This is a genomic window from Haladaptatus sp. HS23 (assembly GCF_056892285.1).
Map to the genome: position 1 here is coordinate 1 of NZ_JBXGLH010000022.1, position 54,068 is coordinate 54,068.

Annotated in this window: 61 protein-coding genes and 1 tRNA gene (1 of these 62 running past the window's edge); 30 read left to right on the plus strand and 32 right to left on the minus strand. The window is 60.5% G+C overall.

Annotated elements, in window-relative coordinates:
- Window positions 1-2,111: 2,111 nt before the first annotated feature.
- From AC1XDK_RS28050 to AC1XDK_RS28070, 5 genes are all read left to right on the plus strand, one after another.
- Window positions 2,112-2,318, plus strand: coding sequence for a hypothetical protein (locus AC1XDK_RS28050; protein ID WP_483353316.1), 207 nt, complete (start codon window positions 2,112-2,114; stop codon window positions 2,316-2,318).
- A gap of 428 nt (window positions 2,319-2,746) precedes the next feature.
- A complete protein-coding gene (locus AC1XDK_RS28055) occupies window positions 2,747-2,899 on the plus strand; it encodes a hypothetical protein (RefSeq protein WP_483353317.1) in 153 nt (50 codons plus the stop codon).
- A gap of 2 nt (window positions 2,900-2,901) precedes the next feature.
- The gene (locus tag AC1XDK_RS28060; protein WP_483353318.1) at window positions 2,902-3,198 is read left to right on the plus strand and encodes a hypothetical protein; all 297 of its coding nucleotides are present in this window, start codon (window positions 2,902-2,904) and stop codon (window positions 3,196-3,198) included.
- Window positions 3,198-3,470, plus strand: a complete 273-nt coding sequence (locus AC1XDK_RS28065) for a hypothetical protein (protein WP_483353319.1) — start codon at window positions 3,198-3,200, stop codon at window positions 3,468-3,470. The genes AC1XDK_RS28060 and AC1XDK_RS28065 overlap by 1 nt, the downstream gene beginning before the upstream one ends.
- A 3-nt stretch (window positions 3,471-3,473) precedes the next feature.
- Complete coding sequence (locus tag AC1XDK_RS28070) at window positions 3,474-4,574, plus strand: hypothetical protein (protein WP_483353320.1); 1,101 nt, start codon at window positions 3,474-3,476, stop codon at window positions 4,572-4,574.
- Between the two features lie 39 nt (window positions 4,575-4,613).
- Here the strand turns inward: AC1XDK_RS28070 and AC1XDK_RS28075 are convergent, their stop codons facing one another.
- The 3 genes from AC1XDK_RS28075 to AC1XDK_RS28085 all read right to left on the minus strand — a co-directional run bounded on the left by AC1XDK_RS28075 (window position 4,614) and on the right by AC1XDK_RS28085 (window position 6,354).
- A complete protein-coding gene (locus AC1XDK_RS28075) occupies window positions 4,614-4,922 on the minus strand; it encodes a hypothetical protein (RefSeq protein WP_483353321.1) in 309 nt (102 codons plus the stop codon).
- Window positions 4,923-5,020: 98 nt separating this feature from the next.
- The gene (locus AC1XDK_RS28080; RefSeq protein WP_483353322.1) at window positions 5,021-5,359 is read right to left on the minus strand and encodes a DUF7344 domain-containing protein; all 339 of its coding nucleotides are present in this window, start codon (window positions 5,357-5,359) and stop codon (window positions 5,021-5,023) included.
- 920 nt (window positions 5,360-6,279) lie between these two features.
- Window positions 6,280-6,354 (minus strand) — tRNA-Val (locus AC1XDK_RS28085).
- A gap of 96 nt (window positions 6,355-6,450) precedes the next feature.
- On the opposite strand from AC1XDK_RS28085, the gene AC1XDK_RS28090 reads away from it, so the two are divergent.
- Both AC1XDK_RS28090 and AC1XDK_RS28095 read left to right on the plus strand, forming a co-directional pair.
- Window positions 6,451-7,581, plus strand: coding sequence for a hypothetical protein (locus AC1XDK_RS28090; RefSeq protein ID WP_483353323.1), 1,131 nt, complete (start codon window positions 6,451-6,453; stop codon window positions 7,579-7,581).
- Window positions 7,578-7,754, plus strand: coding sequence for a hypothetical protein (locus tag AC1XDK_RS28095; protein WP_483353324.1), 177 nt, complete (start codon window positions 7,578-7,580; stop codon window positions 7,752-7,754). The genes AC1XDK_RS28090 and AC1XDK_RS28095 overlap by 4 nt, the downstream gene beginning before the upstream one ends.
- Here AC1XDK_RS28095 and AC1XDK_RS28100 read toward each other — a convergent pair.
- Window positions 7,751-7,996: a DUF7553 family protein gene (locus AC1XDK_RS28100; protein ID WP_483353325.1), complete on the minus strand. Its 246-nt coding sequence runs from the start codon at window positions 7,994-7,996 to the stop codon at window positions 7,751-7,753. The two genes, AC1XDK_RS28095 and AC1XDK_RS28100, sit on opposite strands and share 4 nt — an antisense overlap.
- Window positions 7,997-8,108: 112 nt before the next feature.
- Between AC1XDK_RS28100 and AC1XDK_RS28105 the strand changes: the two genes are divergently transcribed.
- Both AC1XDK_RS28105 and AC1XDK_RS28110 read left to right on the plus strand, forming a co-directional pair.
- Complete coding sequence (locus AC1XDK_RS28105; RefSeq protein WP_483353326.1) at window positions 8,109-9,062, plus strand: MBL fold metallo-hydrolase; 954 nt, start codon at window positions 8,109-8,111, stop codon at window positions 9,060-9,062.
- On the plus strand, window positions 9,059-10,777 hold the full coding sequence (locus AC1XDK_RS28110; protein ID WP_483353327.1) for an adenine deaminase C-terminal domain-containing protein: 1,719 nt from the start codon (window positions 9,059-9,061) through the stop codon (window positions 10,775-10,777). The genes AC1XDK_RS28105 and AC1XDK_RS28110 overlap by 4 nt, the downstream gene beginning before the upstream one ends.
- Window positions 10,778-10,784: 7 nt before the next feature.
- On the opposite strand, the gene AC1XDK_RS28115 is transcribed toward AC1XDK_RS28110, so the two are convergent.
- From AC1XDK_RS28115 to AC1XDK_RS28125, 3 genes are all read right to left on the minus strand, one after another.
- Window positions 10,785-11,027 carry a hypothetical protein gene (locus AC1XDK_RS28115; protein ID WP_483353328.1) on the minus strand — a complete coding sequence of 81 codons (243 nt, stop codon included), beginning with the start codon at window positions 11,025-11,027 and terminating at the stop codon, window positions 10,785-10,787.
- Between the two features lie 59 nt (window positions 11,028-11,086).
- Entirely contained in the window at window positions 11,087-11,365 is a 279-nt protein-coding gene (locus AC1XDK_RS28120) for a HalOD1 output domain-containing protein (RefSeq protein WP_483353329.1), read from the minus strand.
- 105 nt (window positions 11,366-11,470) lie between these two features.
- Window positions 11,471-12,181 (minus strand): helix-turn-helix domain-containing protein, encoded by a 711-nt coding sequence (locus AC1XDK_RS28125; protein ID WP_483353330.1) that lies wholly within the window; start codon window positions 12,179-12,181, stop codon window positions 11,471-11,473.
- Window positions 12,182-12,421: 240 nt separating this feature from the next.
- Between AC1XDK_RS28125 and AC1XDK_RS28130 the strand changes: the two genes are divergently transcribed.
- Together AC1XDK_RS28130 and psmB are read left to right on the plus strand one after the other, a co-directional pair.
- On the plus strand, window positions 12,422-12,601 hold the full coding sequence (locus AC1XDK_RS28130; RefSeq protein WP_483353331.1) for a hypothetical protein: 180 nt from the start codon (window positions 12,422-12,424) through the stop codon (window positions 12,599-12,601).
- A 75-nt stretch (window positions 12,602-12,676) separates the two neighbouring features.
- Window positions 12,677-13,411 carry an archaeal proteasome endopeptidase complex subunit beta gene (psmB, locus tag AC1XDK_RS28135; protein WP_483353332.1) on the plus strand — a complete coding sequence of 245 codons (735 nt, stop codon included), beginning with the start codon at window positions 12,677-12,679 and terminating at the stop codon, window positions 13,409-13,411.
- Here psmB and AC1XDK_RS28140 read toward each other — a convergent pair.
- From AC1XDK_RS28140 to AC1XDK_RS28155, 4 genes are all read right to left on the minus strand, one after another.
- Window positions 13,408-14,910 (minus strand): glutamate-cysteine ligase family protein, encoded by a 1,503-nt coding sequence (locus AC1XDK_RS28140; protein WP_483353333.1) that lies wholly within the window; start codon window positions 14,908-14,910, stop codon window positions 13,408-13,410. The genes psmB and AC1XDK_RS28140 overlap by 4 nt on opposite strands.
- 88 nt (window positions 14,911-14,998) lie before the next feature.
- Window positions 14,999-15,958 (minus strand): alpha/beta hydrolase family protein, encoded by a 960-nt coding sequence (locus AC1XDK_RS28145; RefSeq protein WP_483353334.1) that lies wholly within the window; start codon window positions 15,956-15,958, stop codon window positions 14,999-15,001.
- Window positions 15,959-16,082: 124 nt separating this feature from the next.
- Window positions 16,083-16,238 carry a hypothetical protein gene (locus tag AC1XDK_RS28150; protein WP_483353335.1) on the minus strand — a complete coding sequence of 52 codons (156 nt, stop codon included), beginning with the start codon at window positions 16,236-16,238 and terminating at the stop codon, window positions 16,083-16,085.
- Window positions 16,239-16,243: 5 nt separating this feature from the next.
- Window positions 16,244-16,408: an HEWD family protein gene (locus AC1XDK_RS28155; RefSeq protein WP_483353336.1), complete on the minus strand. Its 165-nt coding sequence runs from the start codon at window positions 16,406-16,408 to the stop codon at window positions 16,244-16,246.
- A 78-nt stretch (window positions 16,409-16,486) separates the two neighbouring features.
- On the opposite strand from AC1XDK_RS28155, the gene AC1XDK_RS28160 reads away from it, so the two are divergent.
- Genes AC1XDK_RS28160 through AC1XDK_RS28170 form a run of 3 tightly spaced genes read left to right on the plus strand, consistent with a single transcriptional unit; the run spans window position 16,487 to window position 18,022 of the window.
- Window positions 16,487-17,095 (plus strand): YbhB/YbcL family Raf kinase inhibitor-like protein, encoded by a 609-nt coding sequence (locus AC1XDK_RS28160; protein WP_483353337.1) that lies wholly within the window; start codon window positions 16,487-16,489, stop codon window positions 17,093-17,095.
- 59 nt (window positions 17,096-17,154) lie between these two features.
- Window positions 17,155-17,478: an EthD family reductase gene (locus AC1XDK_RS28165; protein WP_483353338.1), complete on the plus strand. Its 324-nt coding sequence runs from the start codon at window positions 17,155-17,157 to the stop codon at window positions 17,476-17,478.
- Between the two features lie 55 nt (window positions 17,479-17,533).
- On the plus strand, window positions 17,534-18,022 hold the full coding sequence (locus AC1XDK_RS28170) for a TspO/MBR family protein (protein ID WP_483353339.1): 489 nt from the start codon (window positions 17,534-17,536) through the stop codon (window positions 18,020-18,022).
- A gap of 59 nt (window positions 18,023-18,081) precedes the next feature.
- Here AC1XDK_RS28170 and AC1XDK_RS28175 read toward each other — a convergent pair whose 3' ends face one another.
- Window positions 18,082-18,480, minus strand: coding sequence for a YlbF/YmcA family competence regulator (locus tag AC1XDK_RS28175; protein ID WP_483353340.1), 399 nt, complete (start codon window positions 18,478-18,480; stop codon window positions 18,082-18,084).
- 111 nt (window positions 18,481-18,591) lie between these two features.
- On the opposite strand from AC1XDK_RS28175, the gene dph2 reads away from it, so the two are divergent.
- Window positions 18,592-19,629, plus strand: a complete 1,038-nt coding sequence (dph2, locus tag AC1XDK_RS28180) for a diphthamide biosynthesis enzyme Dph2 (protein ID WP_483353341.1) — start codon at window positions 18,592-18,594, stop codon at window positions 19,627-19,629.
- Window positions 19,630-19,804: 175 nt separating this feature from the next.
- On the opposite strand, the gene AC1XDK_RS28185 is transcribed toward dph2, so the two are convergent.
- Both AC1XDK_RS28185 and AC1XDK_RS28190 read right to left on the minus strand, forming a co-directional pair.
- Entirely contained in the window at window positions 19,805-20,497 is a 693-nt protein-coding gene (locus tag AC1XDK_RS28185; RefSeq protein WP_483353342.1) for an esterase/lipase family protein, read from the minus strand.
- A gap of 257 nt (window positions 20,498-20,754) precedes the next feature.
- Window positions 20,755-21,714 carry a hypothetical protein gene (locus AC1XDK_RS28190; RefSeq protein WP_483353343.1) on the minus strand — a complete coding sequence of 320 codons (960 nt, stop codon included), beginning with the start codon at window positions 21,712-21,714 and terminating at the stop codon, window positions 20,755-20,757.
- A gap of 125 nt (window positions 21,715-21,839) precedes the next feature.
- On the opposite strand from AC1XDK_RS28190, the gene AC1XDK_RS28195 reads away from it, so the two are divergent.
- Both AC1XDK_RS28195 and AC1XDK_RS28200 read left to right on the plus strand, forming a co-directional pair.
- Window positions 21,840-22,232, plus strand: coding sequence for a DUF7961 family protein (locus AC1XDK_RS28195; protein ID WP_483353344.1), 393 nt, complete (start codon window positions 21,840-21,842; stop codon window positions 22,230-22,232).
- 59 nt (window positions 22,233-22,291) lie between these two features.
- A complete protein-coding gene (locus tag AC1XDK_RS28200) occupies window positions 22,292-22,912 on the plus strand; it encodes an METTL5 family protein (protein WP_483353345.1) in 621 nt (206 codons plus the stop codon).
- On the opposite strand, the gene AC1XDK_RS28205 is transcribed toward AC1XDK_RS28200, so the two are convergent.
- Window positions 22,909-24,543: a rhomboid family intramembrane serine protease gene (locus AC1XDK_RS28205; RefSeq protein WP_483353346.1), complete on the minus strand. Its 1,635-nt coding sequence runs from the start codon at window positions 24,541-24,543 to the stop codon at window positions 22,909-22,911. The genes AC1XDK_RS28200 and AC1XDK_RS28205 overlap by 4 nt on opposite strands.
- Window positions 24,544-24,653: 110 nt before the next feature.
- Here AC1XDK_RS28205 and AC1XDK_RS28210 point away from each other — a divergent pair, with 110 nt between their 5' ends.
- A complete protein-coding gene (locus tag AC1XDK_RS28210) occupies window positions 24,654-25,040 on the plus strand; it encodes a hotdog domain-containing protein (protein WP_483353347.1) in 387 nt (128 codons plus the stop codon).
- On the opposite strand, the gene AC1XDK_RS28215 is transcribed toward AC1XDK_RS28210, so the two are convergent.
- Window positions 25,037-25,495 carry a DUF7992 family protein gene (locus AC1XDK_RS28215; RefSeq protein WP_483353348.1) on the minus strand — a complete coding sequence of 153 codons (459 nt, stop codon included), beginning with the start codon at window positions 25,493-25,495 and terminating at the stop codon, window positions 25,037-25,039. The two genes, AC1XDK_RS28210 and AC1XDK_RS28215, sit on opposite strands and share 4 nt — an antisense overlap.
- Before the next feature lie 234 nt (window positions 25,496-25,729).
- On the opposite strand from AC1XDK_RS28215, the gene AC1XDK_RS28220 reads away from it, so the two are divergent.
- Window positions 25,730-26,902, plus strand: a complete 1,173-nt coding sequence (locus AC1XDK_RS28220) for a DUF4397 domain-containing protein (protein ID WP_483353349.1) — start codon at window positions 25,730-25,732, stop codon at window positions 26,900-26,902.
- A 39-nt stretch (window positions 26,903-26,941) separates the two neighbouring features.
- Here AC1XDK_RS28220 and AC1XDK_RS28225 read toward each other — a convergent pair whose 3' ends face one another.
- Window positions 26,942-27,421 (minus strand): acyl-CoA thioesterase, encoded by a 480-nt coding sequence (locus tag AC1XDK_RS28225; protein ID WP_483353350.1) that lies wholly within the window; start codon window positions 27,419-27,421, stop codon window positions 26,942-26,944.
- An 82-nt stretch (window positions 27,422-27,503) separates the two neighbouring features.
- Here AC1XDK_RS28225 and AC1XDK_RS28230 point away from each other — a divergent pair, with 82 nt between their 5' ends.
- From AC1XDK_RS28230 to AC1XDK_RS28260, 7 genes are all read left to right on the plus strand, one after another.
- Window positions 27,504-29,117: a bacterio-opsin activator domain-containing protein gene (locus AC1XDK_RS28230; RefSeq protein WP_483353351.1), complete on the plus strand. Its 1,614-nt coding sequence runs from the start codon at window positions 27,504-27,506 to the stop codon at window positions 29,115-29,117.
- A gap of 46 nt (window positions 29,118-29,163) precedes the next feature.
- A complete protein-coding gene (locus tag AC1XDK_RS28235) occupies window positions 29,164-29,499 on the plus strand; it encodes a DUF7344 domain-containing protein (RefSeq protein ID WP_483353352.1) in 336 nt (111 codons plus the stop codon).
- 81 nt (window positions 29,500-29,580) lie between these two features.
- Window positions 29,581-29,880 (plus strand): DdfA family disk-determining factor, encoded by a 300-nt coding sequence (gene ddfA / locus AC1XDK_RS28240; RefSeq protein WP_483353353.1) that lies wholly within the window; start codon window positions 29,581-29,583, stop codon window positions 29,878-29,880.
- A 78-nt stretch (window positions 29,881-29,958) separates the two neighbouring features.
- Window positions 29,959-31,677: a TraB/GumN family protein gene (locus AC1XDK_RS28245; protein ID WP_483353354.1), complete on the plus strand. Its 1,719-nt coding sequence runs from the start codon at window positions 29,959-29,961 to the stop codon at window positions 31,675-31,677.
- Window positions 31,674-32,291: a zinc metalloprotease gene (locus AC1XDK_RS28250; RefSeq protein WP_483353355.1), complete on the plus strand. Its 618-nt coding sequence runs from the start codon at window positions 31,674-31,676 to the stop codon at window positions 32,289-32,291. Before AC1XDK_RS28245 ends, AC1XDK_RS28250 begins: the two co-directional genes overlap by 4 nt.
- 50 nt (window positions 32,292-32,341) lie before the next feature.
- Entirely contained in the window at window positions 32,342-33,316 is a 975-nt protein-coding gene (gene purM / locus AC1XDK_RS28255) for a phosphoribosylformylglycinamidine cyclo-ligase (protein WP_483353356.1), read from the plus strand.
- 146 nt (window positions 33,317-33,462) lie between these two features.
- A complete protein-coding gene (locus AC1XDK_RS28260) occupies window positions 33,463-33,879 on the plus strand; it encodes a hypothetical protein (protein ID WP_483353357.1) in 417 nt (138 codons plus the stop codon).
- A 21-nt stretch (window positions 33,880-33,900) separates the two neighbouring features.
- On the opposite strand, the gene AC1XDK_RS28265 is transcribed toward AC1XDK_RS28260, so the two are convergent.
- From AC1XDK_RS28265 to AC1XDK_RS28300, 8 genes are all read right to left on the minus strand, one after another.
- Entirely contained in the window at window positions 33,901-34,392 is a 492-nt protein-coding gene (locus AC1XDK_RS28265) for a GNAT family N-acetyltransferase (RefSeq protein WP_483353358.1), read from the minus strand.
- A 57-nt stretch (window positions 34,393-34,449) separates the two neighbouring features.
- Window positions 34,450-35,676, minus strand: coding sequence for a low temperature requirement protein A (locus AC1XDK_RS28270; protein WP_483353359.1), 1,227 nt, complete (start codon window positions 35,674-35,676; stop codon window positions 34,450-34,452).
- Between the two features lie 42 nt (window positions 35,677-35,718).
- Window positions 35,719-36,258, minus strand: a complete 540-nt coding sequence (locus AC1XDK_RS28275) for a CBS domain-containing protein (RefSeq protein WP_483353360.1) — start codon at window positions 36,256-36,258, stop codon at window positions 35,719-35,721.
- A gap of 44 nt (window positions 36,259-36,302) precedes the next feature.
- Window positions 36,303-36,677: a DUF555 domain-containing protein gene (locus AC1XDK_RS28280; protein WP_483353361.1), complete on the minus strand. Its 375-nt coding sequence runs from the start codon at window positions 36,675-36,677 to the stop codon at window positions 36,303-36,305.
- A gap of 69 nt (window positions 36,678-36,746) precedes the next feature.
- The gene (locus AC1XDK_RS28285) at window positions 36,747-37,292 is read right to left on the minus strand and encodes a GNAT family N-acetyltransferase (protein ID WP_483353362.1); all 546 of its coding nucleotides are present in this window, start codon (window positions 37,290-37,292) and stop codon (window positions 36,747-36,749) included.
- Between the two features lie 11 nt (window positions 37,293-37,303).
- Window positions 37,304-37,573 carry a C2H2-type zinc finger protein gene (locus tag AC1XDK_RS28290; RefSeq protein WP_483353363.1) on the minus strand — a complete coding sequence of 90 codons (270 nt, stop codon included), beginning with the start codon at window positions 37,571-37,573 and terminating at the stop codon, window positions 37,304-37,306.
- Window positions 37,570-38,940: a hypothetical protein gene (locus AC1XDK_RS28295; protein WP_483353364.1), complete on the minus strand. Its 1,371-nt coding sequence runs from the start codon at window positions 38,938-38,940 to the stop codon at window positions 37,570-37,572. Before AC1XDK_RS28295 ends, AC1XDK_RS28290 begins: the two co-directional genes overlap by 4 nt.
- 96 nt (window positions 38,941-39,036) lie before the next feature.
- Entirely contained in the window at window positions 39,037-39,570 is a 534-nt protein-coding gene (locus tag AC1XDK_RS28300) for an Rrf2 family transcriptional regulator (protein ID WP_483353365.1), read from the minus strand.
- Between the two features lie 148 nt (window positions 39,571-39,718).
- Between AC1XDK_RS28300 and rocF the strand changes: the two genes are divergently transcribed.
- Window positions 39,719-40,639, plus strand: a complete 921-nt coding sequence (rocF, locus tag AC1XDK_RS28305) for an arginase (RefSeq protein ID WP_483353366.1) — start codon at window positions 39,719-39,721, stop codon at window positions 40,637-40,639.
- 310 nt (window positions 40,640-40,949) lie between these two features.
- Here the strand turns inward: rocF and gyrA are convergent, their stop codons facing one another.
- Together gyrA and gyrB are read right to left on the minus strand one after the other, a co-directional pair.
- A complete protein-coding gene (gene gyrA, locus AC1XDK_RS28310) occupies window positions 40,950-43,457 on the minus strand; it encodes a DNA gyrase subunit A (RefSeq protein ID WP_483353367.1) in 2,508 nt (835 codons plus the stop codon).
- Complete coding sequence (gene gyrB, locus AC1XDK_RS28315) at window positions 43,454-45,370, minus strand: DNA topoisomerase (ATP-hydrolyzing) subunit B (RefSeq protein WP_483353368.1); 1,917 nt, start codon at window positions 45,368-45,370, stop codon at window positions 43,454-43,456. Before gyrB ends, gyrA begins: the two co-directional genes overlap by 4 nt.
- A 394-nt stretch (window positions 45,371-45,764) precedes the next feature.
- Between gyrB and AC1XDK_RS28320 the strand changes: the two genes are divergently transcribed.
- From AC1XDK_RS28320 to AC1XDK_RS28330, 3 genes are all read left to right on the plus strand, one after another.
- Window positions 45,765-48,182: a DNA topoisomerase VI subunit B gene (locus tag AC1XDK_RS28320; protein ID WP_483353369.1), complete on the plus strand. Its 2,418-nt coding sequence runs from the start codon at window positions 45,765-45,767 to the stop codon at window positions 48,180-48,182.
- Window positions 48,179-49,273 carry a DNA topoisomerase IV subunit A gene (locus tag AC1XDK_RS28325; protein ID WP_483353370.1) on the plus strand — a complete coding sequence of 365 codons (1,095 nt, stop codon included), beginning with the start codon at window positions 48,179-48,181 and terminating at the stop codon, window positions 49,271-49,273. The genes AC1XDK_RS28320 and AC1XDK_RS28325 overlap by 4 nt, the downstream gene beginning before the upstream one ends.
- Window positions 49,274-49,366: 93 nt before the next feature.
- The gene (locus tag AC1XDK_RS28330) at window positions 49,367-49,552 is read left to right on the plus strand and encodes a hypothetical protein (RefSeq protein WP_483353371.1); all 186 of its coding nucleotides are present in this window, start codon (window positions 49,367-49,369) and stop codon (window positions 49,550-49,552) included.
- An 11-nt stretch (window positions 49,553-49,563) separates the two neighbouring features.
- On the opposite strand, the gene AC1XDK_RS28335 is transcribed toward AC1XDK_RS28330, so the two are convergent.
- The 5 genes from AC1XDK_RS28335 to AC1XDK_RS28355 form a co-directional block, all read right to left on the minus strand.
- Window positions 49,564-50,412 carry a zinc ribbon domain-containing protein gene (locus tag AC1XDK_RS28335; RefSeq protein ID WP_483353372.1) on the minus strand — a complete coding sequence of 283 codons (849 nt, stop codon included), beginning with the start codon at window positions 50,410-50,412 and terminating at the stop codon, window positions 49,564-49,566.
- A gap of 79 nt (window positions 50,413-50,491) precedes the next feature.
- Entirely contained in the window at window positions 50,492-51,241 is a 750-nt protein-coding gene (locus tag AC1XDK_RS28340; RefSeq protein WP_483353373.1) for an MBL fold metallo-hydrolase, read from the minus strand.
- 50 nt (window positions 51,242-51,291) lie between these two features.
- Window positions 51,292-51,660, minus strand: coding sequence for a YkvA family protein (locus AC1XDK_RS28345; RefSeq protein ID WP_483353374.1), 369 nt, complete (start codon window positions 51,658-51,660; stop codon window positions 51,292-51,294).
- Window positions 51,661-51,743: 83 nt separating this feature from the next.
- Window positions 51,744-53,390 carry an ATP-dependent DNA ligase LigA gene (gene ligA / locus AC1XDK_RS28350; RefSeq protein WP_483353375.1) on the minus strand — a complete coding sequence of 549 codons (1,647 nt, stop codon included), beginning with the start codon at window positions 53,388-53,390 and terminating at the stop codon, window positions 51,744-51,746.
- Window positions 53,391-53,560: 170 nt separating this feature from the next.
- On the minus strand, window positions 53,561-54,068 hold the final stretch of the coding sequence (locus tag AC1XDK_RS28355) for a tRNA sulfurtransferase (RefSeq protein ID WP_483353376.1). 662 nt of this gene lie beyond the right edge of the window; the window shows 508 of its 1,170 coding nt (coding positions 663-1,170); its start codon lies off the right edge, out of view — the gene reads right to left on this strand; its stop codon occupies window positions 53,561-53,563.

A 54,068-nucleotide genomic window follows, 5' to 3' on the forward strand; every position in this document is an offset into this window, starting at 1 on the left:
AACCACGGCGATTGATACCGCTCTCGACCAGCTATCTCTTCCAACAGTGAGCAACTACTTCTAATGTCTACTATAGGGGGATTGCAGACAGTAGCTATTCTTTTACGTTCCTCTCAAGAAATCGCATTAAAGACACTTGATAAACCCATATGGCAAATATACAACCCGTTCCAAAGCAATGATGACTTCCAATTCGGGAAACATTCTTCCATCCCGGAATATGTTAGAGAAAGTCGAGTTCACTAATAAGGAGAGATATACTACTCCAAATCTATCCTGTTGCCAGCAGTCGTAAGAGCCAACGGTCGGAACAAGCCGCGTTCCTTGTCGGACTACTTTGGAGGTTCTACTTCGTCAAAACGACCTGCCTTGCTGGCTTAGGTTGCAGAAAAGTTTTTTCTCTGACGGATTTCCTAAGTATCGTCCAACTGCCTGTTGTTCCGCGACAGTTGCGGGAAGAATGCTTTCGGACGACTTTGCCTTATGGTTTCGTCCGAGGTTCCAACCTTGTCCTCACGTAGCAACACATGGCGGGTGCTTTGGGGAGACAACTTGTGTTTTGAGCCAACCACTCTTGCGGCGGCGGCCTGTGTTGTTCGTGCCAACAATCGTTGGGGAAGCTATCCCGAAACTATCTGCGGTACTCTCACAACTACCACCTGCTGTTCTCTTTCCACTTTTGTAACTTTCTTTATACTGTTCCTTTCCGTCCACTCCTTTACAGCGTTGCCAGACAGTTTACCGCAAGCTATAGCAAGTCTAAGTGTAGCTCATTGCAAGGGCCTTTACTTTCGGTTCCCTTACACCATTCACAGGCAAGACACTATAGTTTACTTTGATACTCCTTTGGTGGGTGCTATCTTCCGGTCGTGCTTTGACGTGAGGCTATCGGCTTTGCCTAATGCCGTAGGACGTATGCAGCGGTTAGCTGCCCTATCTTGACTGCTACCTTTCTCTTTCGATACTTACTCCCTTCTCCTACTTCTCAAGAAGTCGGGCTATCTCCGTACTCCCCATATCACTGGTTGCTTTGCTTATATGTGCAAAGTCAATCTACTTGAGCCTACCGCAAGACTTAAATAGTAGCAGCCCGAATAGAAGAATGTAACAGTTCTTCCTGTGGGCTGGTGCTTTGCACCAACCTTCGAACTCAATTCCGCTTAGCGGAGAATATCTCCGAAAAGGGAAATGAACCGAAGCTATTTTATACATGGTACCACAAGTACTTAAAGGTTTCGCTTTTAACAATAAATTTGTTGTGAGTTGCAAGCACGTTCTTGCATAGGAAAGTGCGAAACAGTTTGACGAGAAATACCTTCTCACGACTGACCTTTCCCCTTATAAATAGTTTCAGTAGAAGGTTGCCATAATATCCAAGAATTTATAATATAATTGGAAAGTCTCTAAATTGTAAAACTCAAAGTTGGAAGATATTCAAAGAGTATTGCGAATGTTGAGTTTTATCCAAACAGGACTATTTAAGTGATTTCTGTATATAATGTCTACAGGCACAGTCGGCAGGTATAGAGAAGGTAGAAGTCTTAATTTCACCAAACGAATTTGTGATTATATATGAAGATTGCTGCCTTTATATACAGTATCCTTATTACGATTACGAATGAAGAGGTATGAATTGTAGTAGTACTTCTTCACCCGACACTATGTCGGGCTAACGACAAAGGCATGTCGCAGGGTAGTATTCTTCCCTGACCGGACGTGCATTAAGTGCATGCCATTAGTAACTCTATTGGTTCGGTGAAAGAATGCAGTTTACCTCAATTAAGGAGACTTCTACAGGTTTCTGTTAGGTTTAGTAGGTACCTTGTCATCAAATCTACTCCCGGTTATGCAGGCACTCCGGGTTATGAGAAAACCATGTAGGTTAGTCGATTCCTTGACTGATTCCCAGAAATCGACACTTAGGAGGCTGGCTGTCAAAGGTCAGTCTCTCTTATTCATACTATATACACAATCATGAGAGAACGAAATAAAGTAACTTGGTTTACAGACGCAGAGGATGAAATTATTAAGAAACAAATCGAGAAGAAAGGCCTCTCCGACCGTGCGAAGGGTGAGGCGACTATGTTACTCGTCTTAGGAGGTGGAAAGTAATGGCGAAACCAAAACGGTATCTTCAGACCACCGTCAGAATCGACGGAGAAGAAGTCGGACAGTTTGAGGCATACATTGAGTCTCAAGAAGGCCTCGGAGGTTACGATGAGGACGGAAACTATCGTAGCAGACGGTATTATTTCGAGAAAATCATCAAGGAGAAACTGTCAGAATACGAAGACGTTGGGGAAGGCTACGATGAGTAACAACGTACAGATTCGAGAGACAGTACGTATCTTCATTGAAGATTTGGGCGGTAGAGAAACCCGCCGTCTCTGTGTTAATCAGTCCAATGAAGGTGTAAGTCTCGTAGCACACACTGAAGATGGAGAGAAGGTAACTCTCGGGAGTCATTTCCGACGTATTCCTGACGACATTGTACCTCGTTTCGAGGAGGAGTTAGAGAGGCAGCTATGAAGACTCCTGAAAGGCAGGTCGAAGACAGCCTTCGGACGATTCGAGAAGAGTTTGAGAATCCTTCTCTCGACTCTCACGACGTTTCCATCTACGAAGATAGGGCAATCATCGACACTAAACTTTCCAACGATTGCGACCATAATCAAGTGACGTGGGTCGTTTACGGAGAAGGTCTTACTCATCTTCAGATTAGCAGTCGGATTCTCGACACCCAACTATGACCTACTTAGACGACCTGAAGGACTTAGAAGAGGAGTTATCAGAATCTGGACAACTCCCCCATCTATTGGCAGCAATACGGCAGACAATCGCACGAAAAGAAGAAGACCAGCAGACAATAGCGTTATTGTCAGAATACAAGGACGAATAACAATGACAGACGACGAAATTACAATCAAATTAGACGAAGAAACGCGGCAGCAGCTACGTTTCATCAAGGACGAAAAGTACGACGGACAGGAGACTTCTCTTCAAGGAGTAATCAAACGACTTTCCAGCGAAGAATGCGAGGAGTTGAAGGAGACTAAGGCAGCAATACAGGCAGCACAGGAGTCTCTACGGGAATCCTTTGGGAAATCTGACGAAGGGGACACCTCCGGGAAAGAATCCGCTACAGCGACCGGAGAGGCGGCAGAAAGACAGGCAGAGATTAAGGAGAAATTCTTCTAATGCAAGGCACCCAAGTAAATACGACCTGTCCGACTGAAGTCTATACAGCACTACGGAATGCAGACAAGGCAGGCGACCTTGACGAGATTAAGGAGATGTACGACAAGGAGGCCGGTAAGTCCACCATCGACCTCTTCTTTATGCATGCTGCATGCCAGATGGCGGCAGATATGGACGTAGTAGAGGCATCAGGAGATGTCAAGGCTAAGGCAAATGGTACCGTTGTCGCCGAAGACGAGAAGGACAGAGACGACTCCGGTCGGTTTCTGTAGACGATGACAGAGTTTGTCCTAACTGACGAATTGCAGGCAACTGTAACGGTTGGAGGAATGCCGTACCTCGTTACAGACCTCTCCGTAGAGACGACGCAATACAACGAGACAGACATGGCAGAGGCTACAGTCGTTGCAGACAGGCATGCCTTCGAACCAAACGAAGGGAATGAGGCAACCGTCAGCATTAACGACACTCTCGTTTTCACAGGATTCTGTAGTGACGTTGACAATAACGCTGACGGTAGCTACAAGGTCAAACTCTTTAACGGAATCCACCTTCTGAAGACAGGGAGAGTAGACCTGTCTCTCGACCAACAGATGCCTGCCTCCGAGGTACTACGAGACGTATTCCAGCAATGCGAGATAGATAATTTCGAGATTAATCTTGCCAGCCCGGTAGAGTCTCAACTTGCCTCGAAATTCGGTTTTTCAGGCAGCTATGACGCACCTGTAGATAATGAAATCACCTTAGACCGGACTAACGCACCCGGAGATAGCGTCTTAGAATCTATCTGTGACCTCACAAACGCCTCATGGTGGGTAGATATAGACGGTACGATTATGGTAGGGAGGCCAGAGTATAGATATTTGGGTGAATTGACCTATATCACTTCTGCCTCCGATGGGAAGTTTACACCTGCATATCAGTCGGTGAAAGTAATAGGGGATAATGTAGTATCGGCAGGTGGATGGAGTAAGAGGAATCTTGTCTCCAAAGAGACGGCAGTTGCTACAAGGTCGTTACGCAATATCGGCGTACCACGAGAGGATAGGGCGGAAGTTGCACAGTCTATCAAGGTGGATTACGCAATCGAGGAAGGCCTACTTAATAAACCAACTTTCACCTATAAGAATAAGGATATTAAGACTCAAGGACATGCCGAATCTGTCGCCAATAGGCTGACCAGCCGTCTCGTGAAACAATCTCGACAAGGACACGTCGAAGTAGTCGGAAGGCCTGATATACGGGTCTGTGATACTTTCAAGATGCCTGACGAACTTGGGGGAGTCGTCTATCAAGTATCAGGTGTCGAACATCGCGTAAGTGGTACCAACGGTTTCACCACGAAAATCTATGTCGGAGGAGTAGTCGGAAACTGATTTCCACCAAAACACGCCTGTGTTCATTATTTTTCAAATCTATTGCTCTCGGAGAGCGTTAAAGTCGTCTTCGCAAAGGATTCCTCCTTTTACTCCACCCTGAATGTCTACATCTTTTTCAGTGAGTGTTACTGTCGGTTCTGCATAGGCGTATTCTACATCTCCCTTTCCGCATTCTATGCACTCACCTGTAGTACTGCCACCATTCAGCTTTGCCTCGTTGCAGGAATTGCAAACAAAATGGTACTTCAGAAACCCGTCTCCGGAAGTGAATAGTGACGGGATTTCATTGTCTCGGACGGGTTCAATATCTTTCCCACAGAAAGGACAGTTTTGGTAAGTACTCATATTCAGATTATTCTATAGGTCGAACAAGGATATTATTTTCGGTGGTAGAACTGTTCTTTGGCGCTGCATCCACGTTTACCCCATAGTTTCGATTGGAACTATGGTGATTCAATGTCGTTCGAAATAGCAAGTATTTTCGTTAATTGTTCCTGCTCATAATACCGAATTGTCTCGGTTCGAGAATCGTAATCAATAATGCCCGAATCAGCTAACCTCGGGAGATGGGAGTGGCGAAGGTTAGTGATTGCGTGTTTATGTGTAATATCTACACTGTTGGATACTTCAGTCGCTATCTTTTCCATAGAGGCAGTGGGATTTCCGCTATAATGGAGGGAGTACAATACCACTCGGCGAATCCTGTGCTTTAATATATCAAAGATTTCATTCAACTCAAGGTCAATTTCATTCGTGTTGGTGGGTGACTCATCGTTTTTCATGGTTCTAAAGTTGAATACACTATTGTCGTAAAAGGCCTATGGCTTCGTAAGAAGGCACGACTTAATATCTACTCTAACCCCGGATGTGCGTTCGGTAAATCGTGTTGCAGGGTGTTAAAGAGTATGACACTCATTACCAAAGAGTTATTTCTCTACGCTCAGTAGAAATTTTTCTGAAGCTCGACCGGGGCGGTCTGAGATACTTTCCACATCGAATATCTTAAAAAAACTACTCTCGTCGACCATCTATCCAATACTTATCATTTTCAAGAATCGCAAGACGATGAACGATACTACTGCTTTATATACGCTCTTTTGAATGCGTTTGACAGAAGCGCGTCGCCTTCGTCGAAAGGCCGGACGGTGCAACGTCCGACCGCGCTTCTGGTGACAGAAGCAATGAGCAGTACGCAATCTACGTTTGAAAGTGTTAGTGAATCGTGTGACGAATGTGCGGCATTACGTGATGACTTCCCGTGTTTCGAGTGTTACATCACGGGCAAGAAGGAACTCCCGAAGTAGCTGAACCTCATTTTCTTGCTGAAGTACCGAAATCAGTCGATAGACGGCTTTTGAGCCACTTCCGATTATGCGTGCAAACGGAAGTTGATTGCCTATATCGCTTTTTCCGTAGAATACCACCTGCCTCACGTGTAGCGGTTTTCGATTGAATCAACTTCCTTTATCAGATACCAGACATAGGTTTGAACGACCCACGTATCAGATTCCCAGACAAGAATCGGCGTGAACTGTCGGCAGATACTTGTAGTTCGGGTAGGAGTTTCCTTCTGTAGAATCGCACGACCATACACCGACCGATGGAATGCGGTAGTTCGCTAAATTCCTTGTACTCCCTGAAGGCATAGAGGACTTAAGGAAGCCCTCTACGTCTCTTCATTGAGTAGAAGGTTTATTTCAAGTGGGTCGGGGCAGATTCGAACTGCCGATCTGCTCCGTGTGAAGGAGCTGTCATAACCGGACTAGACTACCGACCCGTACGCAGTTCATCGTTTTCCTGCACCGGACTTAAGACTTGCTTTCGAGAGCGGGCGGCCACCACGACCAAGTTCGACCGATGCCGACCCCCGACCATGACCGACTGGACCGTGGTGAACGTCGCCGAGACGAATCCAAACGTTCTGGACGGCGAAACACCGCTGGACGAGGCTCTGTCGGCCCACGCGGGCGCGCGGACGAAGTTCGTGCTTCCGGAGGGACGCTACCGCCTCGACGGGCGGTTCGAACACAACGATTGCGAGGCGATTGCGGTAGTGGGCGACCCGCACGCCACGCTGGTCGTGAGCGACCCCGACCAGCAGTACGGCCTCGACGTCGGCGGCGGATGGGGCGCGTCGCCGGAGGCCTCGGCTACGACGGTTGAGATTCGGGACCTCACGTTCGACATGTCGGCGGACGGCGTGGGCGCGCAGGCCGTCTCGGCGCGGGCGAGCCACGATTTGCGAATCGAGGACGTGGCAGTCGAAGGCGAGTGTGCCTCGGCGGGGAAGAAGGCCCTCGGTGCGGTTTACGCGGCGGTCACGCACCCGGAGGGGTCGGGCGCGGTGAGCGTCTCGCTCCCGGACGGGTGTGCCTTCGAACCCGAAAGCTATCCCGACCGGTCGCCCACGGAATCACAGACCAGCCATCCCATCGGCATCAACGTCTCCGACGACCACCGCGGCGAGTTGACGTTTCGTGAGTGCCACGTCGAGGGGTGGGTGAACAACGGCGGCTACCTCGCCGGAGGGGACGGACCGTGTTTCGTCACGGGCGGCCTTTGGAAAGACAACGGAAACGCGAACCTCCGGTTGGGAGACGGCGACGAGGCCCGAGACGTTCAAATCGAGATGGACGAGACGACCTACACCGGGTGCGGACTGTGGCTACAGGAGGGCGACTGCCGCGTCTCCGGCGGCGAACTTCGCCTTCCGAACTGCGACAATGACGGCCTCCGCGTCTCCAGTCGCTCCGCCCGCGTGCGCGACCTGAAAATCGACTGCACCTCCTCGGCGCGCGCCATCAAGGTCAACGACGGCGACGAGCAGGTCGTACTGGAGAACGTCGAACTCGCGGATTCGGGCGACGGGTCGAAACACAACTACGCGGTCGAACTGTGGCGCGATGGGACCGAACTCCGAAACTGTCGTTCGAGTTCCGAAACGGCGACGGGAATCAAAACGGCATCAACGTCCTCGGAGCGCGAGTCGTCTTCGACGGCGTGACGGCGACACACGGTTCCGACGACGGGACGACGGTTCTCGTCAAGGCTGACGACGCGACGTTTCGGAACTCGACGTTCCGCGGCCGTGTAGACGTGGACAGAAAGAATGCGTCGGTACCCCGCGTCGAGGATTGCGATTTCGCGGACTGTGAGCGTATCGGGTTCGACAGTTAGCTCATCCGCATCCGGTTTTTCGCGTCCCGCATCGCGGTCCGTGACCGTTTCTTCGCTCTGTGTTCGACGTCTCGAAGGTTCTCGCGCATCTTCTCCCGTCGTGACGGCTCGGGCGGTCGTTCCTTCCCAGTCATCTCGCGGGCTTTTCGTTCGGCGGGTCGGAGTTCCTCGCGGATACCACGTCCGAGATGACTCCCGGCATGTCGGAGATGGTACCACGCGTCTTTGAAGTGGGTGTTCATCGTTCTCCCGATTATGTCCTTACGCTCGGGTCAGATATAATCGTTCCGTCGATATTCGGTGGGGCTGTCCGTTCAAAAACGGTTTTACGGCGGGCAAAGAAAGGGGGATTGTATGTTTACGCGGCTTTCGATTCCGACGCCGTTTCAAATCGGACCGGTGAACGCCTACCTATCGGGGCGGACGCTGGTCGACCCGGGTCCGGGAAGCGAAGAGGCATGGACTGCCCTGTTCGAAGAACTGGACCAGCGCGACCTCGCCCCGGCGGATATCGAACAAGTTCTCATCACGCATCCGCACCCTGACCACTTCGGATTGGCAAAACGGCTCCGAGAATCGGGTGCCCGCGTCGTCGCCAGCACGGAAGCGGCCGACATCGTCCGTGACTTCGGCGACCGACTGGCGTACGAACAGGAGTACTTCGCCGACTTCTTCGACCGCTGTGGAATGGCGGAGACCACCGCCCAAACGGTCACCAACCTGCCGGAGGCCTACCTCTCGGTCGCCCCCGACGTCGAAACCGACCTCGAACTGGACGACGGCGAATCGGTTACCGTCGAAGGGGTCGAACTGACCGCGGAGACGGTGTTGGGCCACTCCTCCGGTGAGACCCTCTTCACGTTCGAAGACGACGGGGAATCGAAAGCCATCGTCGGCGACCACGTTCTCGGCGACATCACGCCGAACCCGTTCCTCCAACCGCCGACCGAGGAGAGCGGTCCTCGTCCGCGCGTCCTCCCCTCGTTCAACCGCTCGCTCGCCGAACTGCGGGACCGCGACTTCGACCTCCTCCTTCCGGGCCACCGTGAGGAGATAACGGACCCCTCGGCCCGAATCGACGAAATCCTCGCCGCCCACGAGGAGCGCACCGAGAACGTGCGCGCGCTGGTGGACGGCCCGACGACGGCGTTCGACGTGATGTGCGAACTGTTCGAGGACCTGCCCGCGACGGAGTACTTCCCCGGCATGAGCGAGGCCGTCGGCCACCTCGACGTCCTCGAAGCGCGTGACGAAGTGAATCGACACGAACAAGGTGGCGTCGTCGTGTACGAAGGAGTAACTCAATGAACGAACTGCAACCCGTCACGCTCGGCGACGAACCCGCCGACCTCGTGATTCGGAACGGTCGCGTCCTCATGCCGGAACCCTGCGAGTTTCAGGCGCGCGACGTCGTGGTCAAAAACAATCGCGTCGCGGCGCTGCCGGAGGACGGTACCGACTCGATCGGCGACGAGACGAAGGTCATCAACGCCAGCGACCGGGTCGTCACGCCCGGGTTCATCGACGCCCACACGCACATCGACCTCCACCAGACGTTCGAGAACGCGTACCACTACGCCCTCGAAGGCGGCACGACGACCGTCGTGACCGAGGTTTCCGGGTTCGGCCCGGCCTTCGGTGCGGAGGGCGTCGAGCAGTTGCTCGCCGCGACCTCCTACCTCCCGATTCGGGTGTTCGCCACGGTTCCACCCCAACCGCTCGTCGACACGTTCGAACCGGCGCGTGGGGACGCCGAATCGCTCACGAACCTCCTCGGCGACGCCCGGGTCATCGGCGTCGGGGAAACCGACTGGATTCACGCCGTCGGCCGCGACTCGCCCACCGAGGAACTGTACGAGCGCGCCCACCTCGAAGGGAAGACGGTCACGGGTCACGGCGCTGGCTGTTCCGGCGAGAAACTCCAAGCGTTCGCCACCATCGTCGACGACGACCACGAGTCGATAACCGGCGAGGACATCATCGAACGCGTCGAAAGCGGTATCCACGCCGTCGGCCGCTGTGGGTCGATTCGGGACGACATGGCCGCGGTCGGCGAGGCGTACGAGGAAATCGGGGCGGCCGAAATCTCCCTCTCGACCGACGGCATGTGGCCCCGCGAACTCATCGGCGAAGGGTACATGGACGTGGTAGTCCGCCGGGCCATCCAAGAGGGCGTCGCGCCCGCCGACGCGATTCGCATGGCGACGCTCAACCCGGCCCGTCACTTCGGCCTGCCGAACCTCGGGTCGCTCGCGCCGGGCAACGTCGCGGACATCCTCCTCATCGACGACTTGGAAACCGTCAACGTCACCACGGTCATCAACGGCGGCGAAGTCGTCTACAACAACCACGAGACGACCGTCGCGCCGCGCTCCTACGAGTATCCGAGCCACTTCTACGACAGCGTGAACGTCAGCACCGACCCGGCCGAGTTCGGCGTCCCGGCCGACGTCGCAACCGACGGAACGGTGCGCGCCATCGAGTACCGCGAGGGTCTCCTCTCGGGCGAAACGCGAGTTCGCCCGCCGGTCGAAGACGGTGAACTCGTCGCCGCGCCGGAAGAGGGCCTGCTGAAAGCCACCCTCCTCGACCGGCATCCGGACGGCGACGGAACCGGCTTCACCGGCTTCGTCACAGGATTCGGTCCGCTTTCGGGCGCGGTTGCGACCAGCCTCGTCTGGGAGACGCCCGGCGTGTTGGCACTCGGAAGCGGCGAGGACCTCAGGGAGGCCGTCGCCCACGTCAACGAGATGGGCGGCGGGTGGGCCGTCGTCAGGGACGGCGACGTGGTCGCGGAACTCCCGACCCGCGTCGGTGGCGTCTGTTCGGACCTCGAAGTCGAGGAAACGGCGAAACTGTACACCGCAATCGAGAGCGCGTTCCGAAGCCTCGGCACGGACGTCGAACGGCCGATGATCGGAATCCAGACGCTGACCTTCCCCGGCGTCCCTTCGCTAAAACTGTCGTTCTCGGGCTATGCCGACGTCTTCTCGCGTGAAATCGTCGGCCTGACGCCGGAGTAACGGGCGTCTAATCCCCCGCCGCCTCGCCGCTCTCTTCCCCCGCTACTTTGCTGCTCTCTACGTCCTGTCCGTGTTCTCGAATCGTCCGAATCTGCTCGTACGGGAAGAAGTTTCTCCCGCCTTTCCGTCGCAGCCAAACCCCCGTTTCGTAGAACTCCAGGTCGTCGCCTTCGACCGGGGACACGATGTTCTGTTCTCCACCCCGCTTGCCAGTCGGCACGAGGTACACGTCGTACTCGTTTTCAGGCATAGGGCTATTACGTCGAACACGGCGAAAAGCGTACTGGCCCGTCGTTCCCGAGACGGCGACTATCCCGCCTCGTAAATGACGACCCGTCCGGTCCGGAAGACGACGACTGCGAACCCTTTGTGGACGAATTCGACTCGCCTCGGGACTCGCTGTTCGGACTGACGACCGAACAGGTCTTCGAGGGCGTCCGGGTCGATACTTTCGTAGAGCGGCTCTATCTCCGTCGAACTGCTGTCCGTCACCTCGGCGATGGCGTCGATAACCGTCTCGGCTAACGCCCCTTCCTCGTGACTCGTTTCGTGAAGAATCGTTTGATTATCGCTCGACTCTCGAACCACGTCATACACCTCCCGAGGGTCGCACGAAAAACGCTCTGGCCGGCATTGCTTCGTCAGAAGCGTACCAGGGATGGAATGTTTGGGGTTTAGTGGTTCATGCTTTTATCACCCCTCGGATGATTCGGCCGATTCGTTCCGAGGGAACAGAGTGGTCTCGAGCATCCCTTCCAATCCTCGCCGAAGACGGCCGGATGCAGCTTGTGGCGAGATGTCGAGGGTTTCGGCGAGTTCGGAGAGCGACGTTTTTCGGGGGACGTGAAAATACCCGGACGCGAAGGCGGTCGAAAGGGCTTCCCGTTGCTCGGCGGTCAGTCCGTACTGTTTCGAGGGGAACTCGTCCACGGAGTAGATGCGCCGGACTTCGTACGAAATCAACCGCTCGTTACACGCCTCCCGGAACCGTGTGGTCGAATCGTGGTCCGGAAATCGGATTCGGAACTGCCATCCGTCACTGTTTCCGATGACATCGAGAAGCGTCACGTCCTGTTCCGTTAGTATCTCCTGGATTCCATCGGCGGCGTTCGACCAGCATATCTCACACAGGGCACCGGTTTTGGTTTCGCTCAGGACCGCGATGGAATCGACCGAAGCGGTTTCGAGCGAAACGTCGGCGAGAAACGACGGGTCGTCCGTGGCGACCCAGATAAACGGCATCGAACACTCCCGCGTCGGGACGATACGCTCCAACTCGATTCTGATATCGGAGCGATACGGGAACAACTCCCCGAGGGCAAACTCGTCGGGTGGGAGTCGGAGTTCGACGACGACGTTCACGACGGTCCATAGGGCGTGCCGTGCGTCAATCCTTTTGGCCATTTTACGGGATTCGTCGCGCATGAGACGATGATGATGTGCATAACTTACGCATATTGACGGCGTTGGAATGTCGTGACCATGAATTCTCACGACCTCGAACCCACTTCGAATTGTACAGTGTACAACCGCGGTTGAATCGCGAGACTGCGCCGACCTGATTCCGGTGTCATAGATTGTTATGAAAGGAAACGGGCAACAAACGATATATAGGGTGGTGGCACAGGCACGGGTGAAGTTGCAATGTTCGCACCGATACGACGCGCGACACTGTTTGCCCTGTACCAGATCAGCGTTCTAGCCGGAATCTGTCTGCTTCCGGTCGCCCTCGTCGCCCGGCGGGCCGGAGTACCGTTCCCCGTTCACCGCGTAGTGGAATCCTTGGGGGCGTCCTACGAGAATACGAAAGAGGAACGGCCCTGAATCGCCGCTCGTTTTACACCTCGTCACACCCCGGAAGGGTTGGTTTTATCAGTGCTGATGGACTACGTTCGGGTAATGCGTAGCCCAATGCACGGTTCCGACTTCTCGCGTAACAAGGAGCGCCTGAGCGGTAATGACGTCAACCCGTACAAGCCGGAAATCGGCTCGCTCCCCGACAACGAGTTCTCACAGAAGGACATGAAAAACATCAACAAAACCGGGACGACGACCATCGGCCTCACGACCGCCGACGGCGTCGTCATGGCGACGGACATGCGAGCCAGCCTCGCCGGTCGCTTCGTCTCCAACAAGAACGTCCAGAAGGTCGAGCAGATTCACCCGACGGCGGCCCTGACGATGGCCGGGTCCGTCGGTGGTGCACAGTCGTTCATCCGAACGATGCGCATCGAGTCCAACCTCTATGAATCCCGACGCGGCGAGCAGATGAGCATGCAGGCGCTCTCGACGCTCGCAGGAAACATGCTTCGCGGCGGGCCGTTCTTCATGGTCTCTCCCATCCTCGGCGGTATCGACGAGGAAGGCTCGCACATCTACAGCCTCGACCCCGCCGGTGGCGTCATGGCCGACGACTACACCGTCACGGGCAGCGGGATGCAACTCGCCTACGGTGTCCTCGAACAGGACTACGAGGAGGGCCTCTCGAACGAGGAAGCGAAGGCCGTCGCGGCCCGCGGTATCAAGAGCGCCGTCGAACGCGACACTGGCAGCGGTAACGGCGTGTTCCTCGCCGAAATCACCGAGGAAGGCGTCGATATCACCGGTCACAAGGACTTCGACGCCGTACTCTAATCCCAGTCGGTGAAACTGCCGTCGAGCAACGTCTCCTTCTGCTGGTCGATGTAGGCGTGTTGCATACCCGTAATCGCCTCAGCTAGCGTCTCACCTGTTTCCAGTCGCTCGCGCACCTCACGCTTCTTCCAGTCGGCGGGCGTCACGCCGTGGCGGGCGCGTTGCCGGAGCGGGTAGAGATACTTCGCGGCCTCCTCGTCGGACAGTCCGCGCGCTTGGAGGCCGTCCTTCGCGTGTGCGAACAGATCGGCGAACAGTTCGTCCGTTTCGGTCGTCTCCTTGCCGTCGTTCGTGATCCAGTACAGTTCCGCGTCGAGTCCGTCGTGCATGGCGGCGTAGAAGTTGTCCCGTGCGACCACCCAATCTAGATGGTGAACAGGATGTTCCCGGCGGAAGGTACTCTCTAACAGTCCCGCGAACGCCGCCTGAAACGCGATGGAATCCCGAACCGTCGGTTGGGCGGCGATGGGCCGGAACTCGATGCGGGCGTTCGCGTCGGCGCGCGTCGCACCGCCGAACACCGGGCGAACCCACCGCCAGTAGGTGCCGTGTTTCAACCGGAAGTGGGCGAACTCGTCGTCGAAGCGGTCCGACCGCGAGACGGGCATCGGGACGATGGTTCGGTCCTCCACGATGTCGTCGATGGCCGCTTCCGCGGATTCGATATCCGCCGGGAACCGCACCTTTCCCGGGTCGACGGCGTTCAGCACCGACTCGAAGACGTGGATACGGTTTTCCATCCACGCCTCGTCCACGATTTCCTCCGCCGGGACGTCGTCGTACAGGTCCGGCGGGAAGAACGGCGAGTTGACGCCGAGCGCCAACAGCGGGGCCGCGATTCGAACCGCGTACTGGAAATAGTTCGGCAGGTCGCGGGCGTGTGGCACCTGATAGTGAGGTTGGATGGACGTTATCAGGCTTTCGGGCATCACCGTCTTCGCCGACAGCGAGACGTTCGGCGCGTCGAGTTCCATCCCGACGGCCTCCCCCGTGTTCGCCATCGCGTGATAGCGCACCGAGTTGCTCATGTTCGACGCGATTTGAATCCCGCCGTCATCGACGCCGTCGGTGAGATAGCGGGTGGCCGTCTCTCCCGTCGGCGGAATCGTCCAGAGACCGTCGCTGACGAGGCGCATTCCCTCCGCTCCCGTCCGCTCCTCCGCCGCCGAGAGTCGGGCTTTCACTTCCGCCTCCTGTGCGGCCAACCCGTGTTCGTTCAACGGTTGCGGACTCGTGGACATCTCGGCGTTGTGGAGGCCGAGTTCCTTCTCGAATCCGATGAGCGAAAGGAGTCGTCGCGGAACCCGCGAGAGTGCTTTGGTCTCTCGGTCCACCGCGTAGAACTCGTATTCGAATCCGACGATGGATTGCGGGTTGTCGAACGTTCCGTTCGCGAGTTCCCGCTTGATGACCTCTGCGTCCTCCTCGACATGGCTCTGAAACTCCTCCCGGTCTACCGTCAACACGTCCCGTACCTGCGACGCAAGGTCGGAAGTCATAGCAGGGGGTGGGGGTGCCAGACGCTTCAATCCACGGGCTTCACGGTCAGCAGTGGTGCGTTTTCCCAGGGTACAAACGGGTTCCAACTTACCTTTCTGACCGCGGCGGCGACAACTGTTCCGCCAAGAAGTCGTACACCGTTTCCCGTGACTCGCGGGCGAATCGGGACTCGTTGAGTTCGAAGCGGTGACCGCCAGGGGCGTCGTCGTAAGATTCGAACTCGAAATCGGCACCCGCACCGCGTAACGATTCCACGAGCGACTCGATTTCGCGGTGGTGAACGTCTCCGTCGTTGGTTGTCGCGTGGATTCGAAGCGGGACGCCGGTGGCCACGGCTTGGTGAGCGGGTGAGCGCTCGCGGTACAGTTCGGGGTCAGCGACGGGCGATGTACCGAGGTGATAACTCGCGGTGTAGAGCCGTCGATACCCCTCTCCTTTGTACTTCCAGCGCACCAACAGGTCCGAGACGGGTGCGCCCGCGTAGGCGGTAGCATAGGAGTCGGGATATCGAAAGACGGAGAGCAGAGCGTGTAATCCGCCGTGGCTCCACCCGGCGACGCCGATTCGCTCCTCGTCGACGTCGCTCCGGTCCGCGACCCAGTTCCGGGCGGCGAGCGTGTCGGCTATCTCGTCCCCGCCGTAGTCGATGGCCTCGTAGTGTTCACGGCCATACCCGGTGCTTCCTCGATATTCGGGAGCCACGACGACGTACCCCTGTTCGATGAGTTCTCGGACGACGGTCACGTACTCCGTGGAGAAGTTGTCGTGGATACCGCCGTGGACGAGGACGATTGCGGGGCGGGGACGGCTACTTTCAGTTACGGGAAAAAACGCGTACGTCGGAATTTCGAGTTCGACGTCCGAATCGGAAGTCGGCGGTCCGAGTAGACTGAATTGCCGGACGTTCGCGTCCGGCAACTCGTGACCCCAGCGGTTGTCGTCCGACCGTCGTTCGAGGACGTCGAGTCGGTGGTCCAGTCGGTTGTCGAATTCGTTCTCCTCGGTACCGGCGAACCATCGACGCAGGCCGTCGACATTTGTGACCATTGATGATATATCATTCTGCATATGGATAAACTCTGTGCGAACGCTCACCATCGGACAGCCAGTATGAAAACCGTCCTCTCGCCACTCGCTTTTCCCTTCTCTCCGTATCTCGGTCAGACCCTTCTCACGCGTCCGTTTCCGACACCGTTCCCCGTTCGTGCCGCCGTTTCCGCACTTCGTTCGCCAACGCGCCGACGCCGATGGCCAACACGCCGACGGCGAGTACCCACGGCCCCGTTCGTCGGTCATCCGTTCGTCGGTCATCCGTTCGTCGGTCCATTTCGTTCACTCCCGAATCGGGTTGTGGGTACCGTTGATGTCCCACTCGTGGATACAGAAGGGTCTGCCTTTCTCGCCAGCGATTCGCCAGTTGTGGGTCTCCTCGTCCCACGAGTCCTCTCGTCCGCAGGCGACACACTGCCGCCGGTCGGGTCGGTTGAGTTGCGTCATCGAACCGAGGGAAGGACGTGCAGGCACTTAAACCGACGGCAACAGGGCATTTTACCGCTCGTCACCAACCCTCATGCGATGCTCCGAAGACGAACCTTCCTCGCGGGTTTGGATGGGGGAGGAATCGCACTGTCAGGGTGTACGGGCGTTCGCCGTGACGGGAGCGACCGGCCGACGGAGACGAAATCGACGAAAACCACGGAACGGATGAACACCACGACGGAGTTCACGACGAACGCGTTCAGGGAGGGCGAAAGCGTTCCGACCGGATTCACCTGTAGTGGCAGGGACGTTTCGCCACCGCTCGAAATCGCGTCGGTACCGGACGAGGCGAAATCGCTCGCAATCGTCGTGGACGACCCGGACGCACCGAGTGGGACGTTCACCCACTGGTTGCTCTGGAACCTCCCGCCGGGGATGACGACGGTGCCGAAAGCCGTCCCACGGGAAAGGACGGTCGGGTCCCTCGACGGTGCACGGCAGGGAACCAACGACTTCGGCGACATCGGCTACCGCGGTCCCTGTCCGCCGAAGGGCGACGGTCCGCACACCTACCGATTCACGCTGTACGTCCTCGAACGCGAACTCGAACTCGACGCCGGGGCGAAGCGTGATGCGCTGTTCGGCGCGATGGACGGGAATCGACTCGGGCGAGCACGGTTCACGGCGGAGTTCGGGCGAAACTGACCCCGGCGGCGACCGACAGTCGATACACCGAAGTCGTCGGGCCACCGATTTCGGATACCATGATGAAGATGGTCGATCTGTTGGTGCGCAAGGACGGCACGACCCACGAGGAGTTCGAGGAGTACTGGCTCGAAGAACACTCCTCGCTCGCAAAGGAACTGCCCGGCCTGAAGAAGTACGTCACCTCCGTCTCGAAGGACCCCGAGAAGGCGGGCTACGACGGCGTCCTCGAACTGTACTTCGACTCGACCGCGGATATGAAGGCCGCCTTCGACTCCGAGAAGGGAAAGGAAGTCATGGCGGACGCCGCCGAGTTCATCGACATGGAGCAAGGGCCGACGCTCATCCTCGACGAGACGGTGCAGTTGGACGACCTCGACTAGTCGAACCGACGTAGTTCGGCGAAAGGCACACCCTTTTTCGTGTGGTAGCGACCCCATGGAGACAGCACAGCGTTCGTCGTTCTCGCTCCGCGACGTGCCCGCACTGCTCGTCAGCATCGTCGTCTGCGAACTGGCGGGCATCGTCCCGTCGTTCCTGACCGCAAACGACGTCGCGACGTGGTACACGACGCTCCAGAAACCCGGATTCACGCCGCCGAGTTGGCTGTTCGGCCCCGTCTGGACGACGCTCTACCTGCTGATGGGCGTCGCGCTCTATCTCGTCTGGCGACGCGGAGACAACCGATTCGCACTGGCGATTTTCGCGGTCCAACTCGTCCTGAACGCGGGGTGGACGCTCGTCTTCTTCGGCATGCGCTGGCCCGCGGGTGGCCTCGCGGTCATCCTCGCCCTCCTCGTCGCTATCGTAGCGACGATGGTGTCCTTCGAGAAAATCGACCGACGGGCCGCCCTCCTCCTCGTCCCGTACCTCTGTTGGGTCGGGTTCGCCACCCTGTTGAACTACGAACTCTGGCGGCTGAACTGAGTCGTCACTCGCCGTCGATGTGAAAGACCGAAGAAACCGAGGCTGGATACGGATTCGGATTACTCGTCCTGACAGCAACCGCCGGCCTGCTGGCCGAAGTCGACGGCGAGCGGGTCGGAGACGGCGCGGTTCAGTTCCTCCAATCGCGCCGTGAGTTCGTCCTGCACGTCGAGGTACTCCTTCATGACCGGGAGCGTGTGGAGGTCCTGCTGGGCCTTTTGGACCTTCGCCACGTCGTCTTGGGTCGCCTCACCGGTCTGCCGTGCGAGCATGAACTCCTGTCGGAGCTGTTCGAACTCCTTGATCTGCTCTTGGGCTTCCTCGTCCGCCTCGACGGTCGCCTTCGCCTCTTCGAATCGCTGATACAGCGGCGTCTCGGCGATGGCCTCGCCGAGTTCGGCCGCCAACCGGTCGATGTCTTCCTGCTCCGTGGTCTCCGTGGTCGTATCGACGCTCATGTATCCCGATTCGGGTTGAAGGACTTTAGGCCTGCCGAATCCCGAAACCGACGTGCGTCAGGAAAACCGAGAACGCCGGGGTTAAAAGTTCTCGCCCGCAATGAGGGGATAATGAGCAACGAAAGCGAGTACAGCGAGGGAGACCTCCGAAACACCGGAATGGCTCTCAAACACGACCGGGAGTGGGACTACGAACTCGACCGCATCATCGAAGCGGTCGAGGAGCGCGACGCCGAAAAAGTCGGATTGCAGTTCCCGGAGGGACTCAAACGCCGCGGCCCGCAGGTGGCCGACGACCTGCGCGAACTACTCCCCGACGACGTGACGATTCTCCTCTCCGGCCAACCGTGCTACGGAGCCTGCGATTTGGACACCTACCTGATGAAGCGAACCGACGTGTTCGTCCACTTCGGCCACTCGCCGATGAAGAACACGGACAAGGTCATCTACGTCCCGCTGTTCTCCAACGTGGACGTGTTCCCCATCATGGAACAATCCTTGGAGGAACTCGATGTCGGCGACGTCGGCCTCGTCACCACGGCCCAGCACATGAACCACTTCGAGAAGATGCGCGAATGGTTGGAAGAGCGCGGTTTCGACGTTCACACTCGACGTGGCGACGACCGATTGACCCACGAAGGCCAAGTGCTCGGCTGTAACTACGCCTCTGCGGACATCGACGCCGACCAAGTGCTCTACGTCGGCGGCGGGAAGTTCCACCCGCTCGGCTTGGCGATGGAACACCCCGACAAGACCGTCGTCATCGCCGACCCCGTCAACAACGTCGTCACCGTGGCGGACACGGAAAAGTTCCTCAAACAGCGCTACGGCGCGGTCCACCGCGCGATGGACGCCGAGAAGTGGGGCGTCATCTTCTGCACCAAAATCGGACAGGGTCGCTGGGACGTCGCACAGGACATCCTCGACGGCAACGACGACGCCTACCTCATCACGATGGACGAGGTGACGCCGGATAGATTGAGAAATTTCGACATGGACGCATTCGTCAACACGGGTTGCCCGCGCATCACCACCGACGACGGCCCGCGCTTCCACAAACCCATGCTCACCCCCGGCGAGTACGAAATCGCCGTCGGCAACGAGCCCCTCGACTCGCTCGAATTCGACACCTTCCACGGCACGTGGTGAGGTTCTCTCGATAGTTTTCTGCGGTTTCTCGGCCTTCGTCCTTACTTTTCTCACCGGAACTACGGGAAAGAAACGTTTCCTCTGGCTCTCGTTCACTCCGTTCACGAGACTACGCTCACTGGAACTGCGAGAGAGCAGAGCTCTCTCTGGCTCTGAATCGCTTCTTCGTCGCTCGTCAGAACTCCCGGACAACGTCAGCCATACACCCGTCGCCGGGTTCGTGGTACGAGAAGTGGTCGGGGACGTAATCGACGTTGTGGTCCTCGTAGTTCGCGGGCGGCGTCCCCTCACAACCCTCCTCGCCGACTGCCGAATCGAACTCGCCGGTCGAGTACGCCCAGTTCAGCACGTCGTCGTCGGATTTCCAGAAGTTGTCGAACTCGCTGACGACGTTGGCGATTGCGGGGCCGTACTCGCCGTCCACCGCAACCGAATCGTTGTCCGCGGCCCCGCCGAGCAGGGTGGCGGACGCGACGTAGTCGCGGTAGCCGAGGGAATCGAGCGCTTTGATAGTCGCCGGGACGACCCGTCCGCCGAGCGAGTGGCCGATGAGGCGCACGTCGGCACCGGTTCGGGCGCGGTAGTCGGTGATGAAGTTGGCGAGTTTCGCGCCGTTTCGCTCCGCGATGTCCGTCGCGGGCCACCACTGGTCCACGCGCGTGTCAGAATCGTAGCTGAACCCGATGACTGGATGGGTGTAGCCGTTGTTCCGAAGCGAGGTCTCGACCGTCTCGAAGTGGTCGGGGGCGTCGTCCGGGGCGACCAACCACCCGTGGACCGAGACGACGACTTCCTCGGGGTTCGCGCTTCCGTAACCCGGAATATCGCCGACGGTCCCGTAATCCCACTTCGTGTGGCCGTCGGTCAACTCCTCCTGATACAACCAGTCGATGTCGAAGTGACCGCCCGTCGTCGCCCTCGAACCCAGCGACGCTCCCGGTGAGTCCGGCCAATCCGACCGCCGCCGTGGCGGTTCCTTTCAGCACGCTTCGGCGGCTCATTCGGGTCGTTTCATCGTTTTTATCGGTGTCGCGCGACATGAATCCACAACTCAGTAGATGGATTTAATTCTATTGGAAAGATGATTATAATTCCTCGAATCGGTCGACTCACCGATGTCACCCTTCAGCCTGAGTTCTCGATTCGGTACGTCTGCCCCTCGTATTCGATGACCTGCGGGTCCGATAGATAGATCGCCGTCCGATCTATGTCGAGGGTGACGCGGCGGACGCCGGGTTCGAACGACGCCAGCAGGTTCCGAAGCGGGGATCGGACGACCTGTTCGGGAAGCATTCGCTTCGCGTCCGTCGCCGGGGGTTCGACCCGAGTTGCGACCACGGTCCTCCGCCTCTTGTCACCGACTCGAACGTGCTTCTCGTCGCCGTTCCGTTCGACCACTTCGAGGTCCGGGGTCGGCATCAGTCCGAGCGGGTCGCCCGACAGTTCGAAGCGGGCGGCAACCGCGGTGCCGTTCTCGTAGCTCTGCCCTTGGAACCAGCCGCCGATGCCGAATGCGTAGGTGCCTCCACCGAGGCCCGCGAGCGCGACGTCTTCCGTTCCTTCTACCCCGACAACGGCGGCATCGAGGTCCGTGTTGTCGACGGTCAGGTTCCACGTGTGCGAGTTCCCGGATTCGAGCATCATCGCGGGTTCGGGGACGACTCGCGGTGCGATGTGGAACCACTCGCCGTCCACCCGTTTCCACACCGACCAGTCGTAGTAGTTCGTCGTGTAGGTCACGCCTGTCTCGTTTCGGAGGGTGAACGAGAGGTTCGCTTTCGGCAGGGACGCGCTCGTTTTCGAAGGAACCATCTGCAACGTCGTCCCCTCGTCGGCGTCCACGGAACAGACGACGTGCGAGTCGCCGAACGCTGGACAGTGGTTTTCGCTCGGGATTTCGAGCGTCGGCGAAGCGGGCGTTTCGGTTCCGGTGGCTGTGTTGGCGTTACCGGTCTTCGTGTCGGTCGTCGTCTTCGTTCCGTTCGTCCTGTCCGATGACGGTTCCGACCCGCCCGGCGTCGACTCGGAGAGACACCCGGCGAAGATGGCGGAACCGACACACGCGAGGGCGCGTCGGCGGTTCATGGAGTCGCGTTTTCCCCCTCTCGATAAGTACTTTCAGATGAGTGAAACGGCCATTTGACCATCTGAGATAACTACTGGACATACACAAACCTTTTTGTATTCCTAGTAGGTATTGTGTGATAGCCATGAGCGTAACTCGTCCCTCGACGATCGAAACCGCCATCGAACGCTGCCGACCAACCGACAAGACCCCAGTGACGCTCGATGCGGCCGCGCTTCCGTCCTCGCGCGACGGCCTGCGCGACCTGCAGACCGAACTCGCCGCGAAGGATTTCGTCCCCGCCGGCGTGACGGTCGATGCCTGTTTCGACGTCGACTGCTCGTTCGCCACGCAGGACGAGGCCGACCGCATCCGCGAGTACATCCGAACCGCCGCGTTCCTCGGCGCGGGAACCGTCACCGTCGAGTTCGACACGGTCGAAGACGAGTCGAAAGTACGCCCATCCCTCGCCGCACTCAAGGAGCGCGCTCGCCGCGAAGGCGTCACGCTCGAACTGGACGGCCCGCTGGCGCTGTAACTTCCGCATTCCAAAGCCAAACCCTGCTTCTTACGTCGCCCTGTCGCGTTTCCCCGACCATGGGGAAACGCGCCTTGGAACGACGACTCTCCGCCGTCACCGAGTTCGAGGAGCCGCGGGTCGAGTTGGAACAGTACCCGACACCGGCGGACCTCGCGGCGCACCTCGTCCACCTCGCCGACGTCCACGGAGACGTCGGGGGCAAGACCGTTCTCGACCTCGGAACGGGGACGGGCATGCTCGCCATCGGCGCGGCGACGCGCGCTCCGACACGCGTCGTCGGCCTCGACCGCGATTCGGCGGCGTTACGGCAGGCGACGGAAAACGAGCGCCGAGTCGACCCGGCCCGCTCCATCGACTGGGTTCTCGGCGACGGAACCGACGTACCCCTCTGCCCAGACGACCGCGTGACCGTCCTGATGAATCCCCCGTTCGGCGCACAGCGGGGTAACGAACACGCAGACAGGGCGTTCCTCGAAACGACCGCCGCGCTGGCGGACGTGTCCTACTCGATTCACAACGAGGACAGCATGGCGTTCGTCGAGTCGTTCGCCGCGGACGAGGGCGGCGAGGTGACACACGCGTTCCGCGCGGAGTTACCGCTTTCGCGGCAGTTCGAGTTCCAACGCCGAGCGCGGACGGTTCTCGACGCCGAAGTCTTCAGAATCGAGTGGCGTTAGTTGCCGTACTGCTCCTTCGCGGCGACCTGAACCCGCGTTTCGTTGACCGAGGCGACGATACGACGTTTTTCGCGGGTGAACTGCACGCCGCCGATAGTGACCGTCGAGTTCTTCGTCGGAATCGGAGCGACGCCGACCGTGGAGTTGTTCCGCGAGAGGCGGAGGACGAACTGTCCCGTTCGCGGGACGATGGAGACGTTGTTCCCGGCGAGGACGGGACCCGCGGTGGCCGGTGGCGACGAGAAGGCGTGTTTCCACTGCCCGTCCGGCGGGTGAAGCCACACTTGATACGCCGTTCCGCCGCCGGTGACGGTCCACCCGGTACGGCGTACCGTCACCGCCTTTTGCCACCCGACGCCGCCGACTCTGACCGTCGCACGTCCCGAGTACGCGAGTTGTCCCTTCGATATTTCGCGCGACCATATCTCCCTGCTCGGATTGACGACGATGACGCCGCTGGTGTTCACCTGCGTCGTCTCGCCGCCCACGGACACGTCGACGACGGACACCTTCCGATTCGGCACGTTCTCGGCGTACGTCACCGTGTAATCGCGGACCGAGACGCCGGAGAGCGCGTTCGGACCTCCCTGTTGAACCGTCGTGAGGTTGATGGGAACCGCGACGCCGGCCATGGCGACGACCGGTATCAACAGCAGGACGGAACCCACTTGACGAGCGCTCGGTGAAAACGAACGCTCGTCGGTGGTGCGAACGGCAATCGCAACAAGCGTCGCCAGCGCGAGGACGAACACGACGCCGAGGCCGCGGAAGAGGACGAACTTCTCCAGTCCGCGATACCACCACAGCGCCCACAGGGACGAGGAGACGAGGACGACGAACCCGCCCGCCCACGTCCGAAGGGCGCTCGACCGAACGTCTCGCGTTCGGAGGAGATAGACGCCCGCAACCACACCGAGGAAAAAGCCCAGCGTGTGGCCCTGCACCGCGATGCCGAACCACCACGGGCGCGAGAAGTGCGTCGTCGCTTCCCCGACCGCTTGCGGGCTTTGAAACGCCACATACAGCGTTTGAATCACGTCTTGTACCGAGAGGGCGATGACGGTTCCGAGCGGGTAGCGAACGAGGGCGAACCCGACGAAGGCGAAGAAGACGCCGGAAAATCCGATGACCGGTCCCCACGAGAACAGCCCCGTACAGAGCGCGATGACGACGACGCCTAACGGGAACAGTACGAACGCCCTAATCCACGGGGTCGTCCGCCACGAGGAAAACGAGGTTTCACCCCTGTCGTGAGGGAAGTGGCCGAAGTAGTACTCCGCTAACGGCGCGACGGCGAGCGTGCTGGTCATGTTTCCCAGCAGGTGGTTCGGCCCGACGTGCGAGAACGGACCCGCAATCATGCCGAGCGGGTAGAGATACGACCACGACGCGAACGCCACCGTGACGGGGTTGTACCAGTGGTTCCACCCGTCCTGCACGAACAGGTACACAGCGACGACGCCCGTGACACAGACGAGGGTTCCCCACGGCACGCCGAACAGCAGTCGTTTTCTGAGGGCCGCTCCCCACCGTCCGTGAGGACGGTCCAATCTCCAGACGATGAGTACGGATATCAACAGACCGAGCGACATCCCGAGTCGCATCGGCCACCCGGCGAGCGGCGACACCATGTCGGAAGTGTGTAACCGCGATACCATAAAACGAACACGTCTCGATTTTCCGCCCACTCGCCCTACACGCCCGGAGAAAGGATTAGGTGGGTTCGTGTGAACGAATAGGCATGACAGACACGCCGACGGAGGGCGACACGCGGTCCTTCTCGCGGACGTTTACGACCGAGGATGTCGCGGCATTCGCCGACCTCTCGGGTGACCGAGGGAGCCACCACTTAGAGGAGGAAAACCCCATGGTTCATGGACTGCTGACGGCGACGCTGCCCACGAAAATCGGCGGCGACATGAACTTCATCGCGCGGACGATGACGTTCGAATTCCGCCGACCGGTGTACGTCGGCGAGGAAATTACCTGTGAAACGACGGTCGAAGAAACAGACTCACACCCCGAACGCCACGAGATGGTGGTCTCCTTTTCGTGTACGAACGAGTCGGACGATGTCGTCCTCGCCGGCGACATCGACGGCGTGATTTTCCGCGGGTCGGAGCGTTAGAAATCGGGCAAATCATCGGGCGCTTCGAACTCCGCCTCCCAGTCCACGTACTCCGATTCGAGGACGTCACAGACCACCTGTCCGAGTTCGGTCAGCGACGCGTTGATGGACGAGACGGCGTTCCATGAGTCGATATCGGGGTGGATGTCCTTGACCTTCCAGTCCTCGGGGATGCCCGGTGCGTGGTAACCGACCCGGTCCGCGAAGTCGTCCCAGAAGAAGTCGAACTCCGCGAACAGGTCCAAATCGAGTGCCGTTTCGAACTCGCGCTCTTCCAGTCCGGTGTCCTCGGCCCACTGGTCGAACGATTCCTCCCACGCACCCTCGTGGAGGAATGCCTCTAATTCCTCACGATGATAATCGTTCTCACCGGAAACCGACACGTCGTCGTACTCCTGCACGTCCGCCTCCGGTCGGAGCGTCGGGGGGTCCGGAGCGGATACGTCGAGTCCCATGAACTCGGATAGAACGGGGCCTCGGATAAGCGTTCCTTCGAGTCGACGTCCGGGACGCTGCCCGCGTTAGGCACGGATTTCGATTCGGCGATTCCACCAGAAACGGGAGTTACCGACCACGAAAACCACCATTACGCGAATGGAGGGTGTAGGAGGTTTATTCTCGCCGTTACCGACGATGGCACTGGAATGAGGAGAACAACACGTACACTCGGAGTCGGATTGGTAGTACTGATGGTCACACTTGGCGTCGGATTCGCTGGTATGGGGGCGATGGCCAACGGAGGGACTACGACGGCCGCGGCGAACCACACATCGACCGCGGCAAACGAAACGACCGCGGCGGCGAACGAAACGACCACTGTGATGGACGGGACGACCACCGCAGCAAATGAAACGACCGTTGCTGCAAACGAGACAACTGCGGCGAATCAGACGTCGACTGCAGCAAACGAGACGACCGCGGCAACTGAAACGACGACTGCCGCGGCGAACGGGACGACCACCGCGGTGAACGAGACGGGCAACGCACAGGTTCGCATCGCGCACATGTCGCCCGACGCGCCGCCGGTCGACGTCCTCGTGGACAACGAGACGGCCGTCTCCAACCTGTCGTACGGGAACGTCACCGACTACGCCAGCCTTCCGGCAGGCGAACACGAGGTTTCGATTACGGCCGCGGGCGACCCGAGTACCGTCGTCTTCTCGGGTAACGAGACGTTCGACGCCGATACGAACTACACCGTCGCTGCCACCGGCCTGATTTCGGGGAGCGGCGACACCGCCTTCGAACCGGTCGTCTACGAGGACAACTTCACCGCGCCCGAACAGGGCAACGCTTCGGTGCGACTCGTCCACGTTTCGCCCGACGCGGGACCGGTCGACGTGACGGTTGCGGGCAGCAACACCACCCTGTTCGACAACGTCTCGTTCCGACAGGCGACGGCGTACGAGCAGGTTCCTGCGGGCGACTACACCCTCGAAGTCCGTCCCGCGACCGCGGACGACTCCGGAGAAGTTCTCAAGACGTTCGACGTGTCGCTGAACGACCGCACGGCCTACTCGGCGTTCGCAGCGGGATACGCCAGCCAGAGCAGCGTTCCGGCCGGAAGCCCCGACAGGCCGCTCGACCTCATCCTCGTGACCGACTTCGTGGCGTCGGGTAACGCGACGGGTGCGGCGAACGAAACGACTGCGGCGAACGCGACGTCCACTCCGGCACCGGAAACGACCATGGCCAACGAGACGACTTCGACGGGTGCGACCACCACGTCGATGAACGCGACGGCCACCGCAGCGCCGACTGACACGACGAGTACGTCCGCAAACATGACGAGTACGGAAACGGCTACGACGACGGCGATGAACGAGACGATGGCGAATCAGACCACCACCACCAACAAATAGTCCGACAACCGACCTTTCGAACGACGATTTTTCTCGCGCTCAGTCGATTCGGTCCACCACGTCTTGGAGCTGTTCGATACGCTCCTCACGGGCCGAGTCGCGGAGAGCCTGCTGGTTTTCGTCCGGGCAGTCGAGGTCCGGGACGGGCGTCGGCTTGCCGCTCTCGTCCAACGCGACGAAGGTGAAAAACGAGGTGGTCGTCTCGCGTTGGTCTCCCTTCTTCGGGTCTTCAGCGCGAACGTTCACCTTCACGTCGACGCTCGTGCGCCCGGTTTCGAAGACGAACGCCTCCACGACCGCGACCTCTCCCCTGTCGATCGGCGAGATGAAATCCACGTGGTCCATCGACGCGGTGACACACTGATTGCCACAGAACCGCATCGCCGCGACGGCCCCACAGATGTCCATCCAGTGGAGAACGACGCCCCCGAGCGCCCTGTCGAGGTTGTTCGTGTCGTTCGGGAGGAGCAGTTCGGTCATCTCGGTGTACGAATCCATCAACGTCGCCGTCTCTGCCATGTTCGTCCCTTCTCGGACGGTATATTTAGTTCGTCGCGGTTCGCGCGCCAGAGTTATCGTCGTTCCTGACCGCTAGTGTCATATGAGCGAGGAGCGGGCGGAACAGGGGAGCCGACTACTGGCCACCGAAAAGGTCGTCTCCGCCATCGGGGACGGAACCTATCAACTCGACCCCGACGGTCGCTTCGTCGCGGTCAACGAGGCCATCGTCGAGGGGACCGGATACGACCGCGAGGAACTGCTCGGCGCACACGCCTCGCTCATCATCGATGACCTCGACATGGAGCGAATCGGTACCGAAATAGAGGACTTACTGAAGAACGACCCGGACGGAATTCGAGCGATGGAGGTCCTCGTGCGAAGCAAGACCGGGGAACGAATCCCGTGCGAGCTCCGATTTTCGGTGGTGCGGGCGGAGGGACGATTCGACGGAACGGTCGGCGTCGCCCGCGACATCACGGGGGAAAGGGAACGGGACGCGGCGTTACGAGCACAACGCGACGAACTCGAACAGCTGCGTCACATCAACGCCGTCGTTCGGAGTATCGACCGTGCGGTCGTTCGCGCAAATACGACGGAAGGGATAGAACAGGCCGTCTGCAACCGACTCGCCGATGCCGACCCGTATCGATTCGCTCTCTTGGCCCGTTTCGACCGGGAGTTGAACACGTTGACCATCGAAACGCGGGCAGGCATCGACGAGGAACACACGAGGGAGTTGGAGTCGGTGGACTTCGACATCTCCGCAGGACCGGGCATGGACGCGATCCACAATCGGACGGTGGAGGTCGTCCAAGACGCAGAGCGCGACGATGACGACTGGGGGATTCAGACGAACGACTCCGGTCGCTGGTCGATGGCGTTCGTTCCGCTCCGGTACAACGACGCTACCTATGGGGTTCTCGGGGTTTACGCCGACCGCGCGTTCGCGTTCGAGGGACCGGAGCGTGAGGTGTTGGACGAACTCGGAGAGATGGTCGGATACGCGCTGTCGGCGGTCAAGACCCGGCAAGCGCTCGTTTCGGAGCGAACCATCGAACTGACGTTCCAGTTCGCGGACGAGGACTACCTGTTCACGGCGCTAACCGAGGAAGTCGGCTGTACGGCCCGGTTCGAGGACGCGATACTCCATCCCGATGGGTCGTTTCTGCTATACGTCTCGACGCGGGGAAGCGACCCCGAGCGCGTTCTCGAATTCTGCCGGGAGTTCGACGGCGTCTCACATCTCCGTGCCGTCAGCAAGCGGGACGACGAGTGTCTGCTCGAAATCCGCTACAGCGAACCGATGGCGTTTTCGACGCTCTCGAACCACGGCGGTATCGTCCGCTCTGCGGTAGCAGACGACGGGGTTTCCCGAGTCACCATCGACATGCCGGAAACGGGAAACGTTCGCGAAGTCGTCAACGCCATGGTCGGTGTGTTCGAGGATGCGGAACTCGTCTCCCGGCAGACCATCGAACGACCGACCGAAACGCGCTCTCGATTCCGCGATACGCTCGATGACCGACTCACCGAGCGCCAACGAACCGTCCTCACGACGGCGTATCGTGCTGGGTACTACGACTGGCCGCGTGGCAGTACGGGTGAAGAACTCGCCGAATCGCTCGACATCGCTCCGCCGACGCTCCACAAACACCTCCGTCTCGCGGAGCGAAAGGTCCTCAGTGCCATCTTCGACGAAACCGATCGGGACTAATCCTTTAGCCTTCCCACTCAATGCGTTTCGGTGGCTGATTTCCGGTATGACGATCGAGACACTCCCGGAAGACGGTTCCCGATGGGACGATACCGCGTCACCCTCCTTGAACGCTATGTTCAAGGCGTTCTCGGAACCGATTCGTCGAGAAGCGGTAGTCGTCCTCCGGAAAGAGGGGACCCCCCTCTCGGTGGCGAATCTCGCCGAACGACTCGACGGCGAAACCGACCAGCTGCAAATCGCGCTCGTTCACGTCCACCTCCCGATGCTCGTCGACACGGGCCTCGTGGAGTGGAACGCCGAACGCGATTCGGTCGAATTCGGTGATTTCCCCGACAGATCCGAGGGATTGTTCGATGTCGTCGAAGCGTCGGTTCGATAGAACGTTCCGTTCCCGGCCCTATTTAAAGACTCAACTGTTGAACGCACAACCGCATGTGAGTTCGCACCGAAGCACCGGTAAATGAGTGACCCCGTCGTACAGAGAACCTCCGAACCGGTCGCCTCGGCACAGTACTCGTGGGGTGGCGAGATGACGCTCGTTCAAACCATCATCGAGACGCTCTCGTCCGCGAGCGGTCAGGCTCCCGAAGAACTCCCTCCGCTCCATCACGTCGTGGACGTCGATGCCCTCGAATCCATCTTCGGTCCCCGATGCGACGGGCAACTCCGTTCCGTCACCGGAGAAGTCTCGTTTCACTATCAGAAGCACGAAGTCGTCGTCAAGAGCCACGGCCGCGTTCTCGTCCACCGGGCCGATTAGTTCAATTCCACGCCGAACGGGTAGAAAAATTGCCTTGTCATCGATACTGGTAAAAATGGAGGGAGAGTAACGACACTGATGACCGACCAGCACCCGCCGTCATCCGGTGGCGGCGAGGGAGACGTACGAGTCGTGGGAACGGCCCACGTCTCGGAAACGAGCGTCGAGCGAGTCGAAGAAGCCATCGAGGAGGACGTACCCGAAATCGTCGCCGTCGAACTCGACGAGGGACGCTTCCGGCAGATGCAAGGGGAAGTGGCCGACGACCTCGACCCGTCCGACCTCCTTCACGGCAACACCGTCTTTCAGTTTTTGGCGTATTGGATGCTGTCGTACGTGCAAGCACGCATGGGCGAGGAGTTCGATATCCAACCCGGTGCGGACATGAAAGCCGCCATCGACGCCGCGGAACGACACGGGAGCGGCGTCGCCCTGGTTGACCGCGACATCCAGATGACGATTCAGCGATTCTGGGCGCGAATGAGCCTCCGCGAGAAGTTACGGATGGTGGGCAGTCTCGCCCTCGGCGTGACCGACCCACTCACGATAGGTCTCCTCTTCGGTGCCCTCTTTGGCGTCTTCTTCGCCATGATATTCGGCATCTTCCTCGCGCCGCTTCTCGGATTGAACGCGACGCTCACCCTCGGGGCGGGTGCCGGAGCCTTCCAACTCGTCGGGGGCCTCGCGGGCGGTACCTTCGCCGGACTCGTCCTCGGTAGCCTCGTGCTTTCGGGCGGCCTGACGAGGCGTATCGACGTCGCCCTCGGCGGCGGTCTGGTACTCGGAATCGTCGCCGGTCTCGCGGCCGGTACGGGCGCCATCGGCGTCGTGGACGCGGGGACGCTCGCCGGAATCGGTGAAGTCGTGTTCCGAATCCTCACCTCGCTCGTCATCGGCGTCGGCGTCGGCATGGTTCTCGGCGTCCTCGGCGGGTTCTTCCTCGGAAGCGGAACGGTAGAGGAGGAAGAACTGGACGAGGAGTTCGACATCGAGGACCTCACCGACGGCGACGTAATCACGGCGATGATGGAGGAGTTCCGGCGCTTTTCCCCCGGCGGCGCGGAGGCGCTCATCGACGAGCGTGACGCGTTCATCGCACACAAACTCGTCTCGCTTCGGGAAGCGGGCCACAGCGTCATCGCCGTCGTCGGCGCGGGCCACCGCGCGGGTATCGAGGGATATCTCGAAAACCCGAGCACACTGCCGCCGATGGAGTCGCTGGTCGGCACCGAGACGGGGAACCGATTCTCGTTTTTCAAACTGTTCGGCTACTTCATCACGGTGGCATTCTTCGCCTTCTTCATCCTGCTGGCGATGGCGGGCGTCCGAAACACGTTCCTCATTCAGGTGTTCGCGGCGTGGTTCCTGTTCAACGGCATCTTCGCCTTCGGACTGGCGAAACTCGCCGGAGCACACTGGATAAGCGCCATCGTCGGCGGCGCTATCGCGTGGCTGACGAGCATCAACCCGCTGCTCGCACCCGGTTGGTTCGCCGGCTACATGGAACTCAAGTACACGCAGGTCAACATCGGCGACATCGCCAAACTCAACGACATCATGAGCGACGAGGAACTCCCCCTCGCCGACATCATGTCTCGAATGCTCGACGTGCCGCTGTTCCGACTCATCGCCGTCGTCGCCATGACGAACATCGGGAGCATGATAGCGACGTTCCTGTTCCCCTTCGTCGTCCTGCCGTTCCTCGGCCCACAGGTCGGCGGCGTCGGTGAAATCACGCGGCTGATGGTCGAGGGCGCACACAACAGCGCCGACGTCATCTGGGGTGCGCTGACGTGAACATACGGTTCAGCACGCGCGAACTCCGTGACCTGCTGGTCGCGTGGGCCGCACTCGGCCTCGCCTTCACGCTCTTTCTCCAACCGGGGTTCGGACAGTCGCTCCTCCAACCCGGCAGGGGTTTTTCGTCCGCGACGTTCGTCGGAGCACTAATCGTCTCGCTGTTCACGGCGGGTATCGGGTTTCTCCTCCACGAGTTGGCCCACAAGGTGGTGGCGATTCGCTTCGGTCAACTCGCCGAGTTCCGCGCCGACTACGGGATGTTGCTGTTGGCCATCGTCGGCGGACTCGCCGGGTTCCTCTTCGCGGCACCCGGCGCGGTGTATCACCGCGGGATGATAACGGAGCGGGAAAACGGCCTCATCGCGCTCGCCGGACCCATGACGAACGTCGTGCTCGGCGTTCTGTTCTTCCCGCTCATCTTCGTCGGGCCGTCCATCGTCACGGAAATCGGCTACCGCGGCGCACAGATAAACTTCCTCCTCGCCGGATTCAACATGCTCCCGTGGGGACCGCTGGACGGCAAGAAGGTCCAACAGTGGAGTACGACCGTGTTCCTCGCCACGCTCGTCCCGTGCGTGCTACTTGCGCTGTACGCGCTGTTGGTGCTGTAGCCGAACGGGACAACGGCAAACCTTTACTCACCCGGAACACGCGTTTCACCATGACCGAGGAAGAGGAACTGACGTATTCCGACGCGGGGGTAGACATCGACGCGAGCGAAGCGGCGACGGCGGCCCTCGTCGGCGCCGTTTCGGACATCGACAACACGACCGACTACGCCGGACTGCTCGACATCGGTGACCGGTATCTCGCGCTAGCGACGGACGGGGTGGGGACGAAACTGCTCGTCGCGGAGGCCCTCGGCGACTACTCGACGGTGGGCATCGACTGCATCGCCATGAACGCGAACGACCTCGTGGCGAGCGGCGTCGAACCCGTCGCCTTCGTGGACTACCTCGCCGTGGACGAACCCACCGAGGAGTTCTCCGAACAGGTCGGCGAGGGACTCGCGGCGGGTGCGGAAGAAGCGGGCGTCGCCCTCGTCGGCGGCGAAACGGCCGTCATGCCGGAAGTCATATCGGGGTTAGACCTCGCGGGTGCCTGCGCCGGACTCGCGCCGAAGGACGCCATCTTCCCCGGCGAGGCCCAGGTGGGCGACGTTCTCGTCGGCTTCGAATCGAACGGGATTCACTCGAACGGCCTCACGTTGGCCCGCAAGGCCGCGACGAAGGACCACGACTACGGCGACGAGTTTCCGAACGGCGAGGGAACCGTCGGCGAAGCGCTCCTCGAACCGACGCGCCTCTACACCTACCTGCTTCCCGCACTCCGCGAGCGGGACGTTCACGCCGCGGCGCACGTGACGGGCGGCGGATGGACGAACCTCCTGCGGATGGGCGACCACCGTTACGAAATCGACGACCCGTTCCCCGCACAACCGGTGTTCGACTTCGTGCAGGACTGCGGCAACGTCTCCGACGAGGAGATGCACCGCACGTTCAACATGGGAACCGGGTTCGTCGTCGCGCTCCCCGAGGACGACGCCGAGACGCTCGCCGAGGAGACGGACGGGCGGGTCATCGGCATCGTCGAAGCGGGCGAGAGCGTGGAGATTCGCGGATTGACACTGAACTGACGTCCGAACGGTTTCTTCGAGCGGAAATCGAACGGGACGGACGACCCCGCGTGAATCTGTCGAGTCGTCCCCTCACGGCGTGAAACCTCCCCTCTCCGAGCGGTGTTTTCAGAATATTTATTTAAGAATGGAGTGGTGTTCGTATCATGTTCGGCCTGACCCGTCGTGCCCTGCTCGGCTCCGTCGGTATATTCGCCGCTTCGGGGTGTGTGATAGACTCCGGGATACAGTCGTTCGACTCGGACCACACCGTCTGGCTCGAAAACGGGTACGACGAGGAGCGGACGGTTCACGTCTGGGTCGTGCGGAAGGAGGCGGACGAAACCGTCTTCGCCATCACTCGGCCGGTCGGACCGGGAGATACGGCTGCACTGTATAACCTCGAACGGTCGGGGTCGACCGACGTGGAGACGTTCCGCATCTGTGCCCAACTCCTCGACGCCAGTTCGAGCAACACGGGGTACAAACAGTGTTCGACGGTCGAGACGAACCAGTGCTACGGGAATCTCCACATACAGATACAGAAAGACGGGTCGCTCGGCATCACCTACGCTATCTGTTGAGTCCACCTACCAAAACTTCTCTCACAACTCCTTCACGTACAGGTACCCGGACGTATCGATTCGCTCGTCGTAGAACTGCTCGTCGCGCCGGTAGCCCGCCGATTCGTAGAACTCGACGGCGCGTTCGTTCTCGGTCATGACGCCGAGTTGGATTCGCTCGCCGCCGCGTCGTTCGACGGTTCGTTCGACGTGAGAAAGCAGTCGTCCGCCGATTCCCTCGCGCCATCGACCGGGGAGGACGTAGATTCGACCCAAATCGAACGTCGTGGACCCTTCGACGGGATTCGCGCCGACGAACCCCACGACCCCGGTGTCGTCGACGGCGACGTCGAGAATGGACTCCTCGATTTCGATGAGCGAGCGAAACGTCTCGGCGTCGTAGTACTGTTCGAGGAAATCGTTCGTCGTCTCCGTGCCGATAATGGGAGCGTGAGCCGAGTGCCACGCCCGCTCCGCGACGTGCCGTATCTCCTCCGTGTCGTCCGGTCGCGCCGGACGAATCTCGATTCCCATGAGCGGATGTCAACGACACGCGTGAAAAAGATGTCGTGAGGTTGCTACTTCGGGCGGTCAGTTCGTCCGAACGACCCGTCGGTCCTCGGAGCGAACCGTCTCGTATCCGGCGAGTACGGCGAACAGCGCGGTGAGGAGTACGAGCGCGACGAGGGACGGGACGACGACCGCAACTGGGATCAGCAGGACCGAGACGGTTGCCACGACGGCTCGGGCGACGCTGATGGTGCCGTGGTCGCGGAACCGGTAGGCGTTGTGGCCACTGAGGTAGAGCGTTCCACCGCCACACAGTGCGACGGCGGAAATTACGTCGAGCGGCGTTCCGACGTGCGCTACCGTCTGTTCGATGCCGAGCGCGACGAAGATTATGCCGCCGATGACGAGCAAGTGGATGTAACTGTAGGAGTCGCGGGCCAACACCGACCGCTCGCGGTCGGACGCCCGGACGAATCGTCGTTCGGCGGCGAGCGTGACGTAATCGAAGTAGAGCCACCACAGCGTCGAGATGAGGACGAATCCGGCGAGGACGGCGAGGAGGAGGCGGTTCGTGAGGGGGAGTCCGGCCATACCGACGCCGATGGCGACGATGGACTCCCCGAGGGCGATGATGACGATAAGCCGGTGGCGCTCGACGAAGTGGCTCGCCTGTACGTGAAAGCCCTCGACGCCACGAACCCGCGCGACGCCGTAATCCAGCGCGATTGCGGCGAGCCAAAGCACGCTCTGAAGCGTCTCGCCCACGAACCCGGAGACGACGAGGAGAAGCGGCGCACCGAGAAAGCCCGGTGCGAGGCGGAGTACCGCGTCCCGCGTTTCCGGCGGCGTGGCGAGTCCGTAGAGGACGACGTGCAACCCACGAACGACGAAGTACGCGGCGGCGAAGGTGACCGCATCGGCGGTGAATGCCCGCGGAATCGTCAGTGCGACCACCAACATGGCCGCCATCGCTGATAGGACGACCGAGCGCTGGAAGAGGTTTTCCTCGGCGGAAATGGCGTTCGTCAGCCACGAGTATCCGACCCACGCCCACCACACCACCGCGAGCAGTGCGATGCCACGCACGACCCCCGCCCACGTCAGATTCGTGGTGAGAAAGCGCGTAATTTGGGTGATGGCGAACACGAACACGAGGTCGAAAAACAGCTCTAAGGGAGTCACTTCCGCCTCCTCCTCGCCCGTGCCCATGGGGAACGAATCGGTCACGCTCATTCGAACTCGCGACGTCTCGGCTTGCTGTCCGGCATATCGGTTGCTGTTCGGGAAGACATTGTCGTCCTCGCTCATCAATGAACTGGTGAAAAAGTCCGGGCCGACACCCCGAATCGGTTACGACAGCCGAGCCGCGATGTCCGCTTCGGTGACGATACCGATGGTTTCGCCCTCCTCCGTTACCATCACGGCCTTGTAGTGGTCGAGGAGGTTGCTGATCTCGTTGAGCGTCGCCGACTTCGAGACGGTCGGGAAACTCTCGTCCATGAACTCGCGAACCGCCTCGTCACGGGCGTCTTCGCTGACGTGAACGAGGTCGCCCTCGCTTATCGAGCCGACGGGGACACCCTGTTTGATGACCGGCAGTTGGGAGTAGCCCGCGTCCTGCATCTTCTGTACCGCTTCGCTCACGGTGTCGGTGGGTGCGACGTTGACGACGGACTCGTGCAGCAGGTCACCCGCACGCACGATGTCGCCTTCCGATTCCTCCAACGCGTTCACGATTCGCCGGAGCGTCGAAAGCCGCGGGTCCACGTCGTCACCCTCGATTCGAGCGATGAGCGGCTGAGAGACGCCCGCCCGCTCCGCCAGTTCGCTCTGTGTGAGTCCCAAGTCGGTTCGGTGTTCCCGAAGGTCTTGGGGTGTCGGGAGTTCCATGCGTAGAAATTACCAACGGTTATGGTATAAATGGTTCGGACCGTTCAGGCGTCGCCGAAGTCGATCTCCTCTTCCTCGCCGAATTCGATGGTTTCGACGATCGAGAGCGGCACGTCACGGAGCGCGCCGCCGACTTCGCTCTTCGCGATACGTTGGGCGTGCTCCTCGTTCTCGGCGTTGAACACTTTCATTTCGAGAACGAGGCCGACGAGTGCGGTGTGGGCCGCGATGAACGCCGAGTCGAACGGTTCGCCGCAGGCCGGACACCCCGTCGCGCCCACTTCGACTTCGACGTAGTCCATGTTCTTCTGATTTAGCCGTTTTCCGGCTTCGCTGACCGCAACGCCTATCGCATCGTCGATATCGCCGACGTCGCGTACCAACCATGCCGCCTCCATCGCAACGAGGTAATTGCTCATACTCGACCCAGACGCCGGAGGGTTTCGTGTCTTTTGGTTTGCGGGCCGGAAATCGGAGTTCGGCTGCTTTCAGGCGACCGATATGTTTCGCGCCATCTCCACGCACGCCAGTTCGATGCCGCCGGTCACTTCGTGTATCACCGTGGAAACCCGCTCGTATCCGTGTGCCTCGTAGAAGGGGACCGCGTTCAGGGAGGCGCGGAGCGTTACCGAGTCGACTCCCGCTTTTCTCCCGCGTGATTCGAGATGCGAAAGCAGTTCCGACCCGACTCGATTCCGGGCGTGGTCGGGATGGACGTACACCGCCGAGACCACACCGGTTTCCAGTTCGATGCGGCCGAATCCCGCGAGCTCGCCGCTCACCTCGGCCACGAGGAGGGATTCCGATTCGTTCCGTATCGACTCTATATAGGGGGCGCTCCCGAGCGGTTGTGCCGCCCAGCGTTCGACCTGCTCCTCGTGGTAGCGCTCCGTGCCGAACGCGCGGATGGCCGCACCCCGAAGGTCGAGGATTTGCTCGGCGTCGGCCTCCGTCGCACGACGAATCGAGGGCATGGAGTTCGAGACGACGGAGGGAACCCTAACCGTATCGGCGGGGTCGACGGCCGTCGCCATCTATGACGGAACTACGAGATGCCGATGATGGCGTAGATGAACAGGAACCCGAAGTACAGCAGGACGAGGATTCCGAGCGCCTTCAGACGGAAGTGTTTCAGTTCTCCCGTCTCCTCTTCGTACGTCTCGTAGAAGGCTGCAACCTCGTCCTCGGGGAGTTCGTCGCCGTGTTTCAACCCGCGGTGGAGTACGAGGTGCTCCTCCTCGCGGAACGGGTCGCCGCAGTAGGCACACACGTGGGGCGATTCGCCGGACGGAACGCTGTAGTCTGTCGTGGTCATGGTGGTGTGAGTACCGGTTGTGAAACTATCCACATGCTCGTCATCGTGTACAGAATCATCACCGCGACGAGCGGGTACTGGCTCCGTATCGCTTGCATTCGACTCGGAAACACGTCGTACGCCGTTGCGTGGGCCACCCAAACCGCGAGGAGGTGGCCGAGCAGGACGAACGCCATGTTGAGACCGCCGAACCACGCCGGCAGGACGAGAAACATCGCCTGCGGCGGGTCGAGCGGACTCGACAGCACTCCCAACAGGGTCGGAGACAGCGAGAGGAAGTAGCTCACGTAGTGTGCGAGGTGGTAGCCGACCGCGATAGGCAACAGCGACGGCGCGAAGCGCCGGGCGATTGCTGACGGGGTGAGATACGTGTCCGCGGTGTCGCGGGAGAGCCGCGTCGCCACCCAGTACGCGCCGAGGAACAGGCCATAGCCGCCGAGGAGTGCCGTGAGGTACGCGAGGTTCATCGGAACGCCGGCGTCGGCGACGGGTCGGGCGATATCGGACCAGAGCGGCGTGGAGACGAAGCCGTCGTAGGTCGTCACCCAGAGGATGGCGATGACGAACCCGACTTCGTCGAATCCCGTGACGAGTTTCGTCTCGGTCAGGCGTGCGCCCGGCAGTTGAAACTCGAAGCCCGACTCGGTCCGTCGGAACGGGGCGACCCGGCCGTAATACCGAAACACGCGAGCGATGGGGTCCACCGTCCCGAACCAGCGTTCCGTGCCGTAGAGCAGGATACCCCCGAGCGTGACGACGGTGTAGAGGGCGATAACGTCCGCCAGCATGTCGGGTTTGTCCGCGAGCGGGCTGATGACTTCGAGCCAAACGAGCGCGAGGAGGCCGACGACGCTCGGCCACGCTCCCAGCCGCTCGGGATAGTTCGCATCACGGGAGGGAAGGAGGTTGCCGACCGTTCGCCACGGGTTGAAGGCGGGCCACGTGTTGCCGACGACGTACACCGATATCGTGTACGCCGCCCACCAACCGACCCAGACGGCGAGGATGGCGAGGTTTTCACGGGGCGTTTGCGGACCGAACCATCCGGCCGCGACGATGGCGAGGAGGGCGAGGACGCCGATGACCTTCGTCACGAGCATGGCCCCGTCGGCCGACCGTGACGTGAACCGTTGCCACTGGTGTATCGTTCGGATGAACGACCGGTCGGTAATGAAACTTGCGAGCAGGAACGACGCGCTCACGACGCCGCCGCCCGTGAGGATGAACAACCAGAGCGGGACCGAGAGGGATTTCGACCCTCCCTGCAAGCTCGCACCGTGTGCCAGTGCGTGGCCGGAAACGGCGATGAGGAGCCACAACACGGCCACTAAGCGGGTCGAAAACCGAATCGGAGTTCGACGGTGCATCGGTGGAAGTTGGGGCGTCCGCCGATAATACTTTGCGAAAGCGAACGACGAGCGTCAGAGAGTGAAAAATAAAACGAAACGCGACTGGAGTCGATATCAGTGATTCGGCTCTTCGGTCGGTGCTTCCATCCCGTCTATTTTCAGGATGAGGATGTTCCGGGTGTCGTCCTTGCCGTCTACCGTTCCCTCGACGACGAGTTTCGAGAGTGGCGTCGGACCGACTTTCACCGAGTCGCCTTCGTGGAAGTCACGGACGGACCCTCGGAGGTGAATCTCGGCGCGGCAGAGTTCGGGGTGGTGGACGCTCGTGAGGTCGATTTCCTCGATGTTGCTCTGTTCGACCGGCTCCCCGTTGTGTTCGAGGGGAACTTCGGCGGCAGTGTCCAAGTTCTGGATATCGAGCGCTTCGAACGCCGTCGCGGTCGGTTTGTACCCGCCTTTCGGGCCGGGGACACCTTCCACGAGCTGGAGCGCTTTGAGGCTCTGCATCTGGTTTCGGATCGTTCCGGGGTTGCGGTCAACCTCTTCGGCGATGTCCTCGCCCTTGACTGCGTCCTCGGTCTCACGGTGCAAGTTTACCAATGCCGTCAGTATCGTCTCCTGACTAGGCGTCAACTCAATGCTAGACATTGGATGAATCTTGGTAATTGATTTCCTTAAATCCGCCGAATATCCCAGGAGAATCGCGGTACCTTGCCCGTCGAGACTCCTCGGTTAAATAGGATTTCATCCGGACGAAAGGGAGCGTTTGAAACCCCCTCGACCCGTCCGTTCGATCATGACGAAACCCGTCCAGATAATCGGGGCCCCCGTGGACTACGGCGCGAACCGACGTGGCGTGGACATGGGGCCATCCGCGATTCGCTACGCCGGACTGGCCGAGGAACTCGCCAATTCGGACGTAACCGCTATCGACACCGGCGACCTGACCGTCCCGCGCGCGGAGGAGCGCGACCCGGAAACCGAAGAGCCGAGGGACGGCAAGGCCAAATTCCTCCGCGAGACGGCCGACGTGTGTTCCCGCCTCGCCGACACGGTGGCGGGTGCCATCGACGACGACGCCTTCCCGCTCGTCCTCGGCGGCGACCACTCCATCGCAATGGGGACGCTCGGCGGTGCGGCCCGCGACGCCGAAATCGGGGCCATCTGGTTCGACGCACACAGCGACTTCAACACCCCGAAGACCTCGCCGAGCGGTAACGTCCACGGGATGCCGCTCGCGGGCGCGCTCGGTATCGACGACTTCGCGGACACCGACTGGGCGAACGCCCCCGGTTTGCGCGCCGAAAACGTCGTCCTCGTCGGCCTTCGGAGCGTGGACGACTCCGAAGTCGACGCCATTCGCGAGAGCGGCGTCACGACCTATACCATGTCCGACATCGACGAACACGGCATCACGGAAATCGTGGAGGAGGCCCTCGACATCGCCACCGACGGCGTGGACAGCATCCACGTCAGCTTCGACTTGGACTGGCTCGACCCCAAGGAAGCGCCCGGCGTCGGGACGCCCGTTCGTGGCGGCGTCAGCTATCGTGAGGCCCACTCCGCCCTCGAAACCGTCGCCACGCGCGACAGGGAGGAAGGCATCCTCCGGTCGCTCGAATTCGTGGAAGTGAACCCTATTTTGGACGAACACAACGAAACGGCCGCGCTCGCCACCGAACTCGCGGCGAGCGCGCTGGGGAAACGTATCCTCTAGAACCACCTTTTTATTGCGAGGGTCGCGGAGCGACCCTCGATAAAAATCTGGACCAAAAGCACTCCTCGCTCATTTCGATGGCCGACGCGCGGCGCGCGTCGGCCATCTCCATTCAGTCGTCGGCCCGGAAAATCTCCGATTTTCCGGAAGGGTGACTAGCGACTGGTGGTTGTGTCAATTTCGTCGCTTCGGTAGGTGTCCAAATTCCGATTTCGGCGAGCGCGAGAATTCCGCTGATTCGATGGTAGTGTCGACGAGCAAGCCGAACGATAAAAGAGAGAGTGAACGCGTGAAAATCGCGCCGTAACCGCTATTCGTCGGCGACCGGCGCCGATTCTTCGTCCGCCGTTTCGGCGTCGTCCGGCATCGCCTCCGCCGCTTCGGCGGGAATCACGTCCACGCTCGCCACGCGGTCGTCCTCGTTCACGTCCATCACGGTGACGCCCATCGTGTTCCGGCCGACTTCGGAGATGTCCGCCGCCCGGATTCGCATGATTTGGCCCCGCTCGCTCATCATGACGAGGTGGTCGTCGTCGATGACGGTCTTCACTTCGGTGACTGGGCCGTTCCGGTCGCCCGTCTTGATGTCGATGAGGCCCTTTCCGTTGCGAGATTGGGCACGATACTCCGTGAGTTTTGTCCGTTTTCCGTACCCGCGCCGGGTGACGGTGAGGAGGTCATCGACGTCGCCGTTCGCGGCGACCATCCCGACGACTTCGTCGTCGTCGTCCAGTCGGATACCGTGAACGCCACGGGCGTTGCGGCCCATCTCGCGGGCCTCGGTTTCGTCGAAGCGAATGGTCATCCCCTTTTTCGTGGAGATGAGGAGGTCCTTCGTACCGTCCGTCACCTTCACGTCTACGAGTTTGTCGCCGTCTTCGAGTCGCGCGGCGATGATGCCGGTCGAGAGAATGTTCTCGAAGTCCTTCGCGGCGGTTCGCTTGACGTAGCCTTGCTGGGTGACCATGCTCAGCGACTCGTCCTCCTCGAACTCGTCCGTCGTGATGACGGCGGTGATGTCCTCGTCCCGCTCCAAATCGAGGATGTTGACCGCGGATTTGCCGCGTGCCGTACGCGACATCTCGGGTATCTCGTAGGTCTTCAGGCGGTAGACCTGTCCGTGGTTCGTAAAGCAGAGGAGGTAATCGTGGGTGTTCGCGCGGAACACCTTCGAAATCTTGTCGTCCTCTTTCACGTCCGCGCCGATGATACCCTTGCCACCGCGACCCTGTGCGTCGAACCGGTCGATGGGCATGCGCTTGACGTAGTCCTGCTCGGTGACGACGACGAACACGTCCTCCTCGGCGATGAGGTCCTCGCGGGTGACCTCCGACGTGTCCTCCACGATTTTCGTCCGACGGTCGTCGGCGTACTTCTCCTTCATTTCGAGGAGTTCCTCCTCGATGACGCCGAGGAGTTCCGACTCGTCGCCGAGGATGGTTTCGAGGCGCTCGATGCGCGCCGTCACGTCCTCGTACTCGGACTCTATCTCCTCGGATTCGAGGGAGGTGAGGCTTCCGAGTTGCATCCGAACGATGTGTTCGGCCTGCTTCTCCGAGAAATCGAACGTCTCCTGCAACCCGCTTCGTGCGCCGTCCCGGTCGTCCGCGTTGCGGATGAGTTCGACCACGTCGTCGATTTCCCCGAGCGCACGCAGTCGGCCTTCGAGGATGTGTGCCCGTTCTTCCGCCTCGTCGAGTTCGAACTCGCTGCGCCGCCTGACGACGTCGCGGCGGTGGTCCAAGTAGTGCTGAAGCAGTTCCTTCAGCGTCAGGACTTTCGGTTGGCCGTTGACCAGCGCCAGTGAGATTATGCTGAAGGTTCGCTCGAGGCGATGGTTCAGCAGTTGGTTCTCGACGACCTCCGGAATCGCGTTCTGCTTGAGTTCCACCACGACGCGGATGCCGTCGCGGTCGGACTCGTCACGGAGGTCGCGGATGCCGTCGATGGTGCCGTCGTTGACGTGGTCGGCGATTCGTTGGATGAGTCGCGCCTTGTTCGTCTGGAACGGCAGTTCCGTGATGACGATTCGGTCGTCCTGCACTTCGTATTCGGCGCGGACGCGGAGGCGTCCCCGTCCGGTTTTGTACGCCTGATGGATGGCGTTCCGCCCGACGATGTTCGCGCCGGTCGGGAAGTCCGGTCCCTTGACGTGCTCCATCAGGTCCTCTATCGTCGCGTCCGGGTTGTCGATGAGTTCGACCGTCGCGTCGATGACTTCACCTAAATTGTGCGGCGGGATGTTCGTGGACATCCCGACGGCGATTCCTGACGACCCGTTGATTAGGAGGTTCGGGACCGCCGAAGGGAGGACTTCCGGTTCCTCCAATCGCCCGTCGTAGTTGGGCTTGAAGTCCACCGTGTCCATCTCGATGTCGGCGAGCATCTCCTCGGACAGCGAGTCCATCCGAGCCTCGGTGTACCGCATCGCCGCCGGCGGGTCGCCGTCCACGCTGCCGAAGTTCCCCTGTCCGTCGATGAGGGGATAACGCATGGAGAACGTCTGTGCCATCCGGGCGAGGGCGTCGTAAATCGACTGGTCGCCGTGCGGGTGGAAGTCGCCCATCGTGTCCCCGACGATGTTCGAGGATTTGCGGTGACTCGCGTTGCTGGTCACGCCCGACCGATGCATCGCGTAGAGGATGCGCTTGTGGACGGGTTTCAACCCGTCGCGCACGTCCGGGAGGGCTCGGCCCGCGATGACGGACATCGCGTAGTCGATGTAGCTCTGTTCCATCTCGTCCTCGACGCGGACGTTCCGTACCTTCTCCGCTACCTCGTCCGGGAGGTCCGGATTGTCTGGTGTGTCTGAACTCATATATCGACCCACTCCGCTTCGGTGGCGTGGTCCTGAATGAACTGCTTTCGCGGCCCGACGGCGTCACCCATCAGCACCGAGAACATCTTGTCCGCGGCCGCGGCGTCCTCGATGGTTATCTGTTTGAGGATGCGGTTTTCGGGGTTCATCGTCGTCTCCCACAACTGCTCGGGGTTCATCTCGCCTAATCCTTTGAACCGCTGGACCTGCGAGGGGTTCCCGTTGCATTTCTCTTCGATGATTTGGTCGCGTTCCTCCTCGGTCATCGCGTCGTACGTCTTGCCCCGGTAGCGAACGCGGTACAGCGGCGGTTGGGCGGCGTACACATAGCCGGCCTCCAACAGCGGTTGCATGTAGCGATAGAGGAGCGTCAGATAGAGCGTCCTGATGTGCGCTCCGTCCACGTCCGCGTCGGTCATGATGATGATTTTGTGATAGCGCGTCTCGTCGATGTCGAACTCCTCGCCGACGCCGGACCCGATGGCCGTGATGAAGTTTCGAATCTTCTCGTTCTCCAGCACGCGGTCGAGACGGTGTTTCTCGACGTTCAGAACCTTGCCGAACAGCGGCAAGATGGCTTGGAACTCGCGGTCACGGGCCTGCTTTGCGGACCCGCCCGCCGAGTCACCCTCCACTACGAACAGTTCGGACTTCTTCGGGTCGCGCGACTGACAGTCGGCGAGTTTGCCCGGCAGCGCGCTGGATTCGAGCGCGCTCTTCCGACGGGTGAGTTCTTCGGCCTTCTTCGCGGCTTTCCTGGCCTTCGCGGCCTCGACTGCCTTGCGGATGATGGCCTGTGCGGTGTCCGGGTGTTCCTCGAAGTAGACCGACAGTCCCTCGTGGACGGCGCTCTCGACGATACCCCGGACTTCGCTGTTGCCGAGTTTCGTCTTCGTCTGCCCCTCGAACTGCGGGTCGGGGTGTTTCACCGAGATGACCGCCGTCAACCCTTCGCGGATGTCCTCGCCGCGGAGGTTCTCGTCGATGTCCACCAACATGTCGTTGTCGTTCGCGTAGTCGTTGACGACGCGGGTGAGGGCGGTCTTGAACCCGGTCAGGTGCGTGCCTCCCTCGCGGGTGTTGATGTTGTTGGCGAAGGCGTGAATCGAGCCCTGCAGTTCGTCGGTGGCCTGCATCGCCACCTCGACTTGGATGTTCTCGTCCTCGTCCTCGAAGTAGATGACCTCGTTGTGGAGGGCGGTTTTCGTCTCGTTCAGGTATTCGACGAACTCACGGATACCGCCGTCGTAGCGGAACGTGTCGCCCTTCTCCTCGTCGCGCTCGTCGGCGAGCGCGATTTCGACGCCGGAATTGAGGAACGCGAGTTCGCGCAGGCGGTTTTCGAGCGTGGAGTAAGTGAAATCCGCCGTCTCGAAGATTTCCATGTCGGGCCAGAATCGCTGATACGTACCCGTTTCCTCGTCATCACGCATGTCACGGACGCGCTCCATTTCGCCGGCCGGGTCGCCGCGCTCGAACGTCTGTTTCCAGACGCCGCCGTCGCGTTTCACTTCGACGTCGAACTTCTCCGAGAGGGCGTTTACCACGGAGATGCCGACGCCGTGGAGACCCCCGGATACTTGGTAGGATTTGTTGTCGAACTTCCCACCGGCGTGGAGGACGGTTAAAATGACCTCCAGTGCGGGCATGTCGTACTCCTCGTGGCGGTCCACGGGAATCCCGCGTCCGTCGTCCGCGATGCTGACGGAGTTGTCTTCGTGAATCGTTACGTCGATAGTGTCACAGTATCCGGCCAACGCCTCGTCGATGGAGTTGTCCACCACTTCGTAGACGAGGTGATGTAACCCACGAGAGTCGGTAGAACCGATATACATTGCCGGACGTTTTCGAACGGCTTCGAGCCCTTCGAGGACCTGAATCTGCCCGGCACTATACTCATTTCCGTCGCTCATAAATTCTGATTTTTAGTAGGAAGGCACGACTGATAAAGCTCACGCACGCGCGCGCGGTGGCAATTAAAATTAGCCTCCCCTAACCCTTTCCTCCTTTTCTCCCACGGAGAGAGAAAGACAGGGCCGCTATGTCGACTTCGAATCAGCTCGCCGAACGTGAACGGCACCGCCGACAGTCCCTACCTCGTCGAAGAAGTTCCGAGACGAAAGCAACGTCGATGGCTCGACGGAGTTCGGTACGTCGCGAACGGGTCCGACGAACAGGGGTAAAACCGGGTGGAAGAATCGAGAAACGGCTTCCTCAGTCGGGAGAGTACCCATCGGCGCCACTTTCACTTTCACTCCGCCCCATCGGCGCAGTTTTAACGTCCGCGAGGATAAATACGTCCGAAGAATGCCTTCGATGCAGTCTACGCTCGGCGACGAGGGGATCGCCGAAGAGTTGGCCGAAAGCCAACGACAGATCTCCATCGCCGAGTTCTTTGAGAAGAACAAGCATATGCTCGGCTTCGACAGCGGTGCCCGGGGGTTGGTCACCGCCGTCAAGGAGGCGGTCGACAACGCCCTCGACGCCTCCGAAGAAGCCCGATTGAAACCGTTCGTCCGCGTGAAAATCGAGGAGGTCGGCGACTACTACCGACTCATCGTCGAGGACGAGGGGCCGGGAATCACCCGCGAGCAGATCCCGAAAGTGTTCGGGAAACTCCTTTACGGGTCGCGGTTCCACAAGCGCGAGCAGTCCCGCGGGCAGCAGGGTATCGGCATCTCCGCCGCCGTCCTGTACTCCCAACTGACGAGCGGGAAACCCGCGAAAATCACGAGTAAACCGAAGGGAAGCGGCGGACAACGCTACTTCGAACTCATCATCGATACCGACGAGAACGAACCCGAGATTCAGAACGAGTCCGACACGCCGCCCGTCGGCCGCGAACTCGTCGGAACGCACGGCACGCGCATCGAACTCGAAATGGAAGCGAACATGCGCGCCCGCCAGCAACTCCTCCGGTACATCAAACACACCGCCGTCGTCAACCCGCACGCGAAGATAGTCTTCGAGGAACCAGGAATGGAAGACGGCGACGAGATGGTGTTCGAACGTGCCGAGGGTGCGAGTCTCCCGGCGGAAACCGAAGAGATTCGCCCGCACCCGCACGGCGTCGAACTCGGAACGCTTCTGAAGATGCTCGGAAGCACTGATTCACACAGCATCTCCGGGTTCCTGCAGGAGGAGTTCACCCGCGTCGGCAAGAAGACGTCCGAGAATGTCATCGAGAACTTCCGCGACCGACACTTCGGCCGGGAGGCCGCGTGGCGCCCGCCGCAGACCCACGAGGAGGTCGACATCGAGTCGGCCGTCGAATCGGCCGTGGCGAACAAGGGTGCCGACGCGACTAGCGCGTTCGCGGGAACGATCGCCAAACGGGGCGGCGAGAGCGACCGAATAGCACACCACCAACTCCGTGGCGTCATCGCCGTTGCCGCCGACGAAACGGAGGACGCGTTTGGAACCTCGTTCGGCGCGACGGTACAGGAGAACGCCCTCGATGCAGCGTGGGACGCGATAACCGACGACCGCGTGACGGACCTGTACGAACTCGTAGACGACGCGACGAGCGTTCGAAAGGACGACGAGACGGTCCGCGCCCTCGCCGAACGAATCGCCGCGAAGTTCGACGGCGAGGAGGGTCACGACCGCGCGACCCAAAAGCAACTCACGGAGTACGTCAATCGCGCGGCCGACATGACCGAGGAGCGCGAGGACGCGACGATAGGCGAGACGGCCCGCGAGAACGTCGCCGAGGCCATCTGGAAATCGATGGTGACGGTGCCGGACGACGTGCCGAAAGTCCGCGACGTCGCGAGCAGTCGTGACACCGCGAGCAAACTCCTCGACGCGATGACGGAGACGGACATCATCTCGCCGCCGACCAACTGCCTGTCGCCCATCACCGCGGACCTCGTGGAGGCCGGACTCCGTAAGGAGTACGACGCGGACTTCTACGCGGCGGCGACCCGCGACGCGGACGTTCACGGCGGCGACCCGTTCATCGTGGAGGCCGGAATCGCCTACGGCGGCGACCTACAGGCCGAGGGGTCGGCCGAACTCCTCCGCTTTGCGAACCGCGTGCCGTTGGTTTACCAGCGCGGTGCCTGTGCGACGACGGACGTAGTGAAGTCCATCGGCTGGCGCAACTACAACCTCGACCAACCCGGCGGCCGCGGCGTGCCGAACGGACCGGTCGTCATCATGATTCACGTGGCGTCCACGAACGTCCCGTTCACGAGTGAATCCAAGGACGCGATTGCGAACGTCCCCGCCATCGAGGACGAAATCGAGTTGGCGATTCGGGAGGCGGCCCGCGAACTCAAATCGTACCTCAACAAGCGTCAGTCACTCAAGAAACGCCAGAAGAAACAGAACGTCATCGCCACCATCCTGCCCGAGATGGCCGAAAAGCTCTCGTCCGTGACTGGACAGGAGGAACTGGAAATCGGCGACTCGCTGGCGCGTATCATGAACAACGTACTGGTCGAACGCGAAGTCGAAGAGGACACGGTGACGCTCATCGTGGAGAACCACGGGTCGACCAACGAATCGCCGAAACTGACCGAAATCGTAGCGACGGAACCCCGGAACCTCTCGGACGGCGCGACAGCCGTCGAGATGGACGGCGAATGGTTCGTGACGTGGGAGCCAACCGTGGAAAGCGGCGATGAGTCCGTCCTCGAATACACCGTCGCGGAAGACGTATCGTTCGACGCCGTAACGGTCGAAGGAATCGAAGACGAGCGACTGACCAACAACACATGAGCCCGGATAACGACAACGCAGAAGCCCAAGCGAAACTCATCGACCTCGCCGCGGAGTTCTACGACCAGTTCGCGGGCGGGCAGATACCGGAGATGTCCATCCCGACCCGGACGAAGAGCAACATCGAGTACGACGAGGACGCGAACGTCTGGGTGTACGGCGACAGGAAAAGCACCCGGAGCGCGAACAGCGTTCGGGGAGCCAGAAAGCTACTGAAAGCGGTGTACACCATCGATTTCCTCGCGAACCAGTTGGAGGAAGACCGCTCCTCGACCCTTCGTGAGTTGTACTACCTCTCCGAGTCGTGGGACGCGGACGAAGCGCAGTTTTCCACCCAAGACGAGTCGAACCAGTTGATAGAGGACCTGGAAATCGTCTCGGACGTGACCCGCGAGGACTTCCACATGCGACCCGAGGAGTCCGGCGCGAAGGTGATGGGTCCGCTGCTCCTCCGGGAGCAGACCAATCGAGGCGACCGGGAGATTCACTGTCAGGACGACGTGGGACAGGGCGGCTACCAGATTCCGAACAATCCCGACACCATCGAGTTCCTCGACCACGACGCGGACTTCGTCCTGTGTGTGGAAACCGGTGGGATGCGCGATCGACTCGTCGAGAACGGGTTCGACGAGGAGTACAACACCATCATCGTCCACCTCGGCGGCCAACCGGCACGAGCGACCCGCCGCCTGACCAAGCGCCTGCACGAGGAGTTGGACCTGCCGGTCACGGTCTTCACCGACGGTGACCCGTGGAGTTACCGCATCTACGGGTCCGTCGCCTACGGGTCCATCAAGAGCGCGCACCTGAGCGACTACCTCGCCACGCCCGAGGCGAAGTTCATCGGCATCCAACCGAAGGACATCGTGGAGTACGACCTGCCGACCGACCCGCTGAGCGATTCGGACAAGAACGCGCTCGAAAGCGAACTCGAAGACCCGCGCTACCAGACCGACTACTGGCGGGAACAGATAGAGCTCCAACTCGACATCGAGAAGAAGTCCGAACAGCAGGCACTCGCCTCACACGGTCTCGACTTCGTGACCGACACCTATCTCCCGGAGCGCCTCTCGGACATGGGTATCATCTGAACCGGTATTCGTTTCTCCGAGTTTCCGGGCAAGACGGTTATTTCCCGCAAGTAGTAGATAGTCTCATCACGGGTGGGTGCGTACGAAAGTAGTATGCCGAATTGGCTGAACCTGAAACTGACGGGTGTCGGCGCGATGATTTGCGGGTTGGTCTGGGTGTTGACAACCTATTCGGTGCGCGTTTCGAACCCGTTTTTAGCTCAACTCGCGGGCGTGGCGGGCGTCTGTCTCGCCATCCTCGCGGTTGCCGACGCGCTGAACGGTGGCCTGACGGATTGAATCCTCGCCTTTCAGACGAACTCGGTTTCGCCGGTCCCGGCCGAGTCGGATTCGAATCCGATGCTCTCGGCGGGGAAATCCCCGCGAGCGCACGACCGACAGTAGTGATTGTCGCCTTCGTTGAGGGTCTTCACCGGAATTCCGGCAACGTATTTTCGTTCGTGGTAGGTTCGCTTCACGCCGTTGCCGACCGGTTCGGCACAGACGGAACAGGGCGCGCCCGGTTCGAAGACCGTCTTTTCGTCCGTCGAACGGACTCGGCCGAACGTCGTGGGGGATTTAAATCCCGGCACGAACTGCGGGGTGAGTGTGAGAGACAACAGTCCCAGCAGGAGGAACACGCTCCCGAAAACCATCCCTGCTCCGCCCCATCCGGACAGGAGGAGGAACAGCGCGAACAAGACGGCGAAGGCACCGAAGACGGAACTCACGGCGAACCCGAGGGCGCTCTTGGCCGTCCAATCCGAGGACACCCCGTCGTCGTTGAGATACTCCTCGGAACCGTCCGCGCGCAGTTCGATTCGCTCCGCGCCCGGCGAGTAGCAGTACCACGCGTAGAGCAGGTTGCCGACGCCGCTCGTCGTCATGAGCAGGAGAACGTGGAGAGGAATCGATCCGAACCCGCGATTTATCATCACCACGCGGTCGCCGTAATCGTGTTTCACGTCCCATCCTTCGACCGTGAGGTCTTCCACGCGGCGGCGAAATCCGAGGTCCTGTGGATGGTGGTCGTTGACGAAACGGCTACTACCGCTTTCTCCCGGTCCGACTGCACGACCGCACCGCGAACAGAACGAATCGTTAGGGGAGAGCGCCGAACCGCACTGCGAACAGAAGTTGGAGGAGCCGTGGGGACGCATGCGTGAACAATCTCGTCCTCACCTCAAGAAGATTGTGTTGAAGTGAAGAGTCCGGTCGAGTGAAGAAATATTCCCGCGTTCAGTTTTCGTCCAACGTGACCGCGATATCCCTGTTCTCGACGTCCTCCGCGAACGCCGTCGAATCCGCTTCGAGCGCCGCGAACGTGTTGTAGTGAATCGGCATCACGAGGTCCGGGTCGAGGTCCGTGGCCAGCGCGGCCGCACTATGTCTATCCATGGTGAAACTGCGGCCGATGGGCGGAAGGAACAGCGACACGTCGAGCGCCCGGTGGCCGTCCAAGGCGTCCGAGTCGCCCGGCCAGAAGGCCGTCGTTCCGTCGAGCGACAGCAGGTAGCCGACGCCGAACCCCTTGGGGTGGTGCGGTTCGCCGTTTTCCCCGCAGTTCGGGCCGTTCTCCTCGTTGTACGCCGGAATCGACCACGCTTCGCAGTCCCCAACCGTCAGGTGGTCCTCCTCGCCGATTTCCACCACGTCGTAGGGGAGTTCGCCGGGCGGCGTTACGTCCCGGTCGATTTCGTCCGCGTCCACGCCCTCGTACACGACGATTGTGGCGTCCTCGCTCGCGACGCGCTCGATACCGTCCGAATCGTAGTGGTGATTGTGGGTGACGAACACCGCGTCCCCGTCCTCCGCCCGGTAGTCGACGGGTTCCGGGTGGCCGACGTCCGGGGTGTCCGGTTCCCACTCGCCGGTCAAAACGCCGTACCGTCCGGGGTCGACGTACGCGACGAAGCCGTCCTCGGTTTCGAAGCGAACGGTCGCGTAGCCGAACCAATCCACCGTCATGCCGTTGTGTCGAACCGTCATACGTTTCCATAGGGTCGGTTTCGAGCAAAAACGTTCGGGAAGCGGTCGAATTAGGAAAGGACGTACCAAACGAGGAGTCCCACCGCGACCCAGCACAGGAAGATAAGGAGGGCGATTCCCCAACCGACTGCTCCGTCGTCGACGTCACGATTTTTGGCCTGCTCGCGAGCGTCGACCATCACCACCTCTGGAATCCCGCGCCGAGCGAGATACACGCCGAGCGGGATGAACACCACGTCGTCGGCATAGCCGAGAACGGGGATGAAGTCGGGAATCGGGTCGATAGGACTGACCGCGAGGCCGACGGTCACGAGGACGATGGCCTTCGAATACCACGGCGTCCGCGGGTCACGACCCGCAATCGCCAACGCCGTGACTTCGTGTCTGAGGTCCCGCGCCCGCTCGCGCCAGTTCGGCATCGTTCACGTCGTCGTGACGGGTGAAAGTAATCATTCCGCCTGTGACAGTGAGACGAACGGACGCGTCGTCGGGGTTCGGCCGGTTACTGCATCTCCGCCAGTCGCTCGATTCGTTCCAACGAATCCGCGGCATCCGGTGTCTTGTCGTCGCGCACGCCGAGGAATCGCGGGAATCGAAGAGCAAACCCGGACGAGTAGGTCGGCGATTGCTGTATCTCTTCGTACCCCACCTCGAAGACGATTTCCGGCGAGAGTTCGACGGTTTGGCCGTCCTGTGTGGCGATATGGGGTTCGAGGAGTTCCGTCAACTCCGCCAACTCCTCGTCGGTGATGCCCGTCGCCACCTTGCCGAGGGTTTCGAACCCGCCGTCCTCGGTCCGCGCGGAGAGGAGGAACGTGCCGAGGAAACTCGCACGTCTTCCTTCGCCCCATTCCGCACCCGTAACCACGAGGTCTACCGTCTCCACGTCGGGTTTCCGCTTCCGCCAGTTCTTCCCGCGCCGCCCCGGCGAGTACGTCGAGCCAGGGCGTTTGAGCATGATTCCTTCGTGGCCCGCGTCGAGCGCGCTCGCCTCCATGTCGGCGATTTCCCCTTCGTCGCCCGTGACGGTGAGCGACGAGACGCCGCCGGAGAGGATTTCCTGAAGTCTATCGTGGCGTTCCGTGAGCGGTGCGGTCAGCAAGTCCTCGCCGTCGGCGTGTAAACAATCGAACGCACGGAGTTCCACCGCGACTTCCTCCCGGGCACGCGCCACGTCGTGTTTGCGGCGGAACCGTCGGAGGACCTCCTGAAACGGCAGGGGTTCCCCGCCGTCCATCGCCACGACTTCGCCGTCGACGATGGCCGGGACGGAGAGGTTCGCCTCGGCGTACTCGGCGATTTCCGGCAGCGGGTCCGTCACCTCCTCCATGTTCCGCGAGAAGATTCGGACGTCCTCGCCGTCGTAGTGCAGTTGCACCCGCGCACCGTCGAACTTCCACTCGACGCCCGCCTCTTCCCAGTCCTCCAGCGCACCCGTGACGGTGCCCGCTTGCGCCAGCATCGCCTGTACCGGCCTGCCAACTTCGAGTTGCAGGTCGTCCAACCCCGCTTCTCCTTCGTCTCGGGCCACCCGGGCGACCCGCCCGTAATCGTTCGACACCTGCAAGGCCCGCTGGACCGACTCGACCGGAACGTCGAACGCCGCCGCGATGGCGTCACGAACCGTCCCCTCGCCGACGCCGATTCGCATCTCCGAGAGGACGAGGCGGGCCAGATACCGCGCTTCCCGCGATTCGGTGCGGTTGAACAGTCCGAAGAGGATGTCGATTTTCGTGTCCTGACTCCCCGACCCTTCGACGTTCGCCAAGTCGTCGAGTTCCGCTGCGACGTCCGCGACGGTCAACTCGTCCCGGCCGCCGCCAAAGGCGGCGAGTCCTTGCTGTCCCCCGAACTCGTAACTCGCCGCGACCGCGCCGATATCGCCCATCTCGGCCAGACGGTCCTCCACATCGTCCGCGGAGACGTTCTGCCCCGCGGCGCGGGCGATGGCGGTGTAACACAGGTTCGGCCCGATGTCGAGGGTCGTGGAGTCCCACGCGGGAAACACGCGCCCCTGAACGAACCGGGCCAACACTTCGAGGTCGTCGTTCGCCGACGAGAGGAGGTCGGTGACGGCGTCGATGATGTCGCTATCCGCGCTCAACTCCTCGATTTCCGCGGCCGTATCGGCGAACTCCCCGAACTCCATTATCGGGCGTAACCGTCGACCGGAGTTAAGCCTACGGCTTTCGATTTCTGGGGTCTCTGCGGCCAGCAAGGGTGAAATTGATTTTCCGTCGAATTCTCGGAAACGAATCACACACGAACCGAACACGAACCAGCGGGAATCGCACACGAACCGCGTTCGAATTCCGTCGCTCAGAGTTCGACGATTTCGACGTTTTCGGCGGCCTCCTTTGCGAGTTCGAACAGCCCATCGGGTTCGGCGTTCCGGGCGATTTCGTGGGTCGCGTTCGTCTCGGGGTAGTCGGGTGCGAGGCGGTTACAACCCGCCGGAATCGTGGACTCGGTGTAGGTGTCGATGCGACGGGCGCGGGCCACGATGTCGCTCTTGTCCATCGTGAGGAGCGGACGGTGAATTGGCATGCTCGTTGCGGTGCTCACGACGCCCAAGTTGCGGGCTGTCTGGCTTGATTTCTGTCCGATTGCCTCACCGGTGACGATACCGTGGGCGGACTCCTCGCGGGCGACGTGTTCGGCGACGCGGTACATGAACCGCCGGAAGACGAGCATTCGGGCCGGTCCGACCTCCTCGCCGAGCAGGTTCATCGCCTCGCCCGCCGGAACCTTTCGAACGCGCATGTCCCGGTCGGGGGCGTACTTCGCCAGTTTTCGAACCGTCTCGATGGCCCGGGCTTGGTGGTCG

Excerpts from the sequence above, each read along its gene's own strand:
- AC1XDK_RS28265 (WP_483353358.1), bottom strand. The coding sequence starts at position 34,392 with ATGGGAATCGAGATTCGTCCGGCGCGACCGGACGACACGGAGGAGATA.
- AC1XDK_RS28175 (WP_483353340.1), bottom strand. The coding sequence starts at position 18,480 with ATGAGCGTCGATACGACCACGGAGACCACGGAGCAGGAAGACATCGAC.
- AC1XDK_RS28295 (WP_483353364.1), bottom strand. The coding sequence starts at position 38,940 with ATGCACCGTCGAACTCCGATTCGGTTTTCGACCCGCTTAGTGGCCGTG.
- AC1XDK_RS28215 (WP_483353348.1), bottom strand. The coding sequence starts at position 25,495 with ATGGGACTCGACGTATCCGCTCCGGACCCCCCGACGCTCCGACCGGAG.
- AC1XDK_RS28125 (WP_483353330.1), bottom strand. The coding sequence starts at position 12,181 with ATGGCCAAAAGGATTGACGCACGGCACGCCCTATGGACCGTCGTGAAC.
- AC1XDK_RS28260 (WP_483353357.1), top strand. The coding sequence starts at position 33,463 with ATGTTCGGCCTGACCCGTCGTGCCCTGCTCGGCTCCGTCGGTATATTC.
- AC1XDK_RS28280 (WP_483353361.1), bottom strand. The coding sequence starts at position 36,677 with ATGAGCAATTACCTCGTTGCGATGGAGGCGGCATGGTTGGTACGCGAC.
- AC1XDK_RS28320 (WP_483353369.1), top strand. The coding sequence starts at position 45,765 with ATGCCTTCGATGCAGTCTACGCTCGGCGACGAGGGGATCGCCGAAGAG.
- AC1XDK_RS28285 (WP_483353362.1), bottom strand. The coding sequence starts at position 37,292 with ATGGCGACGGCCGTCGACCCCGCCGATACGGTTAGGGTTCCCTCCGTC.
- AC1XDK_RS28055 (WP_483353317.1), top strand. The coding sequence starts at position 2,747 with ATGACCTACTTAGACGACCTGAAGGACTTAGAAGAGGAGTTATCAGAA.
- AC1XDK_RS28150 (WP_483353335.1), bottom strand. The coding sequence starts at position 16,238 with ATGGACCGACGAACGGATGACCGACGAACGGATGACCGACGAACGGGG.
- gyrA (WP_483353367.1), bottom strand. The coding sequence starts at position 43,457 with ATGAGTTCAGACACACCAGACAATCCGGACCTCCCGGACGAGGTAGCG.
- AC1XDK_RS28330 (WP_483353371.1), top strand. The coding sequence starts at position 49,367 with ATGCCGAATTGGCTGAACCTGAAACTGACGGGTGTCGGCGCGATGATT.
- AC1XDK_RS28170 (WP_483353339.1), top strand. The coding sequence starts at position 17,534 with ATGGAGACAGCACAGCGTTCGTCGTTCTCGCTCCGCGACGTGCCCGCA.
- AC1XDK_RS28130 (WP_483353331.1), top strand. The coding sequence starts at position 12,422 with ATGTTCGCACCGATACGACGCGCGACACTGTTTGCCCTGTACCAGATC.
- AC1XDK_RS28340 (WP_483353373.1), bottom strand. The coding sequence starts at position 51,241 with ATGACGGTTCGACACAACGGCATGACGGTGGATTGGTTCGGCTACGCG.
- AC1XDK_RS28225 (WP_483353350.1), bottom strand. The coding sequence starts at position 27,421 with ATGGCAGAGACGGCGACGTTGATGGATTCGTACACCGAGATGACCGAA.
- psmB (WP_483353332.1), top strand. The coding sequence starts at position 12,677 with ATGCGTAGCCCAATGCACGGTTCCGACTTCTCGCGTAACAAGGAGCGC.
- AC1XDK_RS28105 (WP_483353326.1), top strand. The coding sequence starts at position 8,109 with ATGTTTACGCGGCTTTCGATTCCGACGCCGTTTCAAATCGGACCGGTG.
- AC1XDK_RS28235 (WP_483353352.1), top strand. The coding sequence starts at position 29,164 with ATGACGATCGAGACACTCCCGGAAGACGGTTCCCGATGGGACGATACC.
- AC1XDK_RS28200 (WP_483353345.1), top strand. The coding sequence starts at position 22,292 with ATGGGGAAACGCGCCTTGGAACGACGACTCTCCGCCGTCACCGAGTTC.
- AC1XDK_RS28290 (WP_483353363.1), bottom strand. The coding sequence starts at position 37,573 with ATGACCACGACAGACTACAGCGTTCCGTCCGGCGAATCGCCCCACGTG.
- AC1XDK_RS28165 (WP_483353338.1), top strand. The coding sequence starts at position 17,155 with ATGATGAAGATGGTCGATCTGTTGGTGCGCAAGGACGGCACGACCCAC.
- AC1XDK_RS28195 (WP_483353344.1), top strand. The coding sequence starts at position 21,840 with ATGAGCGTAACTCGTCCCTCGACGATCGAAACCGCCATCGAACGCTGC.
- purM (WP_483353356.1), top strand. The coding sequence starts at position 32,342 with ATGACCGAGGAAGAGGAACTGACGTATTCCGACGCGGGGGTAGACATC.
- AC1XDK_RS28075 (WP_483353321.1), bottom strand. The coding sequence starts at position 4,922 with ATGAGTACTTACCAAAACTGTCCTTTCTGTGGGAAAGATATTGAACCC.
- AC1XDK_RS28065 (WP_483353319.1), top strand. The coding sequence starts at position 3,198 with ATGCAAGGCACCCAAGTAAATACGACCTGTCCGACTGAAGTCTATACA.
- AC1XDK_RS28210 (WP_483353347.1), top strand. The coding sequence starts at position 24,654 with ATGACAGACACGCCGACGGAGGGCGACACGCGGTCCTTCTCGCGGACG.
- gyrB (WP_483353368.1), bottom strand. The coding sequence starts at position 45,370 with ATGAGCGACGGAAATGAGTATAGTGCCGGGCAGATTCAGGTCCTCGAA.
- AC1XDK_RS28335 (WP_483353372.1), bottom strand. The coding sequence starts at position 50,412 with ATGCGTCCCCACGGCTCCTCCAACTTCTGTTCGCAGTGCGGTTCGGCG.
- AC1XDK_RS28205 (WP_483353346.1), bottom strand. The coding sequence starts at position 24,543 with ATGGTGTCGCCGCTCGCCGGGTGGCCGATGCGACTCGGGATGTCGCTC.
- AC1XDK_RS28230 (WP_483353351.1), top strand. The coding sequence starts at position 27,504 with ATGAGCGAGGAGCGGGCGGAACAGGGGAGCCGACTACTGGCCACCGAA.
- AC1XDK_RS28070 (WP_483353320.1), top strand. The coding sequence starts at position 3,474 with ATGACAGAGTTTGTCCTAACTGACGAATTGCAGGCAACTGTAACGGTT.
- AC1XDK_RS28140 (WP_483353333.1), bottom strand. The coding sequence starts at position 14,910 with ATGACTTCCGACCTTGCGTCGCAGGTACGGGACGTGTTGACGGTAGAC.
- AC1XDK_RS28110 (WP_483353327.1), top strand. The coding sequence starts at position 9,059 with ATGAACGAACTGCAACCCGTCACGCTCGGCGACGAACCCGCCGACCTC.
- ddfA (WP_483353353.1), top strand. The coding sequence starts at position 29,581 with ATGAGTGACCCCGTCGTACAGAGAACCTCCGAACCGGTCGCCTCGGCA.
- AC1XDK_RS28155 (WP_483353336.1), bottom strand. The coding sequence starts at position 16,408 with ATGACGCAACTCAACCGACCCGACCGGCGGCAGTGTGTCGCCTGCGGA.
- AC1XDK_RS28245 (WP_483353354.1), top strand. The coding sequence starts at position 29,959 with ATGACCGACCAGCACCCGCCGTCATCCGGTGGCGGCGAGGGAGACGTA.
- AC1XDK_RS28080 (WP_483353322.1), bottom strand. The coding sequence starts at position 5,359 with ATGAAAAACGATGAGTCACCCACCAACACGAATGAAATTGACCTTGAG.
- AC1XDK_RS28050 (WP_483353316.1), top strand. The coding sequence starts at position 2,112 with ATGGCGAAACCAAAACGGTATCTTCAGACCACCGTCAGAATCGACGGA.
- dph2 (WP_483353341.1), top strand. The coding sequence starts at position 18,592 with ATGAGCAACGAAAGCGAGTACAGCGAGGGAGACCTCCGAAACACCGGA.
- AC1XDK_RS28090 (WP_483353323.1), top strand. The coding sequence starts at position 6,451 with ATGACCGACTGGACCGTGGTGAACGTCGCCGAGACGAATCCAAACGTT.
- ligA (WP_483353375.1), bottom strand. The coding sequence starts at position 53,390 with ATGGAGTTCGGGGAGTTCGCCGATACGGCCGCGGAAATCGAGGAGTTG.
- AC1XDK_RS28160 (WP_483353337.1), top strand. The coding sequence starts at position 16,487 with ATGCTCCGAAGACGAACCTTCCTCGCGGGTTTGGATGGGGGAGGAATC.
- AC1XDK_RS28275 (WP_483353360.1), bottom strand. The coding sequence starts at position 36,258 with ATGGAACTCCCGACACCCCAAGACCTTCGGGAACACCGAACCGACTTG.
- AC1XDK_RS28325 (WP_483353370.1), top strand. The coding sequence starts at position 48,179 with ATGAGCCCGGATAACGACAACGCAGAAGCCCAAGCGAAACTCATCGAC.
- AC1XDK_RS28300 (WP_483353365.1), bottom strand. The coding sequence starts at position 39,570 with ATGTCTAGCATTGAGTTGACGCCTAGTCAGGAGACGATACTGACGGCA.
- AC1XDK_RS28060 (WP_483353318.1), top strand. The coding sequence starts at position 2,902 with ATGACAGACGACGAAATTACAATCAAATTAGACGAAGAAACGCGGCAG.
- AC1XDK_RS28220 (WP_483353349.1), top strand. The coding sequence starts at position 25,730 with ATGGTCACACTTGGCGTCGGATTCGCTGGTATGGGGGCGATGGCCAAC.
- rocF (WP_483353366.1), top strand. The coding sequence starts at position 39,719 with ATGACGAAACCCGTCCAGATAATCGGGGCCCCCGTGGACTACGGCGCG.
- AC1XDK_RS28190 (WP_483353343.1), bottom strand. The coding sequence starts at position 21,714 with ATGAACCGCCGACGCGCCCTCGCGTGTGTCGGTTCCGCCATCTTCGCC.
- AC1XDK_RS28145 (WP_483353334.1), bottom strand. The coding sequence starts at position 15,958 with ATGGTCACAAATGTCGACGGCCTGCGTCGATGGTTCGCCGGTACCGAG.
- AC1XDK_RS28345 (WP_483353374.1), bottom strand. The coding sequence starts at position 51,660 with ATGCCGAACTGGCGCGAGCGGGCGCGGGACCTCAGACACGAAGTCACG.
- AC1XDK_RS28270 (WP_483353359.1), bottom strand. The coding sequence starts at position 35,676 with ATGAGCGAGGACGACAATGTCTTCCCGAACAGCAACCGATATGCCGGA.
- AC1XDK_RS28115 (WP_483353328.1), bottom strand. The coding sequence starts at position 11,027 with ATGCCTGAAAACGAGTACGACGTGTACCTCGTGCCGACTGGCAAGCGG.
- AC1XDK_RS28100 (WP_483353325.1), bottom strand. The coding sequence starts at position 7,996 with ATGAACACCCACTTCAAAGACGCGTGGTACCATCTCCGACATGCCGGG.